Raw genomic sequence first — 43,683 nt, forward strand, 5'->3', positions numbered from 1 at the left:
ATTGGCACCACCGGGATGGCATGCAGCCCGGCCAGACCCGTCAAGCCCGCGAGCCCCCCCACCAGCGTGGGCACCACCAGCGGAATCACCGAGACCGTCAGCAGCGGGAGAATCACCGGGATCAGCACGATCATCTGCTCGAGCAACGTCTTCAGCAGCGCGATGGTATCGGTGATGATCGTCCCGATGGCTTCGACGGCGGTGAACAACAGGGTCCACGCGATGGTCGCGGGATTGCCGGAGGCGAATGCCGCCGCAAGGTCGGCCGCGATGAAGGAGAAGGTTTGCGCCAGATAGGCGAAGTACGAACCGAAATCCATCGGATAGCCAAGGGCGAACGCGATATTGAACGGGTTGAGAAAGCTCAGCGGATTCCCGAGGACGGGCAACCACGGATCGAATCCGGAGAACAGCGCCTGGAAGAACGGGTTGTTCATCAGTTGGTCTATCAACGGCTGGATGAACCTGTTGTAGAAGTCGACGAAGCCGATGCGCCGCAACCAGTCCAGCACCGCGTCCTGCCGGTCGGGCGGCGACGCCGGCGCGACGGAAGCGGCCGCCAGGGCGTCGGCCGTCATGACCTGCGGCGCAGGTTCCGTTAGCGGTGCAGCGGCCACCGCGGCGGTGGCAACACCCTGATAGGTGGTCATCACGGTGGCGGCCTGGACCCACATGCGCGCATAGTCGGCCTCGTTGAGCGCGATCGGAATGGTATTCAGGCCAAGAAAATTCGTCGCCACCAGGACGGCGTGGGTGGCACGGTTGGCGGCCAGCTCGGAAAGCGTCGGTATGGCCGCCAGCGCGGCCGAGTAGGCGGTGGCCGCGGTTTCCTGCTGGGCGGCCACGGCGGCGCTGTCGGCGCTTGCCCGCACCAGCCATGCCAGATAAGGCGCGTGCGCGGTCACGTATACCTGCGCGGTCGGGCCGTCCCAGGTTCCGGACTCAATCGCGCCCAACAGCGCGGCCAGCTCGTCTGCGGCCTCCGCGTACTCGGCGCTCAGCGAGCCCCACGTCGCCGCTGCGGCCAGCAGCGGTCCGGGCCCCGGCCCGCTGCTGAGCAACGCAGAATGCACCTCCGGTGGCGAGGCCATCCAGATGGGCGCGGTCATCGACCGACCGCCGCGGTGCTGACGAAAATCCTTGCATTGCTCGATCTTTCAGAGAAGATGGGAAGGTTGGTGGCAACGACAACGGCCACCCATGCAAAACGTGACATGGACGTTGACAGCTCTCTCGGGGTGCTCCGCCCCGGGTCGCAGGACGCAATGACGCGAGTGTCCTGGCTCTCGGATCGCCGCTCGCCTCGCCTTCCAGCTTGTCAGCCGTGGCCGTTGAGGGTCGCTCCCCGATGACAGTGGCGGGACCGCGCCGGATTCGCACCGGCTTCCTGCATCGTCATCACCTTACGGCTGGCATTGTTACATCCGTTGTGTCCAAAAGCCAGCAAATCACCCGAAGCTCTCGCCGCCGACGGTGTCACCGGTTCTCCAAGACCCGCAGGCTCAGCGAAAACAGCAGCCGCACCTCGGGATCGGCCAAGGACGTCGTCAACAATTTCTCGACACGCCGGACGCGGTAGCGAACCGTGTTGGGGTGAACGTGTAGCGACTGCGCGGCGGCGGCGACGTCGCCGAAGCTGTCCAGATACACCCGCAGCGTCGCGGCCAGGACCGGCTCTTGGGCGCGCAGGTCGACGATCCGCGGATCGACCGATCGCTCCTCGCGCCCAACCAAAGCGAGGATTTCATCGAGCAGGACGGTGGTGCGCGCCTCGGCCAGCGACGTCACTTGCGGGATCGAAATCGGATGGCGCGCAGCGCTGTCGAGCACCCGGTCCACCTCGGCGCGGGCGGCGGCAATGCCGGCGAGGCCGGCGAGGGGGGCGGCGATGGCGGCCCGCAGCTGCACCCCGAGTTCGCTGCGCATCGCCGCGATCGTGCCGCGGACCCACGAGGTGGCCGAGCGGGTTTGCGTCTGGGGCAGCAGCACATAGATTCGCGATCCCCGGGAGGCGAGCTGAGCATCCCGCCGAAAAGCGCTGGCGCTCAGCGCCATTACGTCGGCCAATCGGGCCGGACGGGGTGCGCCCGCGGTGTCCGAGGCATCCCAGCCGATCAGCGCCGCGTTCCCGTCGGTGGCGAGGCCGAGTTCGCGGGCGACGGCGGCCACGTCGGGCTCGCCGTCGGTCAGGCCCAGCAGCTGCTGCACCCGCCGCGCGTGCGTGGAGGGGCGGGCCGCAAGTCGCGCCATGATGCGCCCGGCCAGTACGGCCGCGCCCCGCAACATCTCCTCGGCGTCGGCGGCCAGCGGTCGTGCGCCCTGCTGAACCCAGATGGTTCCGGCGAACGCCGGCGGCCGCCGCGCATCGACCTCCTGATAGATCCCGACCGCCAGCCGCGGGCGCAGGCCCAATTCGGGACGCTCGGCGACGCGCACCACTTCGTCGCTCGCGCGCAGCGCGTCGAAAATGCCCCACTGGCCGATCCATTCGAGGTGTTCGGGCGGCCCTGCCCGGCCGAGGATGGAAAGGCGGCGCAGCTCGTCCGCTTCGTCGTTGGACGCCGAATACGCCAGCACGTGCGATTGGGCGTTTTCGATGCTGACCATGCCGTGGATGCGGTCGGCGAGCGACTGCGCCAAGCCGAACAGGTCGGTGCCCGAGTCCTCCGTCGCGTCCGCGCGGTCCCCGTGATGCTCCAGCACGTGGTTGACCAACTGGTAGAGCCGTTCCCAGCGGGCCCGCGGCTCGACGGCGACCACCGCCGACCCCGTGCCGACTGCCGCGCTCACCAACGCGGTGGACGGCTCCTTGGCGAAGATCGCCACCGGGATGCGCTCGCGGGCCTGCTTGTCCATCCACCGCAGCGCCTCGTCGTCGGCCACGCCCAGCAGGAAGAACACGTCGGCCGAGCTCGCGGCCGCCGCCAGCCCAAGCCGCACGTCGTCGCTGTCGATCAACGCCGCCGAGCCCACCGCAAGGTCCAGGCCCCGCGGCGCTTCCACCAGGCGGACCAGGGTCGCGTCCAGCGCGAGCAACAGCTGACCAAGCCCCACACCGGCCATTGTTCGATCGTACTACCAGCCGACCACTATCCTGTCCGATCGGCTAACTCCGGGGGCGCCCGCGGCGAGGATCCTGGCAGCATGGACGCGATAACCCAGGTGCCGCTGCCGGCCAACGAGCCGGTCCACGACTACGCGCCGCACTCTCCGGAACGCGGCCGGCTGCGCGCCGAACTGGCAGCGCTCGCCGAGCGCCCCATCGACCTCCCGCACGTCATCGGCGGTACGCACCGGATGGGCGACGGGGAACGCATCGACGTCGTCCAGCCGCACCGGCATGCCGCCACGCTGGGCACTCTGACGAACGCCGTCCACGCCGACGCGGTCGCGGCCATCGACGCCGCGATGGCCGCGAAAACGGCGTGGGCGGCGATGCCGTTCGACGAGCGCGCGGCCGTCTTCTTGCGGGCCGCCGACCTGCTCGCCGGGCCCTGGCGGGAGAAGATCGCCGCCGCGACGATGCTGGGCCAATCCAAGTCCGTCTACCAGGCCGAGATCGACTCGCCCTGCGAGCAGATCGACTTCTGGCGGTTCAACGTGGCGTTCGCGCGTCAGATCCTGGCACAGCAGCCGATCAGCGGACCCGGGGAGTGGAATCGCAGCGACTACCGCCCGCTGGACGGATTCGTCTATGCGATCACGCCGTTCAACTTCACCTCGATTGCCGGAAACCTGCCGACCGCGCCCGCGCTGATGGGCAACACCGTCGTGTGGAAGCCGTCGATCACCCAGACCCTGTCGGCCTATCTGACCATGCGGCTGCTGGAGGCCGCGGGGCTGCCGCCCGGGGTGATCAACCTCGTCACCGGCGACGGCTTCGCGGTGTCCGACGTGGCGCTGGCCGACCCGCGGCTGGCCGGCATCCACTTCACCGGGTCGACGGCCACCTTCCAGCACCTTTGGCAGCAGGTGGGCGCCAATATCGGCCGTTACCAAAGCTATCCGCGGCTGGTCGGCGAAACCGGTGGCAAAGACTTCGTGGTGGCGCATGCCTCGGCGCGGCCGGATGTGCTGCGCACCGCGCTGATTCGCGGCGCGTTCGACTACCAGGGGCAGAAATGCTCGGCGGCGTCGCGGGCCTTCGTCCCGAATTCGGTGTGGCGGCGGATGGGCGACGACTTCCTGGGCCAGACCGCCGCGCTGCGCTACGGCGACGTCACCGACCTGACCAACTACGGCGGCGCGCTGATCGACCGGCGCGCGTTCATCAAGAACGTCGACGCCCTACAGCGGGCGAAGAGCGCGGCCCATGTCACCATCGCCGTCGGCGGCGAATACGACGACAGCGTCGGCTATTTCGTCCGCCCCACGGTGTTACTCTCCGATGACCCGACCGACGAAGCGTTTGCCACCGAGTACTTCGGTCCGCTGCTGTCGGTGCACGTATACCCCGACGACGACTACGAACGGATCCTGGACGTGATCGACACCGGGTCGCGGTACGCGCTGACCGGCGCGGTCATCGCCGACGACCGCGAGGCTGTGCTGACCGCCCAGGAGCGGCTGCGGTTCGCCGCCGGGAATTTCTACGTCAACGACAAGCCGACCGGCGCGGTCGTCGGGCGCCAGCCGTTCGGGGGATCGCGCGGCTCGGGCACCAACGACAAGGCCGGTTCGGTGCTGAACTTGTTGCGGTGGACGTCGGCCCGCACCATCAAGGAGACGTTCGTCCCGGCGACCCACCACACCTACCCGCACATGGCGGCCGACTGATGGCCGGGGTGTTCGCCAGCACCATTCGGCCCGCGATCATGGCCGCCAGCCGGCGACCCGGGTTGCGCCGGGCCGCCGAAGGGCTGCCGGTCACCCGTCGCGTGGTGCACCGCTTCGTGCCCGGCGAGACGATCGACAGCGCGCTGCATAGTGTTGCGGCCCTTCGCTCTTCGGGTCGCTACGTCAGCGTCGACTACCTGGGCGAAGACGTCACGGCCGCCGACGACGCCGGCGCGGCGGTGCGCGTTTACCTGGACCTGATCGAGCACCTGGCGGGCTTCGGCTCCGACGCCCACGCCGCGCGGCCGCTGGAGGTGTCGCTGAAGCTGTCGGCCTTGGGGCAGTCGCTGGATCGCGACGGTGAGAAGACCGCCCGGCAAAACGCCTTCACGATCTGCGAAGCGGCGCAGCGGGCCGGCGTGTGGGTCACGGTGGACGCCGAAGACCACACGACCACGGACTCGACGCTGGCGATCGTGCGCGAGCTGCGGGGCGAATTCCCTTGGCTGGGTGTGGCTTTGCAGGCCTACCTGCGGCGCACGCTCGGCGACTGCGCGGAACTCGCGGCGGCCGGGGCCCGGATCCGGCTGTGCAAGGGCGCCTACGACGAACCGGCCTCGGTGGCTTACCGCGACGCCGACGCGGTGACCGACGCCTACCTGCGCTCCTTGCGGGTGTTGATGGCCGGCTCGGGCTACCCGATGGTGGCCAGCCACGACCCGGTGATCATCGATGCCGTCCCCGCGCTGGCACGCGAAGCGGGCCGCGGGGCGGCCGATTTCGAGTATCAGATGCTGTACGGCATCCGCGATATCGAGCAGCGTCGGCTGGCGGAAGCGGGAAACCAGGTGCGTGTGTACGTGCCGTTCGGCACCCAGTGGTACGGCTACTTCATGCGCCGGCTGGCCGAGCGGCCCGCCAACCTGACGTTCTTCTTGCGCGCGCTGGCCCAGCGCGGTCATTGAGTGTGCGCTCACGGCTTTCCGTGTGCGCCCACGGCGGCGACACGCCGGCAGCCTCCGTCCTGGCCGCACACTCAAGCCCACGGATGCTCCGGTCAATCACCGCACCCAGGCGTAACCTCTCGGCCATGAGCCTGGTCATCGAGGAGATGCCCGACCTCGGTATCACCCGGGTCTCGCGCTGGGTCTTCAACTGTTATGTCCTGCACGGCGGTGACGGCGCGGTGGTCGTCGACGCCGGATTGCCCCGGGTCGCCAGCGATCTGGCGGCCGTTCTGGGTCATCTCGGCGGCAGCGTCCATGCCGTGGTCGCGACTCATGGGCACAGCGACCATGTCGCCGGCGCGGCCGAATTGACCGCCCGCTATCCCGCGCCAATCTGGTTGCCCGCCCGCACACTTACCTATCTCGACGGAGTGAAGCCGCGCACGCCGACCCTGGGCCGGGCCGCGAGCATCTGGCCCACCCTGATCGACCAGCCCTTTGATCGAGTCGGCGCGGCGGGGCTGCTGAGCGGCGCGCGGGTGGCGGGATACGGCACCCCGGCCGGCATGCGCTGGACCGGTCCGCCCCCCGACGGGGGACTGACCGACGGCCAGGCGCTGCCCAGCGCACCGGATTGGACCGTCATCAACGCGGGCGGACACACCGACGACAGCATCGCGCTGTGGAACCCGACAACGCGGACGCTGCTTTCCGGCGACGCCGTGCTGACCGCTCGCGGCAAGGTTTGGCACACGCCGGAGATCGTCGACACTGCAAGCGCCGCTGCCACGCGAAGGCGTCTCGAAGAGCTACCGGTGGCACACCTACTACCCGGCCATGGCCGACCGGTTCACGTCGCCGAAACCGTGTGGCCCGGGCAACGCCGTTGACATCACGGCTTTGAGTGTGAGCCCTGGGCGGTGACACGCCGACCATTCCCGCCCTGGGCGCACACTCAACGCCGCCGCGGGCGGTCGCCCGCGAAGCCGCGCACCACGTGCGCGCGCACGAACTCCGCCGCCACCTCGGGATCGTCCATGTCCCGCATCGGGGAGGGCGTGCTGAAGAGCGAGAACAGGATGCGGGCAAACCACTCGGCGGCGGCCTCGACGTCGAGGTCCTTGCGCACCTCGCCGGTGAGGCGGGCGGCCGACAGGTACGGCGCGAAGAAGTCGACGCATTCGCGCAGCAATACGGCGGCATCCTTGGTGAGCAACAAGCTGACCGCGTCCTCGTCGAAGTACTTCTCGGACGCGATGGACCGCCGCGCCTGTGTCACGAAAACGGCTGCCTGACTTAGCTTTTCCTCGAGCGAACCACCCCGGTCCATCGCCCTGGACATCTCGCGATAGAACCGCTCGGAAGCGTGTTCCGCGCACGCCTCGATGATGGCGCCCTTGTCGCTGAAGTACTCGTAGATGGTGCTTCGGGACACCCCGGCGGTCCGGGCGATGTCGACGATCGTCGCCTTCTGCAATCCCTGCTTGCGGAAGCAGGCGTACGCGGATTCCACGATCACCTCGCGCGTGTCGATGGCCTGGGCCGCTTGAGTCGTCATGGCACCAACGCGCCCCTGGGCACCAGCCCACCGTTGGCCGACGCGAAGGCGGCGTTGACGTCGGCCAGATGGAACGGATCGGGCATCAGGCGGTCGAATGGAAAGCGGGTGTGCTGCAGGAACTTCAAGCCTATCGCCAACGTCACGGGCTCGTAGAACATGACGCCGCGCACGGATTTGTTGCCATAGACCAGCGCGCTCGGGTCCAGCTCGAAGGTCCGCCCCATCCCGACGTTGCCGACCTCTAGGAGCGTGCCGCCGTTGTTGAGGAAGCCGATCCCCTCAGGAATGACGCCGGGCACCCCGACGACCTCGAGCACCCAGTCGGCGCCGATGCCTTCGGTGCGCGCGCGGACCTGCTCGGTGACCTCCGCCGTCGAGACCGCACTCGCGTCGATGCAGTGCGTGGCGCCGAAATCGGCCGCGACATCCAGCCGTTCGGCGATCTTGTCGATGACGATGACCTCCGCGGCCCCCGCGGTGCGGGCCACGGCAGCGGCGTTGATGCCGAGCCCGCCCGCACCCTGGATGACCACCGTGTCGCCAAGCCGCACATCCCGCAGCGCGAAGAGCACCTGCGCCAGAGCGCAATTCAGCGGGGCGACGGCTGTGTCGGACAGCTCCTCGGGCACCTTGTACAGCGGCTGGCGCCGACTGGTGTAGTAATACTCCCCATAGGCGGCGACGAAGTGCGGCTCCCGATCGTGCGTCCGGTATTCGCCGGCCATCAGGTTCTGGCACGCATAGGAACGGCCGCGCGCGCAGGCGTGACACTGGCCGCAGAACCAAAAGTACGGTGTCACCACGCGATCCCCGACGGCCAGCGGCCTGCCGGTCGCGTCGGCGGTCAGGCCCTCGCCCAGTTCGGCTATCTCGCCGACCATTTCGTGCCCCATGGCAAACGGGCACGGCAACGGCAGTTCGCCACGGAAGATGTGCAGGTCGGACCCGCAGATGCCGGCCATCCGCAACTTGAGCGCCGCGGTGCCGGGTGCCGGCGGAGTCAACGGAAACTCGGCCAGCTCGATGGGCCCGCCGTGCGCGGTCAGCAGTGCGAGCTTCGGCATGGTGGCTCCCCCTTAGCTGGCGGGCGCCAGGATCAGCCCACTGGTGGGTACCCCGGTGCCCGACGTGACCAGGACGTGCTCGACGCCCTCGACCTGGTTGTACGACGTGCCGCGCACCTGGCGCACCCCCTCGGTGATCCCGTTCATGCCGTGGATGTAGGCCTCGCCCAGCAGGCCGCCGTTGGTGTTGATCGGGAACTCCCCACCCAGCGAGAGCCGCTCGACGGTGGCGAAATCCTTCGCCTCACCGCGCCCGCAGAACCCGAGTTCTTCGAGCTGGGTGAACACGAACGGCGTGAAATGGTCATAGATGAAGGCGGTTTGGATGTCCTGCGGCTTGAGCCCAGAATCGCGCCACAGCCTGTTGGCGACCACGCCCATCTCCGGAAGGCCGGTGATGTCGTCGCGGTAGTAGCTGGTCATCATCTCGCCGTTGGCGGCCGCGCCCTGGGCAGCCGCGGTGATGATCGCCGGCGGCTGCCGCAAGTCGCGGGCCCGCTCGGCGCTGGTGACCACGAGCGCGACCCCGCCGTCGCTTTCCTGGCAGCAATCCAGTAGGCGCAGCACCGGTTCGACGATCCAACGCGAATTCTGGTGGTCTTCCAGCGTGATCGGGCGCTGGTAGAACCAGGCATCGGGATTGCGGGCGGCGTGCGTGCGGTCGACGACGGCGATGCGGCCGAAGTCCTCGTTGGTGACGCCGTAGGTCGACATGTAGCGCTGGGCGTGCATCGCGACCCACGCCGCGGGAGTGAGCAAGCCGAACGGCGCGTAGTGCGCCATGAACAACGGCGTGCCCAGGTCGGTGCGACCGCTGCCGCCGAACCGCATGCCGGAGCGTTCGTTGAAGGCGCGCCAGCACACCACCACGTCGGCCACGCCCGTCGCGACGGCCATCGCGGCATGCACGACGGTGCCGGCGGCGGCCCCGCCGCCGTGGTGCACACGGGAGAAGAAGCTCAGGTCGCCGATGCCGACGTTGCGCGCGATCTCGATCTCGTCGCTGGAGTCCATGGTGAAGGTGACCATGCCGTCGACGTCGCTCGGTGTCAGGCCGGCATCGTCGAGCGCGGCGCTGACCGCCTCGCACGCCAATTGCAGTTCGCTGCGGCCGGATTCCTTCGAGAACTCGGTCTGCCCGATCCCGACGATGGCCGCGGCGCCGGGCAGGGAGCCGCTCACGCGGCCGCCTCGTCGAGCAGGCTGAGGATCGCCGTGCCCGAGACGTGATCGCCGAGGCTGTTGGAGCCCTTGAACGTCACCTCGACGAAGTTCTCACCCTCCGTGCCTTCGGTCTTCCCGGTGACGCTGCCGGTGAAGCGCAGCGGATCATCCGGAAAGCACGGCACGCCAAGGCGAATCGACAGCTTCTTGACCATCGCCTCCGGTCCTGCCCAGTCGGTGAGAAACCGCACGCAGTAGCCGTTGGTGGTGAGGATGTTCATGAAAAGGTTCGGCGAGCCCTGCTTGTTGGCGTAGTCGCGGTCGTGGTGCACGGGCATGAAGTCGCGGGTGGCGATCGCCCCGGCGACGATCATCGTTGTGGTGATGGGGATCTCGAGCGGGGTGACCTCGTCCCCGACGGAGATGTCGGCCCAGCGCAGGGTGGTGGTGCGGCTCGCGGTTGTCGTCATAGGAGTCCTTCCGAATATGTTGCGCCGAGGTGGGCCAGCTGCGCGGTAGCCGGGCCGAGCATGAGCTCGTTGTGCTTGGCCCACAGGAAATAGCGGTGCAGGGGATAGGTGGTGTCGATCCCGATGCCGCCATGGACGTGCTGGGCGGTGGCAGCGACGCGGGCGCCGGCCTCGGCGGCCCAGAACTTCGCGATCCGGGCGGCGCGGCCGGCCTCCTTCAAGGACCGCCCGTGCGCGATCAGCCACGCCGCGTGCCACGTTGTCCACCGGATCGCCTCGACGTCGATGAACGCGTCGGCCATGCGCTGCTGCACGGCTTGGAAGCTGCCGATGGGCCGGCCGAATTGTTCGCGCCCCGTTGTGTATTCGGCCGCGATCCGCAGGGCTCGCTCCGCGACACCGAGCTGAATCGCGCACAGTCCGACCAGTGCGCGCGTGTGCAGCGACTCGATCACGTCTGGCCCGACGATCAGGTCGGCGTCCGAAACGGTTGCGCCATCCAGATATACGTCCGCGTGCGGTTCGCGGTTGGTGGTCGTCGCAGGCCGGATCTCGACGCCGTTGGCGTCGGCCGCCACCAGGAACAAGCCGGCCTCACCGCCGTCCATCGAGGCAGGGATCAACAGGGTGTCGGCGAGTTGGGCGGCCGGAACCAACTCCTTGGCGCCGTCGATCCGCCAATTGCCGCCGTCGCGTCGCGCGGTGGTGGCGGGAGTCGCTGCGTCGGAGCGGCCCGGCTCGGCCAGCCCCGCGGTCAGGATGCGGCTTCCGGCGACGACGCCCGGCAGAAAGCGTTGCTGCTGTTCGGGATTGCCGTGCCGAGCGATGGGGTCGGCCCCCAGCGTCAGCGTCGCGTAGGCCGGCACCGGAGCAACCGCCCAGCCCACCTCGGCCAGCAGCACGCCGAGCTCGACGAAGCCGCCGCCGTTACCGCCCACCGACTCCGGCAGCGCGGTGCCCAGCAGGTCGGTGCCCGCCAGCTCTTGCCACAGTGCGTCGTCGAAGCGAACGTCGCCGGCTTCCAACTCGGTCAGGCGCTCCGGCGTGGCGCGTCGCTCGAGGAGGTCGCGGGCGAGCTTGGAGATGGTCTCCTGCTCTTCGGTGAACGTGAAATCCATGGTTCCCGCCTAGGTGGCCGGCCGGAACTGATGCAGCACCAGGTCGTTGTCGAAACTCTGGTAGTACACCTCGACCGGCATCCCGGTCCTGAGATCGGCCGGGTCGATGCCGGTCAGGTTCGATACCAGCCGCACGCCCTCCTCGAGCTCCACCAGCACGACGACGTATGGATACTCGAAGAACGGGAACTTCGGCTCGTGTGGCATCACGTAGCTGTACACCGTGCCGCGGCCCGACGACTCGACGGTGCCCCAGTCCAGGGAACGGCAGTGTGGGCACATCGGGCGCGGCGGGTGGCGCAGCTGCCCGCATCCGCCGCAGCGCTGGATCAGGAGTTTGTTGTCCCGCAGTCCGTTCCAGAAGAACTCGGTGTCCGGGGTGATGGCCGGGGCCAGTCGGGTCGCCATCAGCGCTCCGGCCTGAATCGCAGCACCCGGAATCGCTGCCTTCCCAGCACCTCGCCGTTCTGGTCGGTGTAGGTCGTCAGCCAGGTCAGAAAGAATCCGGTGCCCAGCGCCGTCTTCTTCTCCTCGGAAACCGATTCGTACACCGTCGTCGCGCTGATGACGTCGCCCAGTCGCGGGTAGCGCTCGATCTCGAACTCCGAGTTGGTCGCCACCGTGCTGGTGTAGCCCGCCTCGTCGAGGAACGCCGTTGGGTTGCTTTTGATCTCGATGGGCGCGCCACCCCGCTCGCCGATGCCCTCCAGGAGCGGCGACGGCATCGTCCAGGTCTGCAGCATCACCGGCGGCGACACGATGCCGCCGAACCGCGACCTCTCGGCGAACTCCGGATCCAGGTAGACGGGGTTCATGTCGGCCATCGCATACGCCCAATGCCGGATCATCGGCTGGTTGACCGGATCCGGGGCCAGCGAGGGCTTTCCGGTGCCGCCGGTCGGCCGGCCGACGAGGGCCTTAACCTTGGCGCTGACGGTTTCTGAGTCGGTCACTGACGGCTGTCCTCCTATGTTGCGGTGGCGCGAAGGTCACGGGGAGCGCGCGGCATGCCCAGTCCGGCCATGGCAATGATGTCACGCTGAATTTCGTTGGCGCCGCCACCGAACGTATTGATGACCGCCCATCGGTACGCGGTTTCCAGCGCACCCCTTAACGGCGCGTCGGTCCCGCGGCGTACCCCGTTGTGGTCGAGCACTTCCAGCAGCTGGCGGGCGACCTGCTGGGTCAGCTCGGTGCCAAACACCTTGGCGGCGGAGGCTTCTCCCATCGAGAGCACGCCCTTCGTCATGGCCGCATTCACCCGCAGATTGACCAATTTATACGCCGCGACCTGGGCCTCAACCCGGGCCAGCGCGAGCTGCACCCACGGCCGGTCGATGACGCGCCCACCATCGAGCTCGGCGACCGCGGCCCACTCCAGCGTCTTCTCGAACAGCGGCTCGAGCGCGCCAAGGTTGCCCAGGGCCGCCCGCTCGAAGTTCAACTGCGTGGTGATCAGCTGCCAGCCCTGGTTCTCGCCACCCACGAGCGCGCTGGCCGGGACCCGAACGTTGTCGTAGAACGTGTAGAAGGTGGAGATGCCCGGCATGGTGTGCAGCGGCTGCCAGGAGAACCCGGGCGACGAGGTGGGCACGATCAGGATGGAAATGCCCTTGTGCTTCTTGGCATTGGGATCGGTGCGGGCGGCCAGCCAGATGTAGTCGGCGTAGGCGGCGCCGCTGGTGAACATCTTCTGGCCGTTGATCACGTATTCGTCGCCGTCGCGTACCGCGGTGGTGCGCAGCGAGGCCAGGTCGCTTCCGGCTCCGGGCTCGGAGTAGCCGATCGCGAATTCGACGCTGCCGTCCAGGATCGCGGGCAGGAACCTCTGCTTCTGTTCCTCGGTGCCGCACTGCATCAGCGTCGGCCCGACGGTGTTGAGCGTCACCAGCGGGATCGGGGCATTGACGCGCTGTGCCTCCTCGGAGAAGATGAACTGCTCGATCGCCGAGAAGCCGCGTCCGCCATACTCTTTGGGCCAGCCGACGCCCAACAGGTCGGCCGCGGCCAGCGCCCGCACGCACTCGCGCACTTCGGGGCCGCCTTCCATGCGCGCGCTGAGTGCGAGGCTACGTTCGGGTGTCATCACCTCTTCCAGCGCGGCGCGGATCTCGGCGCGCAGCCGCTCCTGCTCGGGCGAGTATTCCAAATCCATCAGGCCCCCAGCCGTACCGGCATCCGCTTGACCCCGGGCACCATCGTGGCGCGCATCCGGTCGACCGCACCCACCAGCTCGAGCCTGGGGAAGCGGCGCAGCAGCTCGTCGAACATCACGCATGCCTCCAGCCGGGCCAATTGCGCACCCACACAGGAATGCTCGCCGCACCCGAACGCGATGTGCGGGTTGGGATGCCGGGTAACCCTGAACTCCTCGGAGTCGGCGCCGAATATCTCCTCGTCCCGGTTGGCGGACCCGTAGAGCATCACCACCACGTCGCCCTCCGCGATCCGCTGGCCGCGGATCTCGACGTCGGTCGTCGCGGTGCGCGCCATGTGGACCACGGGGCTGGTCCACCGCAGCATCTCCTCGACGGCGCCCGGGATCAGCGTCGGATCGTCGGCCAGCAGGCGGCATTGGTCGGGGTGAGCGATCAACGCCAGCGTGCCCAGCGCGATCAGGTTGCGGGTGGTTTCGTTGCCGGCCACCAGCAGCAGGTAGGCGAAATTCAGCAGGTCTTCGTCGGTCAGCCGGACGCCGTCGATCTCCGCGCCGGCCAGCACCGACAGCAGGTCGTCCCGCGCGTCCACGCGCCTGGCGGCGATCAGCTTCTGGAAGTACTCGTAGAGCTGCCCCATGGCGACCAACGGGTCCAGCTCGATCTCGGGGTCGGCCGTGCCGGTGGCCGCATCCGACCACGCCCGGAACTGCTCCCAGTCATCCGCCGGGGCACCGATCAGCTCGGCGATCATCCGGGTGGGAAGCGGGGCGGCGATCTCATCGGCGAACTCGTGCACGGAATCCGGCTCGATGCCGTCGAGAATCCCCCGCACGATCTCGCGGATCTTGGGCTCCAGCACGGCGACCCGCCGCCGGGTGAAGCCCGAGTTGATCAGCTTGCGCAGCTGCCGGTGCCGCGGCGGGTCGGTGAAGATGAGGTTGCCCTCCTGCACCGCGTTTCCCATCTGCGGATCGGGGATGGTGATGCCCCGGGTTGAGGTGAACGTGGCCGGGTTGGTCGACACGAACCGGATGTCCTCGTACTTCAGCAGCGCCCAGAAGTTGGTGACGTCGTTCCAGCACACCGGCGCGGTCGCGCGCAGCTCGCGGTACGCCGGATACGGATCGCCCGCATAGAAGTCCGGGGAGTGCAACAGCGAAGCGGGAAAAGTGGTCCGCACGGCGGCCTCCCTGACAAGCGATCCGACACATTGACGCAATGTGTCTTGCGGCCTTGTGTCTACCCCGCGCCGCCCATCCCTGTCAATACCGCCGCGAAACGCCGAAATAGCGTGCAATTCGCGTACTTAGTGATTGACGCCGCCCGGCCATGGGTGTACACCAAGTGGTTAGATGACCGACGTTCGGGTGAGGAAACGCATGACCGAGCTACAAACTCCGGGAACTCTTGTCGACAGCAACCAGCTCTACATCGATGGGAGATGGGTCGAGCCGGAGGACGGTCGCTACGACGACATCAACCCGGCCACCGAGCAGTCCATCGGCAGCGCGCCGGACGCCAGTGTCGCCCAGGTCGGCGCCGCGATCGACGCCGCGCGCCGGGCGTTCGACAGCGGGCCGTGGGGCCGGATGGGTCCGGAGGAGCGGGCCGGCTGCCTCAATCAGCTCGGTGCGGCCCTGCTCAAGCACGCCGACGGGATCTTCGCGCTGTCGCAAGTCGAATGGGGTTGCGTCACCAATGAACGCATGATGCAAATCGACGGCGCCGGCTACATGTCCATGCATGCGGCCCAACTCGCGACGAAGTTGGTCGACGAGCCGGTCACCGGGATCGGCGCGGGGACGACGTTGCTGCGTCGCGAGCCACTCGGAGTCGTATCGATCCTCACGCCGTGGAACTTCCCGCACTGTCTCAACGTGATGAAGGTGAACAACGCGCTGGCCGCGGGGAACACCGTCGTGCTCAAGCCCTCGCCGCTGACGCCGCTCGCGGGCCTTGCGCTGGCGCGCATCATCGACGAGGAGACCGACATTCCGCCGGGCGTGGTCAACGTGGTCACGCCCTCGGGGCTTGAGGCCGCCAAATCGCTCACGACGGATCCGCGCATCGACATGATCAGCTTCACCGGGAGCTCCGCCGTCGGTTGTGAGGTCATGCGGGCCGCGGGGGACGCCATGAAGCGGCTGTTGCTGGAGTGCGGCGGGAAATCGGCGAGCATCATCCTCGACGACACGCAGGTGACCGACGAGATGCTGCGTCAGATGCTGTTCGATTGCTGCTCGCTGCACGCCGGCCAGGCCTGCATCCTGCACAGCCGGCTGCTGCTTCCCGATTCGTTGCACGACGACGTCGTGGAGCGGCTGGTCGCGCTCGCCCGCGACGTCAAGGTCGGCGACCCCAAGGACCCGACCGTGGAGATGGGGCCGCTGATCAGCGCGGCGCAACGCGAGCGGGTGCAGGCGCATGTCGACGGTGCGATCAACGACGGAGCGAAGCCGGCGATCGGCGGCGGCCGCCCGGCCGGTCTGGATGCCGGCTTCTACTTCGAACCGACGATTCTCACTGGCGTGCAACCGGATTCGACGATCGCGCAGGAGGAAGTGTTCGGGCCCGTGCTGTCGGTGCTGCGCTACCGCGACGACGACGACGCCGTCGCGATCGCGAACAACTCGTGCTACGGGCTTTCCGGCGCCGTCTGGGGCACCGACGTGGACCGGGCCGTCGCGGTCGCCCGGCGCATGCGCACCGGTCAGGTCGCGGTCAACGGCGTCGGGCCGGGCGATGCGCCGTTCGGCGGCTTCAAGCTGAGCGGGTTCGGCCGGGAGAGTGGCGGAATCAGCGGACTGCACCAGTACATGGAGGTGAAGGCCATCGGGATCCCGGCATGACGGGACCCCTCGCCGGGCTCCACGTCGTCGAACTCGCCAACGAGATCTCAGGTCCTTACGCCGCAAAGCTTTTCGTCGACCTCGGTGCCGAGGTCATTAAGATAGAGCCGCCCGCCGGAGATCCGTTGCGCCGGTGGGGTCCGTTTCCGGGCGGAGTCTGCGACCCCCAGCGCTCCGGACTGTTCGAGTACCTCAACGCCGGAAAGCGCGGCGCCACCCTCGATCTGGCCGAGCCGGGCGATCTGACGGCGGCCCGCGAGCTCATCGCGCGGGCGCACGTGCTCATCGAGGATTTCGGGCCGGGAATGTTGGAACGTCGGGGGCTGGGCCCGGACGTCTTGAGCCGGCTGAACCCAAACCTGGTGCTGCTGCGCATCTCTGGATTCGGTCAGTGCGGACCCTGGCGTGAGCGCCAAGCCACACCCCTGACCGTGCAGGCTGCGTCGGGATGGATCAGCGCCCGGGATCCGGACCGCCCACCGGTACAGGTCGGTGCCCGCGTCTCCGAGTACGTCGCGGGCGTTTACGGCGCGCTGGGCGCCCTGACCGCGTTGCGGCTGCCGGCCGCCGGCCGGGTGACAGAGGTCGACGTCTCCCAGCTCGAGGCACTGCTGTCGACGCTGCCCTATCCGATGCTGATGGCGCGCCGTATGCAAGACCTGGGCTTGCCCGCGAATCTGCGGTCGGCGCCCATGCTGGGTGTCGTCCGGGCCGCCGACGGCTGGGTGGGCATCAACTGCCTGACGGGCCAGCACTGGCTGGACGTGTGCGCCATGCTCGGCCTGCCCGAGTACGGCGAGCATCAGATCGCGATCATGATGGGCGGCCCGGAGCGCGACGAGTTCTTCCGCAAGGCGGAGCCGTTGCTCGCCCAGCAGACCGTCGCCGAGATCGTGGAACTCGCTCAGGCCCTGCGCATTCCGGCCGCCCCGGTCAACGACGGGGCCACCGTGTCGACCTGTCCGCAGTACGCCGAGCGCGGTTTCTTCGTGCAATCCGGTGGGCCCGGCTGGTCGTTTCAGCGGCCCGGGCCGGCGTTCCGTTTCGCGAAAACCCCGGTGCCGCAACCTAGTCCGGCTCCCCGCCTGGGGGTGCGTCCTGAGCCGTGGGCCACGACGGCCCGCTCGCTTGACACGACCGCGGGGCCGCTGCCCTTTTCCGGCCTGCGTGTCCTCGACCTGACCACGTTCTGGGCCGGGGCCTACCTGACCTGCTACCTGGGCGCGTTCGGCGCCGACATTGTCAAGGTCGAGTCGATCCAGCGGCCGGACGGGCACCGCTACTCCGGTGCCTTCGCCTACGAGGGCGACGACTGGTATGAACGCAGCCCGATCTGGCAGGGCACCAACCTCAACAAGCGCGACCTCACCCTCGACCTGACCTCCGAGCGTGGCCTCGGCATCGCCCGACGGCTGGCCGCGGAAGCCGACGTGGTCGTGGAGAACTTTTCGCCCAGGGTGGTCGAACAGTTCGGCCTGGACTACGACGCGTTGGTGGCGCTGAACCCCGACGTGATCGTTGTGCGGATGCCCGGGTACGGGCTGCGGGGCCCGTGGCGCGACTACGTCGGGTGGGCGCTGAACTTCGAGCAGACCGCGGGGATGTCGGCGGTGACCGGTTACCCCGACGGTCCGCCGTGCAACCCGCAGGGCCCCGCCGATCCCATCGTCGGCGTGCACGCGGGGGTTGCGCTGCTGGCCGCCCTGGAGCACCGGAGCCGCACCGGTGCGGGTCAGCTGGTCGAGGTCGCCCAGATCGAGGTTGCCGCCTGCGTGACCGCCGAACCGGTGATCGAGTACTCGTTGACCGGTGTCGTGCGTCCGCGGGAGGGCAACAGGCGGCGCGGTTACCTGCAGGGCGTGTATCCGACCAGCGCCGAGGGAGTGTGGGTGGCGCTGTCGCTGCCCGACGAGGGGCGGCTCGACCACGACGTGTTCGACGAGATGGTCACCGCGTGGACCCGCACCCAGACCGCCACCGGCATCGTGGAAACCCTGCGCGTACAAGGTATTCCGGCCGAGCGTGTGATCACCGGCGATCAGATGTACGACCGCGACCTGATCGGGGCCCAGCTCGACGCGCGCGGCTACTACGAGGAGCTCGTCCACCCGATCACCGGGCCGCACCGGTTTCCCGGCTGGCCGTTTCGGATCGCCCCCGGACCGCCCCGCCACCACCGCGCCGCCCCGCCGACGCTTGGCCAGCACAACGACGACATCCTGGGCGGGCTGGGCCTGTCCGCGGACGAGGTCGCGAGCCTGCGGGCCGAACGGGTGATCGGCGACCGGCTGCTCAACGCCTGAGCGGCACCGACAGCGTGAGTCACGCGGTCGCCCGACAGCCGGTCCGATTACTCTATTGCTATATCTCTGGGTAGTTCATGATGTCCCGGAGTGGGCGTATGCCCCAGACGCTACCGGTGGCCGCCGGCCGCAAGTATTCGCCCTTGGCGGGGCCTAGAATTGGGTGACTTGCCCCAGTACGTGTATGACAAACCCAGGAGGCGGAATGACTGAGCATCGTCACGTCGAATGGGACCCTGACACGCGCCGCATCCTGACGACCCGGCTCTTGTTGCGCCCGTGGCAGCTCGACGACGACACCGCCGCGTGTGGGATATACGGGGCCGCGGAGGTTTCGCGTTGGCTGTGTCCGGCGCTGCCCTTGATCACCGACGACGTGCACATGCGTCAACTCTTGGGCGCATGGATCGCCGAAAGCGACGCGACCGGCCTGCCCCTGGGCCGATGGGCGATTACCGATAAAGACTCTGGCGACCTGATCGGGGGAGTGGCACTGCTTCCACTTCCACCTGGCGGCACCGACCTTGAGATCGGATGGCAGGTCGCACCGGCGCTGTGGGGTCGCGGCTATGGCGCGGAAGCCGGTCATGCGGTGGCCCATCAAGCATTCACAAATGTTGGCGTCAGTGAGGTCTTCGCAGTCGTGCGGCCAGGCAATCATCGCGGGGTGGCCACGGCGCGGCGAGTCGGCATGGAATGGGTCGGTGAGACCGACAAGTACTACAATTTGTCCCTTGAAATCTACCGACTGAGCAAAGCCGATTTGGATTTGCCAGAGCCGGCCTGCGCCCCGACGCCTGGATCGCAGTAGTCCCGAATACCACAGCGGTGCGGCCTCTTACGTGTCCCGGCGCTGAACAATCTGGATAAGGCGCGGCCTTTAGCTGTCGCCGCGGGGTCACCCCGGACCATAGACCGGAGGGCCCGCTTCCGACGGGTGGTATGACCCAGAGCGCGGGAGGCTCAGAGGCTTAGCGACTTAATACATGGTAGAAGGTGACCTGGGCCTCGCCGCCCTCAGCGAACTGGGCCAACGCTCCCACGCTGAGCGCGAAGTGTTCGGTTTGGACGTGGAGATCGACACCGTGCTGGTTTCGGAATCGCTGATAAAGTGTGAAATGTCCTGGCTGATCTCGGTCTTCGTGGAGCCGGAAGGTGCTCACGTCTCCTTCGGCCAGCGACTGCGGGATTAGCTCAGAAAGCGCACGCCGCAAGTCGTCTTCTCTGCCTGGCAAGGCCGTGGCCTCAGTGATCAGCACCACTTCTTCATCTGAGCCGTACATGGTTGACACTCCTTCATCGCCGCCGCAAGGCTGTGAATAATTACGGCACTGAGTAATTAGTCTGCGGCCGCCGTCATTTCGTGTACACGTCGTCACATCGGTGGTTGCCTTAGGCATACGTTCTGACATCGCCTGCCGCCGGGTAAACGTATTCGCGGCCACTTTACTTCCCGGTCTTTGTTCTGAGGATTACAACCCGCTTCCGTCAATCCAGCCATGCTCGCCAGCACCGGCTGCCTGCAAAGTACCGACGTCAAATCGGCGGCAGACGACTCCGGCTGCACCGGTTCTCAACTGGGCGCTGGCTCCTCACCGAAGCGCGACGCTCTTGTCCCCTGATCGCCCGGGTTATGTCGCGAAGCTTCGACCCTCACGCGGTGATCGACAGCGAACGCCGTCACGGCTTTGCGGTGTCAGCTGTTGATCTCGGCGCCGCGCCAGAACTCACCCGGGTGAAACAACGCCGGGGTGATGACAGCTCACCCCGCCGGGCAGCAGATTGATACCAGTTCAAGGTCGACACCCACGGCGCCAGGTGTAATCGCCAGGGCTACAACTGTTCTTGCCGGGCAAAGGGCCCAGCAGGAGTCGCCGAGAATGAGCAGCAGAAAGGTCTCACCATGCACTTCGATTCCAAGAAGGTCATCGTCCTCGGGGGCAGCGCCGGTATGGGGCGGCAGGTCGCCGTGGATATCGTGCGCCACGGAGGCAGCGCGGTGATCGTTGGCCGGTCTAAGGACCGCGTTGATGACACCGTGACCGAACTGACCGATGGGGGTGGTCAGGCCTGGGGGATCACCGCCGAGTTGACCGATCGCAGCGCGGTCGGCGACGTTCAGCGCGTGGTCTCCGAGCACCACGGCGATGCGACGTTGTTGGTCAATGCGGCTGGATTCTTTGTTCCCAAGCCGTTTCTGGAGTACGACGCCTTGACTTATGACTCGTACATGGAGCTCAACTATGCCCTGTTCTTCCTGACGCAGACAGTCGTTGAGGGCATGATCGCCCGCGGGGAGGGCGGCTCCATCGTCAACATCGGCAGCATGTGGGCACATCAGGCGATCGGTCTGACCCCGTCGTCGGTGTACTCGATGCAAAAGGCCGGCCTTCATGCGCTGACCCACAACCTCGCGATCGAGCTTGCCGAGCACAAGATCCGCGTCAACGCGGTGGCACCGGCCGTCGTCAAGACTCCTCTCTACGAGGGCTTCATCCCGAAGGACGAGATCGACGCCACGCTGGACACTTTCGCCCCGCTTCACCCCCTGGGACGCGTCGGCACCCCCGCCGACGTCGCCAACGCCGTGACGTACCTGCTCTCTGATGAGGCCAGTTGGGTCACCGGCGCGATTCTCAACGTCGACGGCGGCATCATGGCGGGCCGCAACTAACCCGGCAACGACGCTGGACGGACGAAATACAAAGCGCAGCAAACTAAGGCTGTGCGAACGAAGGAGATCGAGTGTCACCCAATTACAGCAAGAACCCTGCCGCGGTTGACGCGCTAACCCCCGAGCAATACCGCGTCACCCAGGAGAGCGGCACGGAGCTTCCGTTCACCGGCGAGTACTGCGACAACCATGAACCCGGCATCTACGTTGACATTGTTTCTGGCGAGCCGCTTTTCGCCTCGGTGAACAAATTCGACAGTGGCAGCGGCTGGCCCAGCTTCACCCAGCCTATCGACGCGGACAGCCTTGTTGAGAAGCGCGACCGCAGCCACTTCATGGATCGAGTCGAGGTGCGATCAGCCCACGCAGACAGCCATCTGGGCCATGTATTCCCGGATGGCCCTGCAGAAGCAGGCGGGTTGCGCTACTGCATCAACTCGGCATCTCTGCGATTCATCCACCGCGATGACCTGGAAGCCGAGGGTTATGGGCAATACCTGCACTTGTTCACAAAGGATGGATCGGAGCAACACCAAAGCGTCGGCGAGCAGAAATCATGACTGACAACAAGATCGCCGTTCTTGCCGGCGGCTGCTTTTGGGGCATGGAGGACCTGTTCCGCAAGCAGCCCGGTGTGGTATCCACCCGGGTCGGCTACACCGGTGGCAGCAACACGCATCCCACCTACCGCAATCACCCCGGCCACGCGGAGGCACTTGAAATCACCTATGACCCAGACGGGACGGATTACCGGGCACTGCTGGAATTCTTCTTCCAGATCCACGACCCGACCACGAAGAACCGTCAAGGCAACGATGTCGGAACCAGCTACCGGTCAGCGATTTTCTATCTGGACGACGAGCAGAAGCAAATCGCAGTGCGCACCATTGCCGACGTCGAAGCATCAGGCCGCTGGCCCGGCGCAGTCGTAACCGAGGTCAACCCGGCCGGCGAGTTTTGGGAAGCCGAACCTGAGCACCAGAACTACCTGCAGCGGTATCCATCCGGCTACACCTGCCACTACGTCCGCCCCGAGTGGGCGTTGCCCAACCGCGGGGACGGTGCGGGCGGCGCGGGGGCAGTCACGCCGGAACATGCCGAGCCGACTCGATAACGACGTGAGCTGGGTAACTCCGCCTGATTGGCAGGTGCTGCTGAGTGCGTACGCGCCGTTGGTGCTCTACCGGGCCGTATGTGGTCTGGGATGGGTTCTACCGCGACTCGGCCCCCGGCGCGCGGCGGTGACGGGATGACTCAGAACCCGAATCTGGCTGCCCTATCAAAGGCGGGGGTATCGGTTTGGCTGGACGACTTGTCGCGCAACCTGCTGCAGTCCGGCAAGCTGCGGCAGTTGATCGACACGAGAAGCGTTGTCGGCGTGACCACTAACCCGTCCACCTTTGAGCGCGCACTGACACACGGCCGCGCCTACGATGGCCAGATCGCCGAGCTCACGGGCCGCGGTACCGATATCGATACCGCAGTCCGCACGGCCATCACCGACGACGTCCGGGCGGCCTGCGATGTGCTCCGCCCGCAGTGGGAGACCTCCGACGGCATCGACGGGCGAGTTTCGATTGAGGTCGACCCGTCGCTGGCGAACGACACCGATGCAACAGTCACGCAGGCCGTCGAGCTGGCCAAGGTCGTCGACCGGCCCAACGTGTTCATCAAAATACCGGCGACCACAGCGGGGCTGCCGGCGATCACCGCCGCGCTGGCCAACGGTGTCTCAGTGAACGTCACGCTGATCTTTTCTGTCCAACGGCTTCGAGCGGTGATGAACGCCTATCTGGCCGGTGTCGAAGCCGCCAGTCAGGCGGGCATTGATGTATCCCAAATCCACTCTGTGGCATCACTGTTCGTATCCAGAGTGGACACCGAAGTCGACAAGCGACTCGAGGCGATCGGCACCGATGAGGCGCTCGGGCTACGAGGACGGGCGGGCATCGCCAACGCGCGATTGGCCTACGCGGCGTACCTGCAGGTCTTCGAAGCCGAGCCTCGCTTCGCCGCGCTGCGCGCTGCGGGTGCTCGCGTGCAACGGCCGTTGTGGGCCTCCACCGGTGTAAAAAACACTGCTTACCCCGACACGATGTACGTCACGGAACTCGTGGCACCAAACACGGTCAGCACCATTCCTGAACCGACGCTGGAGGCGGTGGCCGACCACGGCGTCATCGCCGGTGAAACCATGGCGGGCCAGGCGGTGCACGCGCGCGAAGTGTTCGACCGACTGACGGCGGTCGGTGTCGATCTGCCGAATGTGTTCGCTGTACTTGAACACGACGGGGTGTCCAAATTCGCGGCGTCCTGGTCGCGGACGCTTCAACGCTGAATACTGTGTGGCTCTGTAACTGTCACTCATCTAGGAGACCGATCAGATGTCCACTTCGAGTAGGTCGAAGACTCGGTCGAACAACAAGGAGGAACTGTGAGCGGCTGCGTCGCCGGCGCTATCGGTGGCATTGTCGGCGGACTCGCAATCGCCGCGCTAGGCATGGCCTACGGTGCGGCGAGTGGGCGGGGTTTGTGGGCGCTGCCCAACAGCATCGGCGGCCTCATTCTGGGCCCAAGGCGCGCAGACACTAGGTTGTTTGGAGTGGCCACCCTCGTCGGCGTAGCCCTCCACATCCTGCTCTCGGCCGTATTTGGCATCGCCATCGTCCTTCTCGCGCAGGATCTCACGCATGCATACCTCGCGACCGGTCTGGCGGCGGGCGTGGCGCTCTGGCTGATAAACTACGTCGGCATCGGCACGATTCACCTCGGTGCACGAGGGGTCGCGATGGTGAATCCGGTGCCGGTCGGGCTCGGACTTCACCTGTTATTCGGGTTCATCACCGGCGTGGTCGCTGTTTTGATCCTGCGAATGTGAGGTTCATGAAAAGTGCCACCGCCGGCTCGTAATCCACTGCAGCTTGGCTTCTTCCAATGCCTCGCCAAGTGATTGAAGGACCTTGTTGTGCTGAGCATTGACAAGCGTGTGACCCACCACCAATGCAGCGACGACGGGCAATTCAATGATCCCGAACAGGGCCATCGCACCGACGCCGGCATAAAACGCCAGATGTTCCGGTGCCGGTAGCATCAGGCCGATGCTCAGAGGCGACGGCGGTGTAACCCTATGCGCGCACTGAGCTCTCGCTTTATTCATCACGTCTCTTGCTCTCCCGGCCGATCACATGAACTCGACGCCCATGCCCGGATCCTTCCCGACGCGGGTCCGTGCAGACGGCTGTCAGCGCCCCGGGGGGACCATGTACCGAACGTGCAGGATCAGCCTTGCCTTTCACGCACGATGCCGCCCCAGAACCATCGTGGTCAGCGCCTGCCGGATGCTGTTGGTTGCCTCTGACTGACGCGGTGTCGGTCATTCTGGGCGCATGGTCGACTGCGGAGTCGAATAGTAATTCGCGCAACTGTTTTCGTCCGCGGTTCAGCCTCGAACTTACGGTCCCTTGCTGGGTGTCCGTCATAGCGGCGATCTCCTTATAGGAGTACCCGGCAATGTCAGCAAAATACACGACGATGCGAAACTGCTCGGGCAGCCCCATCATTGCCGCCTTGAGGTCGCGGTCTGGCAGCAGTTCCAGCGCCTGGTCTTCGGCCGACCGTAGGCCCCCTGGCGTACGTGGGGCACTGGCCGCAAGTTGTCGATCGGTGATCTCACCACTCAGATGCTGGGCGGGACGGCGCTTTTGCCTCCTATAGCCGTTGATATGGGTGTTGGTCATGATCCGCCGCAGCCATGCTTCGACGTTTGTGCCTGGCTCGAATGCCCGGAAACCGATATAAGCGTTGAGCATTGTATCTTGCACCAGATCCTCCGCGTCCACTCGATTGGAGGTCATCCGGAGAGCTTGCCGATACAGAGGTTCAAGGAGCGGGATGACGGCGCTTTCAAATTGAGCGGTCAGCGGGACGTCTGGCGCCGTTGCCCATTCGGCGCGTACGCGGCCCACGCTACTTCCCTTCCATCGCGAAAAGCATTGGCAGGCTTATAGACTGGCTATCGCTTGCCCGAATCAGGGCGGACCAGGCCGCGGCGGACCGGTGCGGGGGAACGGTCCCGGAACCCGAGGAACGCGAGGACCAAAAGCGCGAGCGTCTGGATGCGGCGGCGCCGGTCAGTGCATCGTCTTCTTCCGGCCGCTGTACGAGCGCTGCCTTGGCCGCGACTGCGTGCAGGCGCGTTTCTTCCATGGCCGATCCCCGAATCACGCGGCCCTGGCGACGGGTACGGCACTTTCTTGCGTCCACAACACCTCCGGTTGTCATTCCGGTGCCAGGGTCCACCGCCGCGGGGTGAGTGGTCATCACCCGACCCGGCAATTCATCCGGGTGAGCGGCACGTGGTCGTGAACGCCATCCACAAACTCAACACCAACCAGGTCGTGCATCGACTGCTGCGGTGAACTTGCCGACCCGCTCCGCCGGTTTTGACGATTGTTATCTATCACCCGGGTGAGTAACGAACGTGGGCGACGACAGTTCACCCCTCTGCGCGTCATGATCAGAACATCTTCAGCTGCGCAGGTGTATGCCGTTGTCTCAGCGCAGCAGCGGACCCGCCAGCGCAAATAAGACCATAAGACCTGGCAGATACGGATGGAGAGGGCACTGATGGGGATTTCTGAATTCGACGATGTGCAGGCCCATCTGCTCGAACCAGAAGAAAGCCTGGACTCAGAACAGACTGGCATCGACCTCGACGAGGGCTACTCACCCCCGGAACGGCCCCGTGAACTGCGGGCGTGGGGTCTCACCGCGAGGGAAGCGCGGACCCATGAAAGCCTGGCGCGCCGACTGGCCCGTGAGGTGCCCGACGTGACCGATCAGTGGGATGGCGACGGAATCGGTGATAGCGCCGATAGCGATGGGGAGCCAATCGACGATCAGGTCGGCGATATGCGCGCTGGTCGCCTCGTCGCGTTCGACGTCGACCCCACGGATCCTGGTGCGGATTACCTTGCCCACGACGTCGGTATTGACGGCGGCGCTGCCTCGGCTGAGGAGGCCGCCATGCATATCATCGACGACGAAGACACCAGCGCCGGTCGGGAATGGCGTCTCTAATGACCCGTCGTCCGGCCCGTCGGTGAAATTTGAGCTGTGGTGACCCGCGTTGTGATCCTCGGCGGCGGCCCGGCCGGCTACGAGGCGGCATTGGTTGCGGCTGCACGAGACCCGGCCGTAGCCCGCGTAACCGTCGTCGATTCCGACGGGGTGGGCGGCGCCGCGGTGCTGTGCGACTGCGTGCCATCGAAGACCTTTATTGCCTCCACGGGGCTGCGCACTGAACTGCGACGGGCAACCCGCCTGGGTTTCGACATCCACATTGACGACGCCAAGATCTGTTTGGCGGCAATCCACCAGCGGATCAAGACGCTCGCTACCGAGCAATCGGTGGATATCACCGCCCAGCTGCTGAGCATGGGTGTCGAGTTGATCGTGGGCCGCGGCGAGCTGGTTGATGCGGCTCCCGGTCTGGCGCGGCACCGCGTCAAGGTGAGCGCGCGCGACGGCAGCACCACGATCCGCGATGCCGACGTGGTGTTGATCGCCACCGGCGCGAGCCCCCGGGTCCTGCCGTCGGCACGCCCCGACGGCGAGCGCATCCTGACCTGGCGCCAGCTCTACGACCTGGACTCGTTGCCCGACCACCTGATCGTGGTGGGATGCGGCGTGACCGGTACCGAATTCGCCAACGCCTACACCGAACTGGGCGTGACCGTAACGGTGGTAGCCAGCCGCGACCGGGTGTTGCCATACGAGGACGTCGACGCCGCGCAGGTGCTCGAGGAATCGTTCGCCCAACGCGGGGTCAAACTGATAAAACAGGCGCGGGCACAATCCGTGACGCGCACCGGCGACGGGGTGCTACTGACAATGACTGACGGCCGCACCGTAGAGGGCAGCCACGCGTTGATGACACTTGGGTCGGTGCCCAACACCGGCCGGCTGGGTTTACAGCGCGTGGGCATCGAACTCGGCCCCAGCAATTACATTGCCGTCGACCGGGTGTCGCGGACATCGGTCGCGGGCATTTACGCTGCGGGGGACTGCACTGGTGTGCTGCCGTTAGCCTCGGTTGCCGCCATGCAGGGCCGGATCGCGATGTATCACGCGCTTGGTGACGCCGTTAATCCGTTGCGGCTGGGCACCGTTGCGGCGACGGTATTCACCCACCCGGAAGTCGCGACGGTCGGCGTCTCGCAGACCGCGATCGACGACGGCTCGATTCAGGCCCGCAGCATCATGCTCCCGTTGAAATTCAATGCGCGAGCGAAAATGTCGGAGCTGCGTCAGGGCTTCGTCAAACTATTTTGCCGGCGGGACAGCGGCGTGATAATCGGGGGCGTGGTGGTCGCGCCGATCGCTTCGGAATTGATATTGCCGATCGCGATGGCTGTTCAAAACCGGATCACAGTCGACGATTTGGCGCGGACGCTTGCGATCTATCCGTCGCTCTCCGGCTCGATCACCGAGGCGGCGCGCCGGCTCATAGCCCACGACGATCTGAACTGATGCACGAACCAGTTCGGCCGACGAGGGCTCGGTGGTTCCGGGAATTGCTGATGCCGCATCGCGTCGCCCGACTAGCGATTGCCGTCGTCGGAGTGCCGGTGGCCCTGTGGTGGCTGCAACCGTGGAAGTTGTTGATCAGGATCACCGCCGATGAAAGTCTGCCGCCTGGAGTGCAGACCACCCGCTGTGGAGAATTTACCGGTCGCATCCATCGAACCAGTGGTGTTGCGCGCCTCGTAATCCTGGCTGACGGGGCACAAATTCTGCGGCTGGAGAATCTGCACACCACTTTTGGACCCGGATTGCGCGTATGGCTCAGCGACGCACCCGTCGACCATGCGTGTTTCCCGTGGCGAAAGTTTGCACACGGCACTCACATAGACCTCGGTCGCCTGCGTGCCAACCGAGGTAACGCCGGTTACGCCGTGCCCAACGACGCCGACGCCGACGCGGACGCGCTCAGCAGTGTAATCCTGTGGTGCGAGCGCTTCCGTGTGCCCTTCGGCGCGGCGCAATTACACCCCGGGTCCGACGAGTCTCTCGGCCCTGGTGGCGGTCGCCGCAACCTTCGGGCCGCGGATCCTGTGCCGCGAGCGCACGATTCACCGCACGGCAGGGCGCCGCGGAGAATCACTTGAAGCGGGCGTCACTCAATGCATTCGATGCAACAGATCGCAACTTGAGCGAAATCACCCGGGTGAACTGTGCTGAAGAGTGATGACAGAAGGCCCGGGCCCGGGCGATGCTCGTGCTGGAGATCTCCACAGCCGTTTACCACGCCGCAGTCGAGGACTCAATGGCCCGCCAAGGAACAGCACGACCTCATGCGATCGATCCCCGGCACCAGGTGGATACCCGAATACCAAACAGGAGAAGAGATATGGAGGCGGTCCCAGTTCACCGTCAACGGCAGAAGGCGCAACCGACCACCTCGGTTGTGATCGTTGGCAGCGGGTTCGCCGGTTTCGAGTGCGCGCGCCGACTGGTCCGGCGGCTAGACAGGGCGGGTGCCTCTGATGTGACGGTGACCATTGTTTCGCCGGTCGATTACCTGCAGTACACGCCTTTGCTCGCGGATGTGGCCGGTGGACTCGTCGACCCACGGTTTGTCTGTGTTCCACTGGCCGGAACGCTCAAGGGCGTGCGGGCGGTGCGCGGCCAGGTCGATAGCGTTGACGTCGATCGGCATATGCTGTCGTTCACCGATCCGGAGGGCCAGGTAGGGACGCTGTCGTGGGATCGGCTGGTCTTGACACCAGGCTCGGTGACCCGCGTTTTCGATACACCCGGTTTGGCCGAATACGCGCACGGACTGAAGTCGACGGCCGAGGCGCTGTATCTGCGTGATCGGGTGATCGAGCAGTTGGAACTGGCTTGCGTCGACGAAAACGAGGAGCGCGCGGCCGCGCGACGCACGATTGTCGTTGTCGGTGCGTCGTATTCCGGTTCCGAATTGACGGCGCAGCTGCGGGCGCTCGCCGACGCGGCGGCGAAGCAGATGGGCTTTGATCGGGCCTCGGTGCGGTTTGTGCTGGTGGACTTGGCCAACCAGGTCATGCCCGAGCTGGGGCAGAAGCTCGGCGACGCTGCGATGCGTGTGCTGCGCTCTCGCGGAATCGACGTGCGGTTGGGCATGACGCTCAGGGAAGTTCACGCCGATCATGTTGTGCTCATCGATGGTTCGCGCATCGACGCTTATACGGTAGCGTGGGTGGCCGGCGTGAGCCCGTCACCGTTGATCGCCACGCTGGGATTGGAAACCGAGCGGGGCCGGCTCAAGGTACGGGCCGATTTGCAGGTGCCAGGTCATCCCGACGTGTTTGCCGCGGGCGACGCCGCCGCCGTTCCGGACCTAACCCGCCCGGGCAAGATCGCACCGCCCACAGCACAGCACGCGACCCGACAAGGTAAGACGCTGGCCCGCAACGTCGCGGCGAGTCTCGGCTACGGCCAGCGAAAGGACTATCGCCACAGCGACCAGGGTATGGTGGTCGACTTGGGTCCGCGCTACGCCGTCGCCAATCCGCTCGGCGTGCACCTGTCGGGCTATGCCGCAAAGTTTGTCGCCCGCGCCTACCATCTTTACGCGATTCCCCGGCTCGTCAACCGTTGGGCGGTCGCACTCGCATACCTCACCGACGTCTTCTTCGCCCGCACCGTGTTGTCAATGGGATTTGCTTTCGGCGCCGACCCGCAATTTGCGGCCAGCGGAGTCGCCCAACTACCGAAGGCGGCTGGGGCAGAATGAGATTCAACGACCCCACTGTTGTTTCTGACTGCAGACACACCGCCTGGCCGCCTGTTCTCCCCGACGGAGAAAAGATTGCGGTGTCCCACGGCACTGTTGGGGGGGCGATACGACGGCACCGTACGTGATCGCCGCGGTCGTATTCCAGCAACACATCCGGCCCCAGCCTTATTTGGGTTGATCACTACAGTGACACGGAGTACCAATGACTATCGTCAACAAAGGATTTCGCGGACGCCGCGCTGAGTCGGCCCCCGATCTACCGCCCGGCCAGCATCTGACCGATGACTTCCCTGTCTTGCAAGCAGGGCCGACTCCGCGGATCGATCTCGATGACTGGCGATTCACCATCCGCGACGAGCTTGGCGCTGAACACTCGTGGACCTGGGCCAAGTTCAAGCGCCTGCCCTGCGAGCGTCTCAACGTGGACATCCACTGCGTCACCACGTGGTCCAAGCTTAATACCAAGTGGGAAGGCGTTTCTCTGGACACACTTTTCGAATCGATCGACACTGCAGCCGGATTCGCACTGGTCGGTTCCTACGGCGGCTACACCACCAACCTTCCCTTGGGCGACCTTCTCGGCGGCAAGGCCTGGATCGTCTACGCGTACCAGGGCGCACCGCTCGGCGCGGTGCACGGCGGCCCGGCGCGGCTGCTGGTGCCGCACCTGTATTTCTGGAAGTCCGCGAAGTGGGTGAGATCCATCGAGCTGCGCGACAGTGACACGCCGGGATTCTGGGAGCGGTTGGGCTATCACAGCTACGGCGACCCGTGGCGAGAACAACGCTACGCCGGCGATTGACGGCGGCCGTGGATCTCGAGGTGAAACCGAAGTTGCGCTGGCGGGTCGCGCGCGTCGTGGACTCTGAACCCGAGAACGGGTCCGCGCAAACGATCGGGCTGACCGTGCCGGGCTGGAGCGGCCACTTGGCCGGTCAGCACGTCGATCTCAAGCTGACTGCTGAGGACGGGTACAGCGCGCAACGCAGCTACTCGCTGAGCAGACCAGCCGATGGTGAGCGCATCGAGCTTACTGTGCAACAGATTCCAGACGGGGAAGTCTCGCCCTACCTCGCCGGGCTCGTTGCCGGCGATGAGGTCGAACTTCGAGGACCCATCGGCGGCTGGTTCGTCTGGCGGCCTGGCGAGGGGGATCGGGTTCTGCTCGTCGGTGGCGGATCGGGAATCGTGCCGTTGATGGCCATGCTGCGACAGCGGGTAGTGGTGGGCAGCGCCTACTTTCGGTTGGTCTATTCGGTTCGCAGTCCCGAGGACGTGTACTACGCGCAAGAGCTGCGCCGGCTCGAGCGCGACTGTGACTGGCTGCAGATCGCGGTGGTCTACACCAGGGTGGCCGCGCCGCGGACAACCCGGCCGCCCGGCCGGGTCCGCGCCGCCGACCTCGTGTCGACGGATTGGGTGCCCGCCGATGTTGCGCGCGTCTACGTTTGCGGTCCAACGGGGTTCGTGGAATCGGTGACCGCGAAGCTGATCGAGCAGGGGCACCAGCCGTCCGCCATCCGAACCGAGCGGTTCGGGCCGAGCAGCTAATCAAGGAAACGAGGAGCGATGACCGAACCAACGCACGTCGACGGTAACGCGGTCGCGGGCGCCTTCGCAGAAGTGCTGGGATTCGACGTCACCGCAGTGACGTTGGTCTGCGGGAAATGCTGTCGCAGTGGGGCCTTCGCCGAGAGCCACGTCTATCACCGCGGGCCCGGCATCGTGGTGCGCTGCCCGTGCTGCGGAAACGTCATGGCCCGGCTTGTGCAAACGCCCACCGATACGTGGCTGGACTTCCGCGGCGCCGAGTCCTGGCGTGTCCCGATCCAGGCGGACTGATGGAGTCACTCGACGCACTTGCAGGTCGGGTGCGCACCGCCGACATCGTGGACGCCATGGGGCGACTGCACCGACATCGGTGTCATCTCCTCGACCTGGTGAGCCCCACTCCCGGTCGCCAGCTTTTTGGCCCCGCCGTGACGATCTCGTACTTCCCGGCGTGCCGGGCTGCGCTCCCACCCGAGCGCTACAACTTCAAGAGATTGTTCTACGACGCCATCAAAGACGGCGCCGAAGGACGCGTGCTGGTCCTGGCCAGCAATGGCTGCACGGACGCGTCACTGGGCGGTGGGACAAAGTTATCGCGGGTCAGAAACCATCGGCTCGCAGGCATTCTCGCGGACGGGCGGCTGCGCGACTTCGCCGAGCTCGAACACTTCAACATCGCCATCTATTGCCGAGGGGAGACAACGCGGTGGGGCGGCGACTCCGTCACCCCCTTCGAGGTGAACCGTCCCGTCGTGGTCGCCGGGGTGACCGTCCGTCCCGGCGACTATGTCTTCGCCGACGCCTCCGGCGCCGCCGTCATACCCGCCGCCGATGTGCGCGCTGTCCTGTGCGCCGCCAACCAAGTCGCGGCGGAGGACGCAGCGGCCATCGCCGCCATCAGAGGCGAAACTCCAACCACACCGGGAGGCGATGAGAACTGAGGGGTCGGCAAGAATTGGGGGCATGACCGCAGGGCGGCTTGCTCGAGCGCGCATCGTCGGCCGCTCACCCGGGTGAATTACGCAGCCGGATGACGACATCTCGCCCCATCCGCACCGATAGTGGTCGTTGATCTGAGCCGGCGACCTCCAACCCCGGACCGACCGCCCTTCTCGGACAGCACATCTGGCTCAACAACTCCGGCTCAGGAATCTATGGTGAGAGGAAGACCCTATGGCCAAGCCTGAATTTTTCGACACACCCGGATACGGCGAGATCGCCCGCACCCGTAACCATTACAGGCAAGCGTTGCGCATCGGCGATCGCATCGAGATCTCGGGCCAAGGCGGCTGGGAGGCGGACTTCTCCTTGTCAGTCACATCCCTGGAAAAGGAGATCGTCAAGGCGTTCGACAACGTCGAAAAGACCCTCGCCGAGGCGGGCGCCAGCTGGAGCGACGTCGTGAGCGTCCACTCCTACCACGTCCCCACCGCCGACGAAGCCATTGGTGATGAACACATGTCGGTAATGGTGGACCAGTTCCGCAAGCGGTTCGGCGAAAACCCACCGGTGTGGACCGCGTTGGGCGTCGAGGCGCTCGCACTACTCAACCAGCATATCGAGATCGAGGTCGTCGCCATCGTCGGTCTCGGCGGCAAGTAGACGTCGGTATCAGGCCGCCGAAGTCGACGACTCACCCGTGAAACGGAGGCAGCGTGGACCGAATACTTCATGCCCTGATCGGTGACGCGCCCGGTGCCGTCGATGCCGCCATCAAGACCTCGACCCTGTTCCTCACGGCTGCGATCCTGTTTCGGTTCATGGAGCGCCGCACCCTCGCCGAATTCGCGCCGTTCGACTGGATCGCAGCGGTAGCCGCCGGAGCCATCGTCGGTCGGGCTGCTACCGCCAGCGATAGCTCGTGGCTGAACGCAACCGTGGCGCTCATTTGCCTCCTTGCCGCCCACGCGGTACTTGCGAGATTGCGCTTCATTCCGAGGATTCGACGTTTCATCGATCCGCCTCTGAAAGTGCTGATCCGCAACGGGCACGTCGACCGACGGAGCCTGCGTCGATGCGGACTGACCGCCGCCGATCTCGAGGCTGTACTACGACAGCACGGACACGAAAGCTCCGATCGTGTTCACCTCGCGATCTTCGAAGCCAAAGGTGCCATCTCCATCCTGTTGACGGATGGGGGGTGTGATCGGCATGGGGCTCGAGTTTGATGCGCCGGCGGCGATTACCGTGCCCGTTGCCCGAGGGTGGCACCCCATGATCACCTGCTACGACGTGCTCACGGAATGGGGGCGATTCGGTCGCGGTTCCCAACGCTCCGCAATCACGCGCGTATCAGCCGGTGCCGAGGGGAGTCGATCTGGACCGAGTGGGGCAACCCACTAAACCGCGTTGGCTTTATGCCATAGACGATGTCAGTTTCAAACAGATTGGAGAACGGTTCAATGGGCACCGTGAGCAGCATGCTGGATACCTATCCCAGGGATCTCGGTCGTATCGACAGGGCCAAACTGATCCGATGTATCGAAACCTGTATAGAGTGCGCTCAAGCCTGCACGGCGTGCGCGGATTCTGACCTGAGCGAAGAACGGGTCGCTCACCTCACGAAATGCGTTCGCACAAACCTTGACTGTGCCGACATGTGCGCGACGACCGGCCGCGTACTGTCTCGTCACACCGAATACGATGCAAACATCACCCGCGCGGTGCTGGAGGCATGCGCGGTCACCTGTAAGGCTTGCGGCGACGAATGCGATCTGCACTCAGCACATCATGAGCACTGCCGCATCTGCGCCGCCGTGTGCCGCCGCTGCGAGGAAGCGTGTCGCGAGCTTCTCGCTTCATTGGGCTGAACGGCGTTCGTGCACAACCGGTGTCACTCACGAAGAGATTTGACTGAGCGGGGCCTGGGGGACGCGCTCTTCAGCCCGGAAGTCGGCCGCCGGGCGGTGGAAATTGCGATCGGGTGATCCAGCGCTGAGCGTCGAGTGCAGCCGCGCAGCCGCTGGCGGCGGCGGTGATCGCTTGGCGGTAGCGTCGGTCGATGAGGTCGCCGGCGGCGAATACGCCGTCCACTGATGTCTGGGTCGTCTCGTCGCGCGTCCGGACGTAACCCTGGCTGTCGAGGTCGAGAAGCCCCTTCAATCGATCCGAGCGAGGCATCTGTCCGACGGCGACGAACACCGCGGCACTGTCGATGTCGTCGTCGGCAGGGCTATCGGTGATGCGCACCCGGAGGCCGGTGACGTGGTGTCTGCCGTGGACGGCTACCACTTCAGTGGACGTCAGGATCGTGACGTTGGGATGGGCGCGCAGCCGAGCGACGGCGAATGCCGATGCCCGTAGCCGGGGACGGTGGTGGACGAGGGTCACGTGGCGGGCCCGGGATGCAAGATAAAGCGCCTCTTCGGCCGCGGCGTCGCCACCGCCGACGACGGCGACCGCGCAACCGGTGAACTGCGCACCGTCGAGTTTGGCGCTGGTGCTGACTCCGTGGCCCAAGAGGTCGCGCTCGCCGGGCACATCGAGCGGCCGGTTGATGGAGCCCATTGCGAGGACGAGGGCGCGGGCGTGGTGCCGTTCGTCGTGTATCGCGACGGTCTTGACCTCGTCGTGGAGATCGAATCGGTCGGCGTCGCCTGCGTGAAGTTCGGCGCCGAAACGCCGTGCCTGGTCGCGCATCGCGGCCGCCAGCGCGGGTCCGCACACGGGCGGAGCGAGACCGGGGTAGTTGTCCACCGGCCCCGCGGCCATCAGTGCACCACCGGGTGCCTCGCCCTCCACGACGAGGGTGTCCAGTCCGGCTCGCGCGGTGTAAATCGCCGCGCTGTAGCCGGCGGGGCCTGACCCGACGATGATGACATCGCGAACCCGCCTCGCGGATCGCATCAGCCGGTGGTGTTGTGTTGGGCGGGCCGGGCAGCGTTGCGGGGTTGGCCCGTGGTTTGCGCGCGCCGCGCTGGCGGTGTCATAGGTTGATGGCGTGCCCCGTGAGGGCGTGGAAGCATTCCTGTAGTCCCTCGCCGAGCGTGGGGTGGGTGTGCACATTGCGGGCCAGCTCGGTCGCGGTCAGGTCCCAGAGTTGGGCGGCGGTGAGCTCGGGGAGTAGCTCGCTGACTTCGGCGCCGACGAGGTGGGCGCCGAGTAGCTCGCCGTGCGCGGCGTCGGCGATGATTTTGATGAAGCCCGCGCGCTCGCCAAGTCCGTGTGCTTTGGCGCTGGCCTGCATGGGGAAAGTGGCTACCCGCATGTCGTACCCGCTGGCGCGGGCCTGGTCTTCGGTGTAGCCGAAGCTGGCGACCTGGGGTTGACAGAACGTCACGCGCGGCATCATGCGGTAGTCCAATGACATGGTCGGGGCGCCGGCGATGGTTTCGGCGGCGATGACGCCCTGGGCCGAGGCGACGTGGGCGAGTTGAACTTTGGCGGTGACGTCGCCGATCGCGAAGATGTGGGGAGCCGACGTGCGCATGCAGTCGTCGATGTCGATCGCCCCACCCGTCGTGAGGCGCACACCCAGCTTGTCGAGGCCGAGATTTTCGACGTTGGGGCAAAATCCGATGCAGATGAACGCGCGGGAAGCGTCCACTGAGGTGGCGCGACCGTCGCGGTCATTGTGCGTGACGGTGACGTTGTTGCCGTGGTCGATCACCGAGTCCACCCGGGTGTTGGTGTGAATGGAGATGCCGCGGCGTCGGTACTGTCGGGTCAATTCCTTTGACACGTCGGCGTCTTCGTTCGGGAGAGCACGGTCGGCGTACTCGAGTATTTGGACGTCGACACCGTAGCTGTTGAGGATGTAGGCAAACTCCATGCCGATTCCGCCGGCCCCGATGATGACGATGGACTCGGGTATTGTCGCGTCGAGGATCTGCTGTTCATACGTCACGATGTTGTCGCTGAGGGTGACCCCGGGCAGCATCCGCACCCGAGAGCCGGTGGCGATGATGGCGTTGTCGAAGCGGAGGCTGGTCGTGCCGCCGTCACGTAGCTCTACGTCCAGTGTGTGTGAGCCGCTGAAGCGGCCGCGGCCGTCGATTTCGGTGATCTTGTTTTTGCGCATCAGAAAGTGGACGCCGCGGACCCGGGCGTCGGCAACTTCTCGGCTACGTGACACGGCACGCGCGTAGTCGAGGTGGATGTCACCACGTATGCCGAACTCGTCCGCCTGATGGGTCACGATGGAGGCGATCTCGGCGTTGCGCAGCAAGGCTTTTGACGGAACACATCCGGTGTTGAGGCAGACCCCGCCCCAATAGCGTTCTTCGATGATCGCGACGGTCATGCCGAGTTGGGCCGCGCGGATGCCGGCGACGTATCCGCCCGAGCCGGCGCCCACGACGACCAGGTCATACTGGCGGGGGATTGATGTGCTCATCGCTCGGCGCCTTCCTGTGATGACGAGTAAAGCGGCTGCGTCGGTTCATCTCTCAACGGGGAGTGCACCGGTGCCCGCTGTGGTCGCGAGGCAAAGTCAGGCCGGCGGTGCCTGCCGTTGTCGAGTTGCACTGATGGAGTCCGCCAGCAGCCACAGGGCCAAGCCCAGCAACGCGATATCTTTCATGAGAAATTCGCCATTGGCCGACAGGACGGGGAAGCCACCCGCGGTAGGTTCACCGATCCCGGGCGTGCTGACCATAAAACTGAGCGTGCCAAGGAAGAACGCTGTCGCCATCACACCGCCGATCACCGAAGCCTTCGGATACCACGGCCTCAAGGCCAGCAACGCTGCGATCACCAACTCGGCTGACCCTAGTACTCGGCCGAACGCGCTGATCGACATGATGTGATAGACCCAGCTCAAAAACGGGCTGTGGGCCACTAACGGTGAAACGCCGTGGGATTCGTAGTAGGTGAATTTCATTGCGCCGAACCACGCTATGACGACGACCAGCCCGTAGCGCGCAATGAGTGGTGCGGCTCCGACCCGTCGTAACACATGAATCGTCCGCCCACTGTCCTCCGTGGTCTCGCCCACAGCCATGAGATCCCTCTCCTTTCATTGCATTTACCTGCCATTCGCCAGGATCGGCGGTTCTGCACGCGCATCACCCCGAACTGAGGTGTTCGTCCACTCAAGTGGTCAAGGCGATACAAGCCCAACGAGACCGGTGCCTGCGCGGAAAGGATCCGCACGCTGTGTCGATTATGAGCTTGCTGCCGGGCCGGGTGAGATGGCATCACCCGCGAAACCGATTCACCCGGGTGAAGACGATCGGCGGTCGTGGCCCAAGGGGCGGTGGCGTCCCACAACTCGGGACTGCGGAGGTGCTGCTTACTGAATGTCCGGCTCTCGCGGTGTCGTACGATTTCGTCGGTGTCGCTGTTCAGCCAATCGGCACGGCAGATCGATCGTTTCCGACATCGGCTCCCTGCGCTGTCGGGCGCCTGTGTCAGATGAGGTGGGCGACGCGAACCCCCACCATGGGATATTTGCCAGTGCAATACGTATTCTATTCTGCGCCAATATTTTCCAAAATCACCGCTACGGCCTGGCCAGAGCCGATGCAGATACCAATCACCCCGTAGCGGGCGCCTCTCTCACGCAATTCGGTCGCAAGGGTCAACAGATAGCGAGTTCCCGTAGCCCCGAAGGGATGTCCGATCGCAACGGCGCCGCCGTTGGGTGTCAGCTTGTCGTCGGGAACCACGAAACCATCCAGCTGGTTTGGCAATTCCCGCAGTACGCCGAGCGCCTGGGCGCTGAACGCCTCGTGCACCTCCCAGACGTCGATCTGCTCGGGAGACAGCCCAGCCCGGCGGATCGCGGCCGGGATTGCCCATGCAGGTGCCACGCCCATGATGAGGGGGTCGATGCCGTAGACCGCACTGGACACCACTCGGGCCAACGGCTCGACGCCGAGTTCGCTGGCTCGCTGCCCGGAAGCGATGACTACGGCACTGGCGCCATCACTTAAAGGCGAGGAGTTCCCCGCCGTCATTTGGGTCGTGCTTGGCTGGGCCGGCAAAGCCGCCAGCAACTCGGCGGTCGTGTCATCGCGGATGAACTCATCATGTTCTGCCAACCGGGCAGGCGTCCTTTTCGTCGCCGGGATCGTCACAGGCATAATCTCTTTGGCTAGCCGACCTCGATCGCGGGCCGCCTTCGCGCGTTGCTGGGATCGCACTGCGAAGGCGTCGATCTCCTCGCGGTTCAGTGAGTAGCGGTCGGCGACATTCTGCGCAGTCTCGATCATGCTGATGTAGGCGTTGCGGGCCAGCAGCACCGGGTTGGGCGGTCCGCCAGCGCCGCTCCACATGGTGTCAAGCATGAGAACCGGACCTCGGGGACTGAACGCGGCGTCGCCCTTCATCAGCGCCCACCCGGACCGCGACATCGACTCGACTCCACAGGCGATACCCAACCCGAGGTCGCCGGCCTTGATCGCGTGGCTGATAGTCACCGCCGCGCTCAGTGATGATCCACAAAATCTGTTCACGGTGGACCCGGCCGCGGTGTCGGGAAATCCGGCAGCCAAGGCTGCCCACCGGGCGACGTCGCCCATGCCCTCGTGAGCAGGGTTCACGCAACCCGCCACGATGTCTTCCACGGCGCCGAGGGGCACACCCAGCCGGTCGCAGGCGCCCTTCATCGTCATACCCAGCAAGTCATCGGTGCGAATGCCCGACAGTGTGCCGCCATAGCGGGTGAACGGGGTTCGCACACCTCCCAAAACATAGGCCTCAGTCATCGCCACCCACCTAAACCGCCTCGAACTGCTGCAGGCATCTGCTCCCCTACCAGGCTGCCCCGGCGTGGGGTGAATCATCATCACCCCAAACGTCTTTCGCCCGGGTGATTAGCGGAACGCGCTTCTAAGAAGCGACGATTCGCGACCGGCTACATCTGACTGATGCCGGCAGGCGAATTACAAGAGGCCGAGTTCTCGCGCCCGGCTGACCGCTGCGCTGCGGTGCTCGACGCCGAGCTTGCGGTACAGGGCGCGCTGGTGGGTCTTCACGGTATTGAGCGAGACGTATAGCCGCGCACCGATCTCACGTCGCGATAACCGGGTGGCGAGCAGGCGAAGAACCTCGAGCTCCTTGGGTGTCAGCTCCTCAGCGACCGCGCACGCCTCATTGGGCGAAGGCACTACGGCGCCGGCACTTCGCCCGGACGACGCGAGCATCGTCGAGCCGATGCCGGCGTCCGCGCAATCGCGCACCAGGGTGCCGGCCTCTTCGCGGATGGCCTTTGCGGTCTGGTGGTCGCCGTGATCCTTGAAGATCTCCGCTCTGACCGACAGCGCCTTGGCCACCTCGAGGATTGCTCCACCTTGGCGGGCCGACATGACGGCCACGTCGGCGGCCACAGCTGCAGCCGCGTCACCGCGCATACGGAGGAGCTCGGCCGTGGCGAGCGACACCATCACGTCCACGAGGTGTTCCGCATCCGCGAGGTCCCGGGAGCTGCCGGAAGCGCGGCGGATCTGACGTTCGGCGTCGGCGAGCCGGCCATGTTCGGCCGAAATCAGTGCCAGATGGCCCAACGCATAGATGCGGGCGCGACGATCGCCCACCTTCTCGGCTAGCTTTACGGCCTGCTCGAAGGCGGCTTGTGCCTCGTGGGTGCTGCCCGAAAAGTACAGCGCGGATCCATAGATGCAGTAGGCGCTTGAGCGGCCCAGTGGCGCTTCGCCGAGATCGAGGGTGATCGCCCGGCGGGCCGTCTCAAGCGCCGTCGCGACTTCGGCTGTCTTGAACGCGTGAACTGCGCGCAACACGACGACTTGAGCGCCGATGACGCCAGCATCTGCGGTGTCGGCCACGGATCGGGTTTCGACGGCCTCGATCCACCCGGCCGCGTCATCGACTTGCCCAGCGCTCAGGGCGATCCAGGCGCGGGCCAAGCTCAGCCGCGGATCCTGTAGAACGGTCTGCTCAGGAAGCAGATCGAGCAAGCCGGACACGGTCGACACGCCGCCCCCGTTGAATTCGTCGACCCAGTCCGCGGCGATCAGATCGGCACTGCGCTCGATGTCACCGCCGGCGACCAGGTGGCGCACCGCCTCATCGATGAGGCCCTCGGTCTCGAACCAGGCCGCGGCTCGCCGGTGCAGATCGGCGACCAGATCGGGCTCGCTGCGACGCAGCTCGGTGCGCAGCAACTCTCCAAACAGCTGGTGATAGCGATACCAGTGACGCGACGCGTCCAGTGGCACCACAAACAGGTTTTCGCGTTCGATCATCTCCAAGATCGAGGCCGCGTCAGACGTTTGCAGCACCGCGTCGCACAGCGCACCGCTGAGTCGTCCCAAGATCGACGTACGTAGCAAAAAGCTGCGCAGGTGCGGCGGCTGCCCGTCGAGCACCTCGGCCATCAAGTAGTCGACGATATGACGGTTGTCCCCCGCGAACGTCTTGATGAGCGTGGGGGTATCAGCGCGCCCGGCAAGCGAGAGAGCGGCAAGGTAGAGGCCGGCAGCCCACCCCTCAGTGCGGCGGTGCAAAAGTTGAATATCTGCGTGAGCCAAGTCCAACCCAAGGACGCCGTTCAGCAGTTGCTCCGCCTCACTGGCCTCGAAACGTAAATCGGCGGTCCGCATTTCGGCGAGATCGCCGCTGGCTCTCAGCCGCGCTAGCGGAAGGAAAGGATCCGATCGCGTGGCTAACACCAAGTGAAGATTCGTCGGCAACCGGCTGATGAAAAATCCGAGCTGCTCATGAACTGCTTGGTTTGTGACCAGGTGGTAGTCATCCAGAATGAGCACCATCGGGCCGGCGATTGCGTCCAGATCGTTCAGCAGGGTGGGCAATACGACCTGCACCGGGTCGGCGCCCATCGCGAGGAGTTCGATCGCGCGGCTCCCCGCGCCGGGACTCATCTTCTGCAGGGCGGCTATCACGTACATCCAAAACCACACGGGGTCGTTGTCGGAGGGATCAAGCGACAGCCAGCCAAACTGCTGGTCCTCGCCCGCGGCCAGGGCCCACTGTGCTAGCACCGTCGTCTTGCCCCAGCCCGCCGGCGCACTTAGTAGGGTCAGCTTGCGGCGGCGCCCCGCCGACAGTACGTCTAGCAGGGCGGTCCGGTGAACGAGCTGGGCCCCGATGGCCGGGACGTGCAGCTTGGTGGCGAGCAGAACGGCTCGCGCGGCGGCTTCTCCGGCACGGTTGTCGCCGCGTCCAGCTGAGGCGGTCAAATCCGAACTCCGCGAATCCGTAGAAACCGGTAGCCGGGCGGGAAAAGTCGGCGTTGACGCACCATGGCTGAGCGCTGGCGTCTCGGCATCCCAGTTGTCCCCTGCAGGGTCCGGCGGGCTCGTTCTGCCCGGCAATCGCGGTGACCCTATTGAATCAGATCCGTTCTCCTCGACTACCTTCGGCGGACGCCGGCGGTGCCCGTTCGGGCTGGCGGATCCACGTGCCGCCAACGGCTCCAGGATTTTCTCGTGAGCCGCGCTCACGCTGTGTCCGCTCACCGTATTTCCCTTCTTTTCCCATTGATGGGATGACTCTCGCAACTCATGACACCGCGGCGAGCGGATGGTGAGCGTCTCAACATGAGGTGATTGGGCGTCTCAAAGTGAGACGCCGTGGTGGCGCCGGCGGGCGGCACGTCGACGTTTCGGGTGCTCATGGGCGCCGGTTCACCCACACATTCCCACCGACACCGAACACCACTGGGATCACCATCAATATTCCCAACACTGCGCTCATCGTCGCTTCTCAATTCCTCTGTGTGGTTGCGCTCCGGTGCCGGTGCCTGGTCGAGCGGCGGCGGTCGCGGCGATCCAGAGCTCAATGACTACGTTGGCAGCGCGGACACCCCGTCACCATCACCCAGCGGGTGATCTTTAGGGCCGGGTCGGTGTATACCTAGTGCCCTTGATAATTGACCGACTGGTCAATCCGATTCGCGCATGAGCTGCGCCAATTGGGTGCGGGAATGGATGTCGAGTCCGGCGACGCATTGTGCACGCGGGTCGTCAGCGTGCAGGGGAGGTGCAATTCTCAGAAAGATCTCAGCGGGCGGCGCGATCAGAGTCAATGCAGGCCAGGAAATCTCGCCTGAGGAGGATTCAGCGGCGAAAGAAGTGGGCATCGCATTCAGTCCTTGCACATGGAATTCGGCGGGCTGGGACGCCCTCGCGCAGCCCCAGCCCGCCGAACGGTCAGACACCGGTGTGAGATCCCAGTCAAGAAACGAACAGCGAGACGCCGTCGCTCGTGGTAACTGTGCGGTCGCGGGCCGGCGAGTGGCGTGTGCCAGGCATTCGCCTACGGCTGCATGCCGTTGGCGGCGTCTGTGGCGTCATCGCTTGTTACGGGGCGTGTTGGTTTTTCGGGGGCGAAGATTCCGGCAAAGCATCGTCGTTGCCGCTCAGCAATCCCGGCATGTCTGCGCACCGAGATATACGGTCCTGCTTGCGGGTTCGGCGAGCGAGGTGGCATGACCGGCGGTCATCGTGACACCATGGCGTACCCAGCGAGACCAAACGCCACTGGCACCATCGCCAGTATTCCAAACGCCGCGTTCAACATTGTTCGCTCTTTCCCTTGTGTGCTCACCCGCACGGTGTGCGGCCTAGCTGGGCCGTCGGTTTGGGTGAAAACGTGATCGGTTGTCGACTACTACGGTCGTCGCGCGGGCCGCGCAAAACCATCGCCCGAGGATTGATCTTTAGGGCCGGATGGGTCTAGTACCAGGCCGATACGCGCCCCGGCTGCTTCGTAGACTATTTCTAAACGGGTGGCTGGACGTAGCGTTTTCGCTCGTTGACCGACGGGAGCGGCCGCCGAATCTGGCCGGCGAACAACCTCTACCAAAGTGAGTGCGCGGTTATCTGTAGCCATATTTTGAATTCCCTTTGTTCACGGCGTCTTTGCGCGCGTTTGACACGCAATCGTTGGAGCATGGTTGCAAGCGCACCATTGCCCGCGCGCCGTCCATGCGCATCGGTATCGGTAGTGCGGCTTGCTGATTCGTCGATCGAGCTGGGCCAGCTGCCGCTCACCGCAACACCATCGCGTACCCGGCAATCCGAAACGTCGCTGACAACATTGCCAGCGTTCCGTAGGCGGCGTTCAGCATTGTTCGCTCTTTCCCTCGTGCGCTCACTGGCGGTTTATGGCTGCGCCTCGACCGTCGCTCGGGTGAGCACGTAATCAGTTGTCGACTTCTACGGTCGGTGTGCCCGCAGCGCGAAACCATCACCCGAGGGTTGATGTTTAGGGCCCGGTGGATGCAGGACTAGGCGGCCCGTATTTTACGTTTCGGTCAATCAGATCCGCGCCTGAGCTGCGCCAACTGGGCGCGGGAGGTGATGCCCAGTTTGGTAAATGCGTTGTGCACGTGGGTTTTCAC

The 43,683-nt window shown here is 65.6% G+C and carries 41 protein-coding genes and 1 riboswitch (1 of these 42 cut by a window edge); of the genes, 22 read left to right on the top strand and 19 right to left on the bottom strand.

Going from position 1 to position 43,683, the window contains the following annotated elements; genetic code table 11:
* Together A5697_RS01280 and A5697_RS01285 are read right to left on the bottom strand one after the other, a co-directional pair.
* Window positions 1-1,109, bottom strand: the 5' portion of a protein-coding gene (locus A5697_RS01280; RefSeq protein WP_068007266.1) for a PPE family protein. 538 nt of this gene lie to the left of the window's left edge; 1,109 of the gene's 1,647 nt are visible here — the first part of the coding sequence; it begins with the start codon at window positions 1,107-1,109; its stop codon lies off the left edge, out of view.
* Between the two features lie 142 nt (window positions 1,110-1,251).
* Window positions 1,252-1,441, bottom strand: a riboswitch (cobalamin riboswitch).
* A 35-nt stretch (window positions 1,442-1,476) separates the two neighbouring features.
* The gene (locus tag A5697_RS01285) at window positions 1,477-3,063 is read right to left on the bottom strand and encodes a CdaR family transcriptional regulator (protein WP_068007267.1); all 1,587 of its coding nucleotides are present in this window, start codon (window positions 3,061-3,063) and stop codon (window positions 1,477-1,479) included.
* 81 nt (window positions 3,064-3,144) lie between these two features.
* Between A5697_RS01285 and pruA the strand changes: the two genes are divergently transcribed.
* The 3 genes from pruA to A5697_RS01300 all read left to right on the top strand — a co-directional run bounded on the left by pruA (window position 3,145) and on the right by A5697_RS01300 (window position 6,613).
* Complete coding sequence (pruA, locus tag A5697_RS01290) at window positions 3,145-4,776, top strand: L-glutamate gamma-semialdehyde dehydrogenase (protein WP_068007269.1); 1,632 nt, start codon at window positions 3,145-3,147, stop codon at window positions 4,774-4,776.
* Complete coding sequence (locus tag A5697_RS01295; protein WP_068007273.1) at window positions 4,776-5,741, top strand: proline dehydrogenase family protein; 966 nt, start codon at window positions 4,776-4,778, stop codon at window positions 5,739-5,741. Before pruA ends, A5697_RS01295 begins: the two co-directional genes overlap by 1 nt.
* A gap of 125 nt (window positions 5,742-5,866) precedes the next feature.
* The gene (locus tag A5697_RS01300; protein ID WP_068007277.1) at window positions 5,867-6,613 is read left to right on the top strand and encodes an MBL fold metallo-hydrolase; all 747 of its coding nucleotides are present in this window, start codon (window positions 5,867-5,869) and stop codon (window positions 6,611-6,613) included.
* A gap of 65 nt (window positions 6,614-6,678) precedes the next feature.
* On the opposite strand, the gene A5697_RS01305 is transcribed toward A5697_RS01300, so the two are convergent.
* The 9 genes from A5697_RS01305 to A5697_RS01345 are packed head-to-tail and all read right to left on the bottom strand — an operon-like array spanning window position 6,679 to window position 14,439.
* Window positions 6,679-7,281, bottom strand: coding sequence for a TetR/AcrR family transcriptional regulator (locus A5697_RS01305; RefSeq protein WP_068007279.1), 603 nt, complete (start codon window positions 7,279-7,281; stop codon window positions 6,679-6,681).
* Window positions 7,278-8,348: a zinc-binding dehydrogenase gene (locus A5697_RS01310; protein WP_068007280.1), complete on the bottom strand. Its 1,071-nt coding sequence runs from the start codon at window positions 8,346-8,348 to the stop codon at window positions 7,278-7,280. Before A5697_RS01310 ends, A5697_RS01305 begins: the two co-directional genes overlap by 4 nt.
* Before the next feature lie 12 nt (window positions 8,349-8,360).
* The gene (locus tag A5697_RS01315) at window positions 8,361-9,530 is read right to left on the bottom strand and encodes a lipid-transfer protein (protein ID WP_067943998.1); all 1,170 of its coding nucleotides are present in this window, start codon (window positions 9,528-9,530) and stop codon (window positions 8,361-8,363) included.
* Window positions 9,527-9,982: a MaoC family dehydratase gene (locus A5697_RS01320; RefSeq protein WP_067944000.1), complete on the bottom strand. Its 456-nt coding sequence runs from the start codon at window positions 9,980-9,982 to the stop codon at window positions 9,527-9,529. Before A5697_RS01320 ends, A5697_RS01315 begins: the two co-directional genes overlap by 4 nt.
* Window positions 9,979-11,100, bottom strand: coding sequence for an acyl-CoA dehydrogenase family protein (locus A5697_RS01325; protein ID WP_067944002.1), 1,122 nt, complete (start codon window positions 11,098-11,100; stop codon window positions 9,979-9,981). The genes A5697_RS01320 and A5697_RS01325 overlap by 4 nt, the downstream gene beginning before the upstream one ends.
* Window positions 11,101-11,109: 9 nt before the next feature.
* Complete coding sequence (locus A5697_RS01330) at window positions 11,110-11,508, bottom strand: Zn-ribbon domain-containing OB-fold protein (RefSeq protein WP_067944004.1); 399 nt, start codon at window positions 11,506-11,508, stop codon at window positions 11,110-11,112.
* A complete protein-coding gene (locus A5697_RS01335) occupies window positions 11,508-12,053 on the bottom strand; it encodes a MaoC family dehydratase N-terminal domain-containing protein (protein WP_067944006.1) in 546 nt (181 codons plus the stop codon). Before A5697_RS01335 ends, A5697_RS01330 begins: the two co-directional genes overlap by 1 nt.
* Window positions 12,054-12,067: 14 nt before the next feature.
* Window positions 12,068-13,255: an acyl-CoA dehydrogenase family protein gene (locus A5697_RS01340; RefSeq protein WP_067944008.1), complete on the bottom strand. Its 1,188-nt coding sequence runs from the start codon at window positions 13,253-13,255 to the stop codon at window positions 12,068-12,070.
* Window positions 13,255-14,439 carry a cytochrome P450 gene (locus A5697_RS01345; protein ID WP_068007282.1) on the bottom strand — a complete coding sequence of 395 codons (1,185 nt, stop codon included), beginning with the start codon at window positions 14,437-14,439 and terminating at the stop codon, window positions 13,255-13,257. The genes A5697_RS01340 and A5697_RS01345 overlap by 1 nt, the downstream gene beginning before the upstream one ends.
* 199 nt (window positions 14,440-14,638) lie before the next feature.
* Between A5697_RS01345 and A5697_RS01350 the strand changes: the two genes are divergently transcribed.
* From A5697_RS01350 to A5697_RS01360, 3 genes are all read left to right on the top strand, one after another.
* The gene (locus A5697_RS01350; protein WP_068007346.1) at window positions 14,639-16,108 is read left to right on the top strand and encodes an aldehyde dehydrogenase family protein; all 1,470 of its coding nucleotides are present in this window, start codon (window positions 14,639-14,641) and stop codon (window positions 16,106-16,108) included.
* A complete protein-coding gene (locus A5697_RS01355) occupies window positions 16,105-18,411 on the top strand; it encodes a CaiB/BaiF CoA-transferase family protein (protein WP_068007283.1) in 2,307 nt (768 codons plus the stop codon). Before A5697_RS01350 ends, A5697_RS01355 begins: the two co-directional genes overlap by 4 nt.
* A 205-nt stretch (window positions 18,412-18,616) precedes the next feature.
* Window positions 18,617-19,222, top strand: a complete 606-nt coding sequence (locus tag A5697_RS01360; RefSeq protein WP_068007286.1) for a GNAT family N-acetyltransferase — start codon at window positions 18,617-18,619, stop codon at window positions 19,220-19,222.
* 160 nt (window positions 19,223-19,382) lie between these two features.
* Here the strand turns inward: A5697_RS01360 and A5697_RS28690 are convergent, their stop codons facing one another.
* Window positions 19,383-19,823, bottom strand: a complete 441-nt coding sequence (locus tag A5697_RS28690; protein ID WP_369806035.1) for a putative quinol monooxygenase — start codon at window positions 19,821-19,823, stop codon at window positions 19,383-19,385.
* Window positions 19,824-20,314: 491 nt separating this feature from the next.
* Between A5697_RS28690 and A5697_RS01370 the strand changes: the two genes are divergently transcribed.
* The 5 genes from A5697_RS01370 to A5697_RS27520 all read left to right on the top strand — a co-directional run bounded on the left by A5697_RS01370 (window position 20,315) and on the right by A5697_RS27520 (window position 23,963).
* Window positions 20,315-21,085, top strand: coding sequence for an SDR family NAD(P)-dependent oxidoreductase (locus tag A5697_RS01370; RefSeq protein ID WP_068007291.1), 771 nt, complete (start codon window positions 20,315-20,317; stop codon window positions 21,083-21,085).
* Window positions 21,086-21,156: 71 nt separating this feature from the next.
* Entirely contained in the window at window positions 21,157-21,645 is a 489-nt protein-coding gene (gene msrB / locus A5697_RS01375; RefSeq protein ID WP_068007294.1) for a peptide-methionine (R)-S-oxide reductase MsrB, read from the top strand.
* A complete protein-coding gene (gene msrA / locus A5697_RS01380; protein WP_068007298.1) occupies window positions 21,642-22,199 on the top strand; it encodes a peptide-methionine (S)-S-oxide reductase MsrA in 558 nt (185 codons plus the stop codon). The genes msrB and msrA overlap by 4 nt, the downstream gene beginning before the upstream one ends.
* Window positions 22,200-22,334: 135 nt before the next feature.
* Window positions 22,335-23,423 (top strand): transaldolase, encoded by a 1,089-nt coding sequence (tal, locus tag A5697_RS01385; RefSeq protein ID WP_068007300.1) that lies wholly within the window; start codon window positions 22,335-22,337, stop codon window positions 23,421-23,423.
* 264 nt (window positions 23,424-23,687) lie between these two features.
* Window positions 23,688-23,963, top strand: a complete 276-nt coding sequence (locus A5697_RS27520; RefSeq protein ID WP_156673036.1) for a hypothetical protein — start codon at window positions 23,688-23,690, stop codon at window positions 23,961-23,963.
* Between the two features lie 3 nt (window positions 23,964-23,966).
* On the opposite strand, the gene A5697_RS01395 is transcribed toward A5697_RS27520, so the two are convergent.
* Both A5697_RS01395 and A5697_RS26830 read right to left on the bottom strand, forming a co-directional pair.
* Entirely contained in the window at window positions 23,967-24,176 is a 210-nt protein-coding gene (locus tag A5697_RS01395) for a hypothetical protein (protein WP_068007305.1), read from the bottom strand.
* A 58-nt stretch (window positions 24,177-24,234) separates the two neighbouring features.
* On the bottom strand, window positions 24,235-25,050 hold the full coding sequence (locus A5697_RS26830) for a sigma-70 family RNA polymerase sigma factor (protein WP_369806033.1): 816 nt from the start codon (window positions 25,048-25,050) through the stop codon (window positions 24,235-24,237).
* A gap of 646 nt (window positions 25,051-25,696) precedes the next feature.
* Here A5697_RS26830 and A5697_RS01400 point away from each other — a divergent pair.
* From A5697_RS01400 to A5697_RS26840, 11 genes are all read left to right on the top strand, one after another.
* Complete coding sequence (locus A5697_RS01400; protein ID WP_068007307.1) at window positions 25,697-26,164, top strand: DUF5709 domain-containing protein; 468 nt, start codon at window positions 25,697-25,699, stop codon at window positions 26,162-26,164.
* A 36-nt stretch (window positions 26,165-26,200) separates the two neighbouring features.
* Window positions 26,201-27,616 carry an NAD(P)H-quinone dehydrogenase gene (locus A5697_RS01405; RefSeq protein ID WP_068007310.1) on the top strand — a complete coding sequence of 472 codons (1,416 nt, stop codon included), beginning with the start codon at window positions 26,201-26,203 and terminating at the stop codon, window positions 27,614-27,616.
* Between the two features lie 50 nt (window positions 27,617-27,666).
* Window positions 27,667-28,254 carry a DM13 domain-containing protein gene (locus tag A5697_RS28695; RefSeq protein WP_082953189.1) on the top strand — a complete coding sequence of 196 codons (588 nt, stop codon included), beginning with the start codon at window positions 27,667-27,669 and terminating at the stop codon, window positions 28,252-28,254.
* A gap of 242 nt (window positions 28,255-28,496) precedes the next feature.
* Window positions 28,497-29,864: an NAD(P)/FAD-dependent oxidoreductase gene (locus A5697_RS01410; protein ID WP_068007313.1), complete on the top strand. Its 1,368-nt coding sequence runs from the start codon at window positions 28,497-28,499 to the stop codon at window positions 29,862-29,864.
* Between the two features lie 205 nt (window positions 29,865-30,069).
* The gene (locus tag A5697_RS01415; RefSeq protein ID WP_068007315.1) at window positions 30,070-30,669 is read left to right on the top strand and encodes a sulfite oxidase-like oxidoreductase; all 600 of its coding nucleotides are present in this window, start codon (window positions 30,070-30,072) and stop codon (window positions 30,667-30,669) included.
* Between the two features lie 8 nt (window positions 30,670-30,677).
* The gene (locus tag A5697_RS01420; protein ID WP_068007317.1) at window positions 30,678-31,418 is read left to right on the top strand and encodes a ferredoxin reductase; all 741 of its coding nucleotides are present in this window, start codon (window positions 30,678-30,680) and stop codon (window positions 31,416-31,418) included.
* Between the two features lie 18 nt (window positions 31,419-31,436).
* Window positions 31,437-31,709, top strand: coding sequence for a DUF6510 family protein (locus A5697_RS01425; RefSeq protein WP_068007320.1), 273 nt, complete (start codon window positions 31,437-31,439; stop codon window positions 31,707-31,709).
* Complete coding sequence (locus A5697_RS01430; protein WP_068007323.1) at window positions 31,709-32,359, top strand: RraA family protein; 651 nt, start codon at window positions 31,709-31,711, stop codon at window positions 32,357-32,359. Before A5697_RS01425 ends, A5697_RS01430 begins: the two co-directional genes overlap by 1 nt.
* Window positions 32,360-32,591: 232 nt before the next feature.
* Entirely contained in the window at window positions 32,592-33,020 is a 429-nt protein-coding gene (locus A5697_RS01435) for a Rid family hydrolase (protein ID WP_068007326.1), read from the top strand.
* A 53-nt stretch (window positions 33,021-33,073) separates the two neighbouring features.
* A complete protein-coding gene (locus tag A5697_RS01440; protein WP_068007329.1) occupies window positions 33,074-33,586 on the top strand; it encodes a DUF421 domain-containing protein in 513 nt (170 codons plus the stop codon).
* Window positions 33,587-33,820: 234 nt separating this feature from the next.
* On the top strand, window positions 33,821-34,228 hold the full coding sequence (locus tag A5697_RS26840; protein ID WP_082953190.1) for a four-helix bundle copper-binding protein: 408 nt from the start codon (window positions 33,821-33,823) through the stop codon (window positions 34,226-34,228).
* Window positions 34,229-34,298: 70 nt separating this feature from the next.
* Here A5697_RS26840 and A5697_RS01445 read toward each other — a convergent pair whose 3' ends face one another.
* The 5 genes from A5697_RS01445 to A5697_RS01465 form a co-directional block, all read right to left on the bottom strand.
* Window positions 34,299-35,264 carry an NAD(P)/FAD-dependent oxidoreductase gene (locus A5697_RS01445; protein WP_068007330.1) on the bottom strand — a complete coding sequence of 322 codons (966 nt, stop codon included), beginning with the start codon at window positions 35,262-35,264 and terminating at the stop codon, window positions 34,299-34,301.
* 79 nt (window positions 35,265-35,343) lie between these two features.
* Complete coding sequence (gene lpdA / locus A5697_RS01450; protein ID WP_231971940.1) at window positions 35,344-36,741, bottom strand: dihydrolipoyl dehydrogenase; 1,398 nt, start codon at window positions 36,739-36,741, stop codon at window positions 35,344-35,346.
* Window positions 36,742-36,849: 108 nt separating this feature from the next.
* The gene (locus tag A5697_RS01455) at window positions 36,850-37,359 is read right to left on the bottom strand and encodes a YkgB family protein (protein ID WP_082953191.1); all 510 of its coding nucleotides are present in this window, start codon (window positions 37,357-37,359) and stop codon (window positions 36,850-36,852) included.
* Between the two features lie 469 nt (window positions 37,360-37,828).
* Complete coding sequence (locus A5697_RS01460) at window positions 37,829-39,067, bottom strand: thiolase family protein (protein WP_068007352.1); 1,239 nt, start codon at window positions 39,065-39,067, stop codon at window positions 37,829-37,831.
* A gap of 177 nt (window positions 39,068-39,244) precedes the next feature.
* The gene (locus tag A5697_RS01465) at window positions 39,245-41,518 is read right to left on the bottom strand and encodes a LuxR C-terminal-related transcriptional regulator (RefSeq protein ID WP_068007336.1); all 2,274 of its coding nucleotides are present in this window, start codon (window positions 41,516-41,518) and stop codon (window positions 39,245-39,247) included.
* Window positions 41,519-43,683 lie beyond the last annotated feature (2,165 nt).

Origin of the sequence: Mycobacterium sp. E3251 (genome assembly GCF_001666835.1) — a bacterium.
Lineage (GTDB): Bacteria > Actinomycetota > Actinomycetes > Mycobacteriales > Mycobacteriaceae > Mycobacterium.

Bases quoted from the DNA above. Each gene is read 5' to 3' on its own strand.
- A5697_RS01285 (WP_068007267.1), bottom strand. From the start codon at position 3,063: ATGGCCGGTGTGGGGCTTGGTCAGCTGTTGCTCGCGCTGGACGCGACC.
- pruA (WP_068007269.1), top strand. From the start codon at position 3,145: ATGGACGCGATAACCCAGGTGCCGCTGCCGGCCAACGAGCCGGTCCAC.
- A5697_RS01295 (WP_068007273.1), top strand. From the start codon at position 4,776: ATGGCCGGGGTGTTCGCCAGCACCATTCGGCCCGCGATCATGGCCGCC.
- A5697_RS01300 (WP_068007277.1), top strand. From the start codon at position 5,867: ATGAGCCTGGTCATCGAGGAGATGCCCGACCTCGGTATCACCCGGGTC.
- A5697_RS01305 (WP_068007279.1), bottom strand. From the start codon at position 7,281: ATGACGACTCAAGCGGCCCAGGCCATCGACACGCGCGAGGTGATCGTG.
- A5697_RS01310 (WP_068007280.1), bottom strand. From the start codon at position 8,348: ATGCCGAAGCTCGCACTGCTGACCGCGCACGGCGGGCCCATCGAGCTG.
- A5697_RS01320 (WP_067944000.1), bottom strand. From the start codon at position 9,982: ATGACGACAACCGCGAGCCGCACCACCACCCTGCGCTGGGCCGACATC.
- A5697_RS01325 (WP_067944002.1), bottom strand. From the start codon at position 11,100: ATGGATTTCACGTTCACCGAAGAGCAGGAGACCATCTCCAAGCTCGCC.
- A5697_RS01330 (WP_067944004.1), bottom strand. From the start codon at position 11,508: ATGGCGACCCGACTGGCCCCGGCCATCACCCCGGACACCGAGTTCTTC.
- A5697_RS01340 (WP_067944008.1), bottom strand. From the start codon at position 13,255: ATGGATTTGGAATACTCGCCCGAGCAGGAGCGGCTGCGCGCCGAGATC.
- A5697_RS01350 (WP_068007346.1), top strand. From the start codon at position 14,639: ATGACCGAGCTACAAACTCCGGGAACTCTTGTCGACAGCAACCAGCTC.
- A5697_RS01355 (WP_068007283.1), top strand. From the start codon at position 16,105: ATGACGGGACCCCTCGCCGGGCTCCACGTCGTCGAACTCGCCAACGAG.
- A5697_RS01360 (WP_068007286.1), top strand. From the start codon at position 18,617: ATGACTGAGCATCGTCACGTCGAATGGGACCCTGACACGCGCCGCATC.
- A5697_RS28690 (WP_369806035.1), bottom strand. From the start codon at position 19,823: ATGTCAGAACGTATGCCTAAGGCAACCACCGATGTGACGACGTGTACA.
- A5697_RS01370 (WP_068007291.1), top strand. From the start codon at position 20,315: ATGCACTTCGATTCCAAGAAGGTCATCGTCCTCGGGGGCAGCGCCGGT.
- msrA (WP_068007298.1), top strand. From the start codon at position 21,642: ATGACTGACAACAAGATCGCCGTTCTTGCCGGCGGCTGCTTTTGGGGC.
- tal (WP_068007300.1), top strand. From the start codon at position 22,335: ATGACTCAGAACCCGAATCTGGCTGCCCTATCAAAGGCGGGGGTATCG.
- A5697_RS01395 (WP_068007305.1), bottom strand. From the start codon at position 24,176: ATGCTACCGGCACCGGAACATCTGGCGTTTTATGCCGGCGTCGGTGCG.
- A5697_RS01400 (WP_068007307.1), top strand. From the start codon at position 25,697: ATGGAGAGGGCACTGATGGGGATTTCTGAATTCGACGATGTGCAGGCC.
- A5697_RS28695 (WP_082953189.1), top strand. From the start codon at position 27,667: ATGCCGCATCGCGTCGCCCGACTAGCGATTGCCGTCGTCGGAGTGCCG.
- A5697_RS01410 (WP_068007313.1), top strand. From the start codon at position 28,497: ATGGAGGCGGTCCCAGTTCACCGTCAACGGCAGAAGGCGCAACCGACC.
- A5697_RS01415 (WP_068007315.1), top strand. From the start codon at position 30,070: ATGACTATCGTCAACAAAGGATTTCGCGGACGCCGCGCTGAGTCGGCC.
- A5697_RS01425 (WP_068007320.1), top strand. From the start codon at position 31,437: ATGACCGAACCAACGCACGTCGACGGTAACGCGGTCGCGGGCGCCTTC.
- A5697_RS01430 (WP_068007323.1), top strand. From the start codon at position 31,709: ATGGAGTCACTCGACGCACTTGCAGGTCGGGTGCGCACCGCCGACATC.
- A5697_RS01435 (WP_068007326.1), top strand. From the start codon at position 32,592: ATGGCCAAGCCTGAATTTTTCGACACACCCGGATACGGCGAGATCGCC.
- A5697_RS26840 (WP_082953190.1), top strand. From the start codon at position 33,821: ATGGGCACCGTGAGCAGCATGCTGGATACCTATCCCAGGGATCTCGGT.
- A5697_RS01445 (WP_068007330.1), bottom strand. From the start codon at position 35,264: ATGCGATCCGCGAGGCGGGTTCGCGATGTCATCATCGTCGGGTCAGGC.
- A5697_RS01455 (WP_082953191.1), bottom strand. From the start codon at position 37,359: ATGGCTGTGGGCGAGACCACGGAGGACAGTGGGCGGACGATTCATGTG.
- A5697_RS01460 (WP_068007352.1), bottom strand. From the start codon at position 39,067: ATGACTGAGGCCTATGTTTTGGGAGGTGTGCGAACCCCGTTCACCCGC.